At 42.1% G+C, this 57,671-nt stretch carries 47 protein-coding genes (1 of these 47 running past the window's edge); 27 read left to right on the forward strand and 20 right to left on the reverse strand.

Annotation, left to right across the window (positions count from 1 at the left end; genetic code table 11):
• Positions 1–684: 684 nt before the first annotated feature.
• The 3 genes from FN961_RS16245 (at position 685) to FN961_RS16255 (ending at position 3,323) form a co-directional block, all read left to right on the forward strand.
• Positions 685–1,251 carry a TetR/AcrR family transcriptional regulator gene (locus FN961_RS16245; RefSeq protein WP_144041231.1) on the forward strand — a complete coding sequence of 189 codons (567 nt, stop codon included), beginning with the start codon at positions 685–687 and terminating at the stop codon, positions 1,249–1,251.
• Positions 1,252–1,291: 40 nt separating this feature from the next.
• Positions 1,292–1,798, forward strand: a complete 507-nt coding sequence (locus tag FN961_RS16250; RefSeq protein ID WP_144041232.1) for a GNAT family N-acetyltransferase — start codon at positions 1,292–1,294, stop codon at positions 1,796–1,798.
• Positions 1,799–2,243: 445 nt separating this feature from the next.
• Complete coding sequence (locus FN961_RS16255) at positions 2,244–3,323, forward strand: DUF5694 domain-containing protein (protein ID WP_144041233.1); 1,080 nt, start codon at positions 2,244–2,246, stop codon at positions 3,321–3,323.
• A gap of 139 nt (positions 3,324–3,462) precedes the next feature.
• Here FN961_RS16255 and FN961_RS16260 read toward each other — a convergent pair whose 3' ends face one another.
• The 3 genes from FN961_RS16260 to FN961_RS16270 form a co-directional block, all read right to left on the reverse strand.
• On the reverse strand, positions 3,463–4,944 hold the full coding sequence (locus FN961_RS16260) for a hypothetical protein (RefSeq protein ID WP_144041234.1): 1,482 nt from the start codon (positions 4,942–4,944) through the stop codon (positions 3,463–3,465).
• 242 nt (positions 4,945–5,186) lie between these two features.
• Entirely contained in the window at positions 5,187–6,992 is a 1,806-nt protein-coding gene (locus FN961_RS16265; protein WP_144041235.1) for a flotillin family protein, read from the reverse strand.
• A gap of 33 nt (positions 6,993–7,025) precedes the next feature.
• Positions 7,026–7,655: a YqiJ family protein gene (locus tag FN961_RS16270; RefSeq protein ID WP_144041236.1), complete on the reverse strand. Its 630-nt coding sequence runs from the start codon at positions 7,653–7,655 to the stop codon at positions 7,026–7,028.
• Positions 7,656–7,864: 209 nt separating this feature from the next.
• On the opposite strand from FN961_RS16270, the gene FN961_RS16275 reads away from it, so the two are divergent.
• From FN961_RS16275 to FN961_RS16290, 4 genes are read left to right on the forward strand one after another with little or no spacing between them, the layout of a single operon-like run.
• Positions 7,865–9,355 carry a carboxypeptidase M32 gene (locus FN961_RS16275; protein WP_144041237.1) on the forward strand — a complete coding sequence of 497 codons (1,491 nt, stop codon included), beginning with the start codon at positions 7,865–7,867 and terminating at the stop codon, positions 9,353–9,355.
• A gap of 40 nt (positions 9,356–9,395) precedes the next feature.
• On the forward strand, positions 9,396–9,875 hold the full coding sequence (locus FN961_RS16280; protein ID WP_144041238.1) for a GNAT family N-acetyltransferase: 480 nt from the start codon (positions 9,396–9,398) through the stop codon (positions 9,873–9,875).
• A gap of 32 nt (positions 9,876–9,907) precedes the next feature.
• Complete coding sequence (locus tag FN961_RS16285; protein WP_144041239.1) at positions 9,908–10,162, forward strand: DUF2960 domain-containing protein; 255 nt, start codon at positions 9,908–9,910, stop codon at positions 10,160–10,162.
• Positions 10,163–10,209: 47 nt separating this feature from the next.
• Positions 10,210–10,719: an RDD family protein gene (locus FN961_RS16290; protein ID WP_144041324.1), complete on the forward strand. Its 510-nt coding sequence runs from the start codon at positions 10,210–10,212 to the stop codon at positions 10,717–10,719.
• 128 nt (positions 10,720–10,847) lie between these two features.
• Here FN961_RS16290 and lptG read toward each other — a convergent pair whose 3' ends face one another.
• Both lptG and lptF read right to left on the reverse strand, forming a co-directional pair.
• Positions 10,848–11,906, reverse strand: a complete 1,059-nt coding sequence (gene lptG / locus FN961_RS16295; RefSeq protein WP_144041240.1) for an LPS export ABC transporter permease LptG — start codon at positions 11,904–11,906, stop codon at positions 10,848–10,850.
• Positions 11,903–13,015, reverse strand: a complete 1,113-nt coding sequence (lptF, locus tag FN961_RS16300) for an LPS export ABC transporter permease LptF (RefSeq protein ID WP_144041241.1) — start codon at positions 13,013–13,015, stop codon at positions 11,903–11,905. The genes lptG and lptF overlap by 4 nt, the downstream gene beginning before the upstream one ends.
• Positions 13,016–13,237: 222 nt before the next feature.
• Here lptF and pepA point away from each other — a divergent pair, with 222 nt between their 5' ends.
• The gene (gene pepA / locus FN961_RS16305; RefSeq protein WP_144041242.1) at positions 13,238–14,746 is read left to right on the forward strand and encodes a leucyl aminopeptidase; all 1,509 of its coding nucleotides are present in this window, start codon (positions 13,238–13,240) and stop codon (positions 14,744–14,746) included.
• A 140-nt stretch (positions 14,747–14,886) separates the two neighbouring features.
• Here pepA and paeA read toward each other — a convergent pair whose 3' ends face one another.
• Both paeA and FN961_RS16315 read right to left on the reverse strand, forming a co-directional pair.
• A complete protein-coding gene (gene paeA, locus FN961_RS16310) occupies positions 14,887–16,218 on the reverse strand; it encodes a polyamine export protein PaeA (RefSeq protein ID WP_144041243.1) in 1,332 nt (443 codons plus the stop codon).
• A 276-nt stretch (positions 16,219–16,494) separates the two neighbouring features.
• On the reverse strand, positions 16,495–18,588 hold the full coding sequence (locus FN961_RS16315; RefSeq protein ID WP_144041244.1) for a winged helix-turn-helix domain-containing protein: 2,094 nt from the start codon (positions 18,586–18,588) through the stop codon (positions 16,495–16,497).
• A gap of 117 nt (positions 18,589–18,705) precedes the next feature.
• Between FN961_RS16315 and FN961_RS16320 the strand changes: the two genes are divergently transcribed.
• Together FN961_RS16320 and FN961_RS16325 are read left to right on the forward strand one after the other, a co-directional pair.
• Positions 18,706–19,605 (forward strand): CE1 family esterase, encoded by a 900-nt coding sequence (locus tag FN961_RS16320; RefSeq protein ID WP_144041245.1) that lies wholly within the window; start codon positions 18,706–18,708, stop codon positions 19,603–19,605.
• A gap of 75 nt (positions 19,606–19,680) precedes the next feature.
• A complete protein-coding gene (locus FN961_RS16325; protein WP_144041246.1) occupies positions 19,681–20,490 on the forward strand; it encodes a hypothetical protein in 810 nt (269 codons plus the stop codon).
• Positions 20,491–20,576: 86 nt separating this feature from the next.
• Here FN961_RS16325 and FN961_RS16330 read toward each other — a convergent pair whose 3' ends face one another.
• A complete protein-coding gene (locus FN961_RS16330; RefSeq protein ID WP_185972818.1) occupies positions 20,577–21,110 on the reverse strand; it encodes an HdeD family acid-resistance protein in 534 nt (177 codons plus the stop codon).
• 586 nt (positions 21,111–21,696) lie between these two features.
• Positions 21,697–21,891 carry a cytochrome P460 family protein gene (locus FN961_RS16335; RefSeq protein ID WP_144041325.1) on the reverse strand — a complete coding sequence of 65 codons (195 nt, stop codon included), beginning with the start codon at positions 21,889–21,891 and terminating at the stop codon, positions 21,697–21,699.
• A gap of 255 nt (positions 21,892–22,146) precedes the next feature.
• On the opposite strand from FN961_RS16335, the gene FN961_RS16340 reads away from it, so the two are divergent.
• From FN961_RS16340 to FN961_RS16355, 4 genes are all read left to right on the forward strand, one after another.
• Entirely contained in the window at positions 22,147–22,551 is a 405-nt protein-coding gene (locus FN961_RS16340; protein ID WP_144041248.1) for a hypothetical protein, read from the forward strand.
• Between the two features lie 76 nt (positions 22,552–22,627).
• Positions 22,628–22,831, forward strand: a complete 204-nt coding sequence (locus FN961_RS16345) for a hypothetical protein (protein ID WP_144041249.1) — start codon at positions 22,628–22,630, stop codon at positions 22,829–22,831.
• Between the two features lie 9 nt (positions 22,832–22,840).
• On the forward strand, positions 22,841–23,341 hold the full coding sequence (sodN, locus tag FN961_RS16350) for a superoxide dismutase, Ni (RefSeq protein ID WP_144041250.1): 501 nt from the start codon (positions 22,841–22,843) through the stop codon (positions 23,339–23,341).
• Positions 23,342–23,386: 45 nt separating this feature from the next.
• Complete coding sequence (locus tag FN961_RS16355) at positions 23,387–23,677, forward strand: S24 family peptidase (RefSeq protein WP_144041251.1); 291 nt, start codon at positions 23,387–23,389, stop codon at positions 23,675–23,677.
• 273 nt (positions 23,678–23,950) lie between these two features.
• On the opposite strand, the gene FN961_RS16360 is transcribed toward FN961_RS16355, so the two are convergent.
• The gene (locus FN961_RS16360; RefSeq protein ID WP_144041252.1) at positions 23,951–24,313 is read right to left on the reverse strand and encodes a YgiW/YdeI family stress tolerance OB fold protein; all 363 of its coding nucleotides are present in this window, start codon (positions 24,311–24,313) and stop codon (positions 23,951–23,953) included.
• A 634-nt stretch (positions 24,314–24,947) separates the two neighbouring features.
• Between FN961_RS16360 and FN961_RS16365 the strand changes: the two genes are divergently transcribed.
• The 4 genes from FN961_RS16365 to FN961_RS16380 all read left to right on the forward strand — a co-directional run bounded on the left by FN961_RS16365 (position 24,948) and on the right by FN961_RS16380 (position 33,636).
• A complete protein-coding gene (locus tag FN961_RS16365; RefSeq protein ID WP_144041253.1) occupies positions 24,948–25,418 on the forward strand; it encodes a DNA polymerase III subunit chi in 471 nt (156 codons plus the stop codon).
• 12 nt (positions 25,419–25,430) lie between these two features.
• Positions 25,431–28,346: a valine--tRNA ligase gene (locus FN961_RS16370; RefSeq protein WP_144041254.1), complete on the forward strand. Its 2,916-nt coding sequence runs from the start codon at positions 25,431–25,433 to the stop codon at positions 28,344–28,346.
• Between the two features lie 293 nt (positions 28,347–28,639).
• On the forward strand, positions 28,640–30,448 hold the full coding sequence (locus FN961_RS16375) for a diguanylate cyclase domain-containing protein (RefSeq protein ID WP_144041255.1): 1,809 nt from the start codon (positions 28,640–28,642) through the stop codon (positions 30,446–30,448).
• Positions 30,449–30,660: 212 nt separating this feature from the next.
• A complete protein-coding gene (locus tag FN961_RS16380) occupies positions 30,661–33,636 on the forward strand; it encodes an ImpA family metalloprotease (protein WP_144041256.1) in 2,976 nt (991 codons plus the stop codon).
• 118 nt (positions 33,637–33,754) lie between these two features.
• On the opposite strand, the gene FN961_RS16385 is transcribed toward FN961_RS16380, so the two are convergent.
• A complete protein-coding gene (locus tag FN961_RS16385) occupies positions 33,755–37,534 on the reverse strand; it encodes a methyl-accepting chemotaxis protein (RefSeq protein WP_144041257.1) in 3,780 nt (1,259 codons plus the stop codon).
• Between the two features lie 390 nt (positions 37,535–37,924).
• Here FN961_RS16385 and FN961_RS16390 point away from each other — a divergent pair, with 390 nt between their 5' ends.
• Positions 37,925–39,457, forward strand: coding sequence for an MFS transporter (locus FN961_RS16390; protein WP_144041258.1), 1,533 nt, complete (start codon positions 37,925–37,927; stop codon positions 39,455–39,457).
• A 114-nt stretch (positions 39,458–39,571) separates the two neighbouring features.
• Here the strand turns inward: FN961_RS16390 and FN961_RS16395 are convergent, their stop codons facing one another.
• The 4 genes from FN961_RS16395 to FN961_RS16410 form a co-directional block, all read right to left on the reverse strand.
• The gene (locus tag FN961_RS16395) at positions 39,572–41,605 is read right to left on the reverse strand and encodes an EAL domain-containing protein (RefSeq protein WP_144041259.1); all 2,034 of its coding nucleotides are present in this window, start codon (positions 41,603–41,605) and stop codon (positions 39,572–39,574) included.
• A gap of 246 nt (positions 41,606–41,851) precedes the next feature.
• Complete coding sequence (locus FN961_RS16400; RefSeq protein ID WP_144041260.1) at positions 41,852–42,463, reverse strand: acetate uptake transporter; 612 nt, start codon at positions 42,461–42,463, stop codon at positions 41,852–41,854.
• Positions 42,464–43,006: 543 nt separating this feature from the next.
• Entirely contained in the window at positions 43,007–43,708 is a 702-nt protein-coding gene (locus tag FN961_RS16405; protein ID WP_144041261.1) for a pseudouridine synthase, read from the reverse strand.
• Positions 43,708–44,340, reverse strand: a complete 633-nt coding sequence (locus tag FN961_RS16410) for a helix-turn-helix transcriptional regulator (RefSeq protein WP_144041262.1) — start codon at positions 44,338–44,340, stop codon at positions 43,708–43,710. The genes FN961_RS16405 and FN961_RS16410 overlap by 1 nt, the downstream gene beginning before the upstream one ends.
• Positions 44,341–44,555: 215 nt before the next feature.
• Between FN961_RS16410 and FN961_RS16415 the strand changes: the two genes are divergently transcribed.
• The 3 genes from FN961_RS16415 to FN961_RS16425 are packed head-to-tail and all read left to right on the forward strand — an operon-like array spanning position 44,556 to position 46,019.
• On the forward strand, positions 44,556–45,188 hold the full coding sequence (locus tag FN961_RS16415) for an NAD(P)H-dependent oxidoreductase (protein ID WP_144041263.1): 633 nt from the start codon (positions 44,556–44,558) through the stop codon (positions 45,186–45,188).
• Positions 45,189–45,207: 19 nt separating this feature from the next.
• Entirely contained in the window at positions 45,208–45,588 is a 381-nt protein-coding gene (locus FN961_RS16420; RefSeq protein WP_144041264.1) for a VOC family protein, read from the forward strand.
• An 11-nt stretch (positions 45,589–45,599) separates the two neighbouring features.
• Complete coding sequence (locus FN961_RS16425) at positions 45,600–46,019, forward strand: VOC family protein (RefSeq protein ID WP_144041265.1); 420 nt, start codon at positions 45,600–45,602, stop codon at positions 46,017–46,019.
• 134 nt (positions 46,020–46,153) lie between these two features.
• Here the strand turns inward: FN961_RS16425 and FN961_RS16430 are convergent, their stop codons facing one another.
• Both FN961_RS16430 and FN961_RS16435 read right to left on the reverse strand, forming a co-directional pair.
• Entirely contained in the window at positions 46,154–46,402 is a 249-nt protein-coding gene (locus FN961_RS16430; RefSeq protein WP_144041266.1) for a hypothetical protein, read from the reverse strand.
• A gap of 320 nt (positions 46,403–46,722) precedes the next feature.
• Positions 46,723–47,076, reverse strand: a complete 354-nt coding sequence (locus FN961_RS16435) for a TehB-like domain-containing protein (protein ID WP_144041267.1) — start codon at positions 47,074–47,076, stop codon at positions 46,723–46,725.
• A 125-nt stretch (positions 47,077–47,201) separates the two neighbouring features.
• Here FN961_RS16435 and FN961_RS16440 point away from each other — a divergent pair, with 125 nt between their 5' ends.
• From FN961_RS16440 to FN961_RS16455, 4 genes are all read left to right on the forward strand, one after another.
• Positions 47,202–47,675, forward strand: coding sequence for a YcxB family protein (locus tag FN961_RS16440; protein ID WP_144041268.1), 474 nt, complete (start codon positions 47,202–47,204; stop codon positions 47,673–47,675).
• 355 nt (positions 47,676–48,030) lie between these two features.
• On the forward strand, positions 48,031–50,475 hold the full coding sequence (locus tag FN961_RS16445) for a PAS domain-containing hybrid sensor histidine kinase/response regulator (RefSeq protein WP_144041269.1): 2,445 nt from the start codon (positions 48,031–48,033) through the stop codon (positions 50,473–50,475).
• Positions 50,468–50,860 (forward strand): Hpt domain-containing protein, encoded by a 393-nt coding sequence (locus FN961_RS16450; RefSeq protein ID WP_144041270.1) that lies wholly within the window; start codon positions 50,468–50,470, stop codon positions 50,858–50,860. The genes FN961_RS16445 and FN961_RS16450 overlap by 8 nt, the downstream gene beginning before the upstream one ends.
• Positions 50,805–51,986, forward strand: a complete 1,182-nt coding sequence (locus FN961_RS16455) for a response regulator (protein WP_229814713.1) — start codon at positions 50,805–50,807, stop codon at positions 51,984–51,986. The genes FN961_RS16450 and FN961_RS16455 overlap by 56 nt, the downstream gene beginning before the upstream one ends.
• A gap of 47 nt (positions 51,987–52,033) precedes the next feature.
• On the opposite strand, the gene FN961_RS16460 is transcribed toward FN961_RS16455, so the two are convergent.
• The 3 genes from FN961_RS16460 to FN961_RS16470 form a co-directional block, all read right to left on the reverse strand.
• Positions 52,034–53,104 (reverse strand): ACP S-malonyltransferase, encoded by a 1,071-nt coding sequence (locus FN961_RS16460; RefSeq protein WP_144041271.1) that lies wholly within the window; start codon positions 53,102–53,104, stop codon positions 52,034–52,036.
• Positions 53,105–53,108: 4 nt separating this feature from the next.
• Positions 53,109–55,352: a dehydrogenase E1 component subunit alpha/beta gene (locus FN961_RS16465; RefSeq protein WP_144041272.1), complete on the reverse strand. Its 2,244-nt coding sequence runs from the start codon at positions 55,350–55,352 to the stop codon at positions 53,109–53,111.
• A 125-nt stretch (positions 55,353–55,477) separates the two neighbouring features.
• Complete coding sequence (locus FN961_RS16470; protein WP_144041273.1) at positions 55,478–56,653, reverse strand: acyl-CoA dehydrogenase; 1,176 nt, start codon at positions 56,651–56,653, stop codon at positions 55,478–55,480.
• Between the two features lie 378 nt (positions 56,654–57,031).
• Between FN961_RS16470 and FN961_RS16475 the strand changes: the two genes are divergently transcribed.
• On the forward strand, positions 57,032–57,671 hold the 5' portion of the coding sequence (locus tag FN961_RS16475; RefSeq protein WP_144041274.1) for a MipA/OmpV family protein. Its footprint extends 239 nt past the window's final position; the window shows 640 of its 879 coding nt (coding positions 1–640); its start codon is at positions 57,032–57,034; the stop codon falls past the right edge of the window.

Genomic DNA, 57,671 nt, shown 5'->3' on the forward strand with positions numbered 1-57,671 from the left:
GAGCGTGCAGAGGGATTGGTGAAAACGCCGTAGTGAAAGTAATATGAATGGGCTAAACTCGATAATGCAAAACGACAAAGTCCCGCGGTAATTAACCCGTCAGTATCCCTCGGTAATCACATACTCGAAGAACCTAAATCGAAGAGATAAACAATCAGGTGTGAATGCGGCTGAGGGCGTTGGTGGCAAGGCCTTTCTATGACATCCATGTCACCACGGCATTTGTGAATCCATTCACATCAGATGCCACCGTCGAGCTTACAGGGATTGTACTTGCAGCGTCCCGCAGAAGTATTTACACATCGGCCTGCTGCAAGCAATAAACACCAATTTGGCAATGATATTAGTTCAATTGCCAAGTACCAATCCAGCCCAATGAAACCAATTCCGGAAAAGGTATTTGAAACTTGCTATCAGACAAATCACAAAGCTTTTGTCCAATTACCTGTTAACCCGAAGAACTTACCTTTGCCTAACTCCCGCCCTCGCAGCGCATCAATTAGCATATTTTTCATGATCTAACCTACTTAATCCCCATTAAGGTACCCATCAGTCAGTAGCGAGTAATGAATAAAAACTTGCAAACAAACACTATCAAATATATTCTTCGTTTACAAGAAACTGACCGATCGGTCAGTCAGTTTAAAAGCGATTGATAAACTCGCTTAGGTACGAATAAGTAACATGGACAAAAAAAAACAAATCATTGAATCCGCGATTGAGCTGTTTGCTACTACAGGCTACGAGAAAACTTCCATTGCAGCTATTTGTGAGCATTCACAGGTATCAAAGGGATTGGTTTTTCATCATTTTAAGAATAAAGAGGGATTACTAAGAGAAGTCTTTATGCGTATGGCTGAGATTATTAACGAGGTCGGCGACAATATTGTTGATGTTAATAAAGAGCTAGATCCTAAAGAGAAGTTGGTAAATCTTCTGGAGCAGATATTTTTATCGATGGCTTCTCCTGAACAGAGGTTGTACTACCAATTCGATTTTCAAGTTTTGTGTCAGCCTTCAGCACGGGCGATTTTGAAAGATTTATTCGACGAACGATATCAGTTAATGATGGTAACTTTTCAAGATATTTTATGCGATATACCCGCGGCTATGCCTTTTGTTGATAGCCAAATGTTAATCGCCGAAATAGATGGTATTGCCCTAAATTATTTGTTCGCTGACGATGACTATCCTCTAACAGAGCTCAAAGATCGATTCATCCAAAAACAGTTGTTATTACTAGGCCTTTAGCAAAAAAGTCCAATATGCACGATATAAAGAGTTAATTAAAATGAAAACACCTTACCAAATTCAATATGAATCTTTCTCTACCGCAGGCGGTATCTATGATGAGCGGCACGCAAAACTGTATGCTGAATTCGCAGACAACCTCATTGCAGATGGAAGCTTTTCTATCGTCTATGAAGGCGTGGCACATGCATGTTACACACCTATTACCGTAGATGCAGCACCACACTTAAAGTGCTACGTGTTAGCACCTTTAGCCGTGTTACCTGCTTATCAGAGAAAAGGATACGCTACGAGACTGATGGAGGAAGCAGAAAAGCAACTGGATGCTGACGTGATTTTTGTGATGGGCGAGACATATCATTATGGCAACCGTTACAATACTCCTCACAAGATTCAGCTTCCAGTGAAAACGTTAGCGCCACTAGAGAATTGGTTCGCTCGAGAGTTGACGCAAGGTGCACTAAACGGCGTGGGTACATCGACTTCAAATATAACCGGCCCTTACGCTGAACCATTAATATGGAAACATCCTAGCGAACAAGTGTAGAATTTAGCGGTGATGTAGCCCCACGAAAAAGGGGCTCTTAGTACAACCCCATCTAGCTACCAGATCATTATAGCGAGTCAAAATAGGTAATATCTGAGCATATAATTAACTCGCTTGGCATAGGAATAAGTGATTCTAATTTTACGAATCTAAATGCGTTTGATTTTTTAGCCATCTACTCTTTCAAATTCAGATCTGCATTCTTTTTAATTAAATACGTGCCTAATCCCAAAATATACAAATAGAAATTTTTTTCAGACAAGTAAGTTTTAAATCGAAAAAACAAATACTGCCCCCATAAGAAACACACTATCTATCTGTTTTAAATCAATAATGGTGTCATATCATTGTTAAACCATGTTATTTTTTATCGCTCTAAAATGGGTCGTCATTACGTGTATATATGGTGCTTGCCACTGAAATCTTAAATTAAGGGAGTAGTTTAATGTTTAGAGTATTTTTACTAAGTGTGTTTTTCTTCACTTCTAACCTTGTGAATGCTGGGCAGAATATTCATCAATTAAAACAGAAGGTTAAACATAAAACGGAAGTGATGGTTTTTGGCAGCATTCATCTTACTAATATTGGGAATAAACTAAATACAGATACACTTTTACCTATAATCAATCTACTTGAAGAGTATGAACCTACAGCCATTGCGGTAGAATCCTTAAGAGCAGAAGATATCATTACCATGTTAAATGGTTCAGAAGATTATCAAGAGGCTCTATCAGCCTATGTTGGAGATACGTTGCTCTCGTTAGCCAAAGTAGAGCAGCAAAACTTAGATATTTCTGCAATTGAAGCCATCAAAAAAATGAATCAACTGCTAGAAAACCCCGAGCTTAGTTTTGAGCAGATAATTGAAGTGATAAAAGTCGCCATTGCGGGATATAACCCAGATACTGCTGCACTTCATTGGAAGTATTTAGAAAAAAGTTCATCAACAAGTGCTTTGTCACACGAGTTACAAGAGTACCTCAACCAGCGAACATCGAGTAATAACGAGAGAATCACCATCGCGACAGCTTTGGCCGCAAAGTTAAATCTGAACCGCATTTATCCTATTGACGCTCACTTAGATAAAGATATCTATCAAGATATGGTTGAAAAGTTGATGCCGTCATATGAGAAATCTCAATATGTAAAAGATCTGCTTAACAGCGAATATATGACTAAGCCATACAAATTGAGCGACCAAGCGCTACTAACGGGTAATTGGCTGCCCCTTTTTCTTTGGCTAAATAGTGAAGAGTACAGTGCTGATGTCATTAATCTAGATTGGGTTCAATTTGTTGATAAAGATTTAGATCCAAAAGCTGGCTTAGCAAGAATCGCGTTATGGGAAATAAGAAACCTTAATATGGCCTCGAATATAATGAGAATAGTGGCTAAGCATACTGGCGAAAGAATAGTGATTGTTGTAGGTTCTACCCACAAGGTCTTTTTAGAGCAATATTTATCAAACATGATAGGTGTAAATCTTATTCAATTTTCAGAGTTTTCTTCTAAAGAAAGTGAGTAATAGCAATAATTCAGCTCTCGTCGATAATCATACCCTATAACTGTAAACTCAGGGATGGTAATCGGTAGCAGGGATGGATGAACCATCCCTGCTAATTTCACTAAGTTAATTTTTGTCCAATATTAGATTGATTAAAAGTTTAGTGATCGATGGCACTGTCAGGTAAAATCCACAGATAATCTGAACGACTTAATGTTTTAAGGCATGCCGTTTCTGGGGTGAGATACCCTAATAACTCAGGACAATCTGGATTCTGATAACTGGCGGTTCCCGCACCGTGATCTGCAGCGGTAGGCCAACCGGCTCGTACGTGACAATTTCGACAACTGGTCGCGACGGGATGACTTACCCCTTCGATGTAAGGATTAACCGCAATATCCATTTCCCCTTTGTCATTTGGTGGCACTGCATAAGAGTCCGTCATTAAATAATGCTGCCAAGGGCCTTGTGCATTAGGCAGCACTGGACGGTTTTTTCCATAAGGATTATTGGGCTGACTAATCTCTTCATCATCTGCCCACCACACACTTTGCAGCGTCCAACTTGGCAATTCTTTGGTATTGACATGCATAGCGACGGTGACTAAATAGTCCCCCACATTAAAGGGTTGGTTATTCGCCCAATAGCTAGAGGCGGTAATAATGGCTTTGTCCTTATCATTAAAGCTGGCCCAATCAGCTTCGGTGACTTGATGAAAATAGAAGTCGTTAAGGCCATAAACCGTGGCGCTCTTGCTCACCGTTGGCATCATCGCGGGTATATCTTTTGAAGTGATATTCCCTGATGGGCAATACCAACCTTTTTGATGCTGTCTTACGCCATACAAGAATTCCACATCCGCTTTTTGACCCACTTTTTTCCCAGAAGGATCAATGGCCACTAAGCTATCCCAAATCTCATAACCAGCGTAGTTTGGGTTGTTGGGCTTAATTTGGTTTTTCCAAACGGGTAACGCTGTTAATCCTTTTGCTTTCACTGGCCAATACATGTGCTTAGTGACAATGGAGCGCTGAGCAATATCAACGTCTTGTTTATCTTTGTACTTTTTATCTAGTGTGGATTGTAAATACAGCTTTTGATCACGGATGCTGGCATAAGCTTCTTTACTGAGTGATTCTGTGGCAATCATGATATCGCCATTATTTTGGAAGTTTTTACCATCACCAATGGTCGGTTGCCCATGTGAGTCCAATGATATTGTATTTGGATACATGAGCTGAACTTCATTAGGGACACAATAGATGGGTGTTTGCGTACTCACGCTAGGGGTATTACCAAGGTTATGACCCCGCAATGATTTAGCCACAAAAGGTTTGGCTGGCTTCAAGCTTGGATCCGTAGGAGATGCTGAAAACACTGAGGTAGTGTTTCCCCAGCTATACCATAATGGCCAACCAGTTATGTTATCTGGCTGCATGATACCCGCCCACATTTTCCATGCGTGATCGCGAATAACAGCATCATCACCCTCATCGGTGGCTTTTTGTAACTCACCTAATTTCTCCATATAGCCAAATCCAGGTGGAAACGGCACATACTCATGACTATCTGAAGATTCATCCGAACATGCAGCACAAAACACAACTGATACTAACGCAGCGATTGCAGTAACTCTCATCATTAGTTCCTTTAATTATTATTCTAATCCTGTATTCACGACTATATCCCAAGCTTATAGGGAGAGGTATTACACACCATTACATCAACTTAAAGAGCAATGAAAACCTAAACTTAGGCCGCTGATTTTTATATATCCTTAGCAATTATTGTTCAGTAAACGAAAAATGCTTCATTTTGGACACAAAAAAAGCGCCTAAGGCGCTTTTTAACTGAATTGAGTGAGTTCTATTTAACCAAAATCACTTAATTCAAATTTGGATTCTCCTTCTTCTCAAGCCCTTCTACGCCATCTAGTAAAGGTCCATTGCCATTAAGCTTAAGTTTGTCTGGGTCTAATAAGGATGTCGCGTCACCGGCAAATGAGTTGTTGCCCGTTAGCAGATCATTTAAACCGCCCTTCTCAGCATCCACTAAACCTAACTCACGCAGCATGGCATCAACTACCGGGGCATTGGCGCGATAGTTAAGCGCTGCAGTCGTGACCTGCTCAGCGATTCCACCTTGGCCTGATTGAGCATGAGCACCGCCTTGAGACGTCCCATTGCCAGCAGCACCGTAACCTTGCAGTATCTTAATCCCTTCTATGTTCTCAAGAGGCTTCACCGATTGCTTAATCACCTCAGGCAATGCCGCTATCGTGGCTAACGCACGGCGTAATTCAATCTGATCACGACTCAGCACATTCTCTGCTTCGTACAGGGCTTGTTTACCCTCAGCATCAACAGCAAAAACTTTCTCATCTGCTGCCGCTTGCAACATTTTCGCATCTGCCGCTGCTTTAGCTTCAATCAATATCGCACTGGATCTGTCTTCTGCGGCGCGTTTCTCAGCTTCTGCTTGAACCGTAATACCAACGGCTTCGCGCTCAGCTTCTTTACGGGCGTCAATCACTTCAATCTCTTTACTACGATTGGCGATAGCCACTTGGCGCGTGGTAACAACCGCTTCTTCTTTCTCTACTTTTAACTTCTCAGCCTCAGCCGCTTTAGCACGTGCAGCAGACTCCTCTTCAGACTTCTCTGCTACTGCAATCTGCTTATCCTGCTCTGCAACCTCAATGTCTCTTTGCTGCTGAATACGAGACTGTTCAATCGCCTTACGCTTCTCAATTTCACGGGTTTCAATATCTTTAGTTTTTTCGATCTGCGCGGTTTCAATTGCACGCTCTTTGGTAATTTCAGCTTCACGCTCTTCCCGTGTTTTTTGCTCCTGTTGCTTTAAAATTTCAGCTTTTTGCTCCGCACGTTTAAACTCTAACGCTTGCTGCTGAATAAGCTTGGCTTCCTGCTCAGCTTGCTCAATATCAAGTGACTCTTTTTCAGCCTCAAGATTACGCATCTCAATCTTAATACGGTTCTCTTGCTCAATATCGTTGGTCTCTTTACGCTTCTCTTCGATGATTTTAGCAAGGCGAGCACGACCTTCAGCATCAAAAGCATTGTTTTCATTGAAATATTGAAGGTCGGTTTGATCGAAACCTGTTAGTGATACCGATTCCAATTCTAAACCGTTTTTCTCGAGATCATTGGCCACGTTATTCTGTACTCTCTGCACAAAATCAGACCTTTGTTCGTGCATCTCAGTCATGGTCATCTCAGCTGCCACGGCGCGTAATACGTCGACAAACTTAGATTCCATCAACTTCTTCACTTCTTCCACCCGTGTGGTACGCGAACCCAAAGTCTGCGCCGCCATCGAGATCCCTTCGGCGCTAGGCGCCACTCTAAGATAAAAATCAGCCCTAACATCCACACGCATTCTGTCTTTAGTGATCAGTGCATCTTTTTGCATCTTCTCCACTTCAATGCGCAGCGTATTCATATTTACTGCAATTGTTTCATGCAGTACGGGCAACACAATTGCGCCACCATCTTTAACGATCTTCTCACCGCCAAAACCTGTTCTCACAAACGCAGTCTCTTTCGACGCTCGTTGGTATAGCTTGGCAAAAATCAGCCCGATCACGAGTATGCCCAACAAAACTGCACCAGCAATAATAAACACAAAGCTGCTACCCAATGTTGAGCCTATATCTTGAATTTGGTCCATTTTATTTCCCTTAAAATTTAACTATTTTTTGGCTTAAGAGTCGAACTTAGCAGCTGACCAAACAGTGCCTTCGCGTTTAAGCAGGACAACCTGAGTACCAGTTTGAAATTCGACTCCGACCGCTTCTGGCTCAACCAACACGTAGTGCCGCTGTTGATACTGGTCTCTCACTAAGGCCTCGCTTGGTTTTCCCTTAATGGCACAGCCTAAAGTCACTGTGCCCACACTGCCCAGTAGAGTATCAATAGACACGGCACTGCTCTCATTTTTTGGCAAGATTTTAGCTAGCGAAGCTCCCAAATACCGACAAGATATCGCTGTAAGCAACAGTGCAATCGGTAAACTGATGACTTGAGGAAGCATCTGTTCGGTTAACAACAAAGAGAGGAAGTTACTGGTGTATCCAGCGATTGAAAAACTCACTAATACAAGCACAAACCAGATGAGTAACGGCAGTCGATTGAGACACAACCAACCAGATACACCGGTAAAACCGCTTGTTGAAATATCATAATCGACATCAATGGGCGCCCAGTCATCCAGCGCGCCAATCAAGCTATAGCCAATGACTAAAGAGAGTGCTTCAAATACTCCTAATAGGAGAACAAATGAGAGTGAGATAGAAAAAGGTAAATTTGCTTGGGTGAATAAAAATTCAACCATAGTAGCCTCCATGTACAATACAACGTCCATTTTACTGTAAACAAAGAGAAAATATGAATTTCACCTTAATTTAAGCTTAAAACTATACCAAAACAGAAACAAATTTGAAACCTAATTTACCCACGTAAACCCTACTGTCTATTTGTATTTTGATCTTGGATTAAAAGTCAGTACCATAAGATATACACATGACTTAATTTAGAGTTGATATGACCCAGTCCAGCACTACTCATCATTACCAAAAGCTCACTCAACACTTTCAAAAAATCTCTCATTTTGAACACTTAAGCGCTCTAGGGGACTGGGACCAAGCCACCATGATGCCCAGTGGCGGCAGTGAGGCAAGAGGCGCTGCCATGGCGGAACTTGCTGGTCACATACATGAGCTCAAAACGGCTGATTTTTTAGAAGAAATACTTGGACTGGCTGCTGATGAGCAACTCAACACTGAACAAGTGGCCAACCTAAGAGAGATGCAATATCAGTACTTTCAAGCCAACATCGTGCCCGTATCACTTGTTCAATCTAAGACTCAACTGGCCTACCAATGTGAGCATGCGTGGCGTGTTCAACGTAAAAACAATGACTGGCAAGGCTTTAAGCCTAATCTAGAGGCGCTGATCACACTCGTCAAAGAGGAGGCGCAAATCCGCGCCCAAGCTCAAGGCCTTAGCCCCTATGACGCGTTATTAAATAAATTTGAACCCGGAATGACCACCGCACGATTAGAAACGGTATTTGGCAGTTTAAAAAGCTGGTTACCTGGATTAATAACTCAAGTACAGGCAGAGCAATCCAGTGAAAAACCTTTCTCTATTCCAAGCTTCTCCACCGCTAATCAAGAAGCGTTAGGCCGTGATGTGATGGGATTTCTGGGCTTTGACTTTAACCAAGGTCGTCTGGATATTAGTAGCCACCCTTTCTGTGGCGGTGTTCCCGGTGATATTCGTTTAACCACTCGTTATGACGAAGCTGATTTTACTCAAGGTTTAATGGGGATTGTCCATGAAACAGGCCATGCCAGATATGAGCAGGGATTGCCTAAACAGTGGCGGGGACAGCCTGTTGGCGGCCATCGTTCTATGGCGATTCACGAGAGTCAGAGCCTGTTTTGTGAGATGCAACTTGGTCGCGGCAATGGATTTTTAACTCAGATCCAACCTCTTATTGCAGAGCACTTGGGTTCAGTCCTCAATGCGGACGCCCTGACCAATATCTACACCCGAGTCAAACCCGGTTTAATTCGTGTAGACGCCGATGAGGTGACGTATCCTTGTCATGTCTTACTCCGATTTGAAGCGGAAAAAGGACTCATCGATGGCAGTTTACAGGTTGCCAATCTACCCGAGTTTTGGGCAGAGAACATGAAGAGCCTTCTCGGCGTAGATACAACAGGTGATTATCAAAATGGCTGTATGCAAGATATTCACTGGGCCGTAGGTGAGTTGGGGTATTTCCCAAGTTATACCTTAGGCGCCATGTACGCCGCACAATTTCGCTACGCTATCGAGAAAAGCTTAGGCTCAGTCGACACTTTAGTAGCACAAGGCAAGATACACGCTGTATTTGATTGGCTTGAGCATAATATCTGGTCAAAAGGCTGCTTGTTATCTACCGATGATCTCGTGAAGCAAGCCACAGGAGAAACCTTAAATCCTGAATATTTCAAACGTCATCTAGAGCAAAGGTACCTTAAATAACGTATTATATCGCCACTGTGAAGGACTATTGAGAGAAACAATGCAACTACGAGATATCGTACATGACGATTGGGAAACCATTCTTGATATCCAAGAGGAGTGTTATCCCCAAATAGTCCCAGAATCTCTGGGTGTACTGCAAAGTAAGTGGCGACTGTCACCTCAAACCTGTTTTGTCATTGAGCTAGATAACCAGCCAGTAGGCTACTGTTTAGCGCATCCTTGGCAACTAGGCACACCGCCAGCACTGGAGCAAGTAATTGAAGCTCACGCTAACCCAGACACCTTATACCTGCATGACATTGCTTTATCGGCAAAGGTTCAGGGAAAAGGAGCCGGTAAGTTGGCTTTCGACAGATTACTGCAGAGCGCGACAGATGCCTCACTGACCAGTATTTCGCTTGTGGCTGTACAAGGCGCTGATAGTTATTGGCGTAAACAGGGCTTTATCACTCGAAAAATAGATAAAAGTCTTGAAAGCTATACCTCTGATGCCTGCTATATGGTGTTAGACATTTAGATATATTAATAATCAATTAGTTAGAGAATATTATGGCTCGTAGAATTACGTATAAATACAAGAAGCAGGCAAGAGAGATTAATTTTGCTTATGACAAGTTCAACAATATTCATGAAGCAGTTGCTGCTGCTGAAGGGATAGATCTCACCAGCTACCATATGATGGAGCAGCAAGTGGTGACGTCATCAAAAGGTAAATCTGCCGCTCGTGACTTCAGAGATAAAGAGTTTGCTAAGATGGGATTTAGTGACATTTATTACATTAAAGACGATCCTAAAGAAAAATAAACCAACACCTTAATAACGGAAAGAGAATGTACATGAAAGAGAGTTCAATGCCCAATGTCGAGCATGCCAATTTTCCTCGCGCAGGATTCTTTCGTCGCTGCGGTGCCATCATCTATGACCTATTACTGGCGGTGGCCGTTTATATGATCGCTGGGGCCATTGGTTTTGGCGTTTTTACTGCACTCATCTCCTCTGGTGTTATCAATATGGGTAGCACTGAGCTTGTGTCAGACTTGCTTAATGAAACGCCGCTATACAAAGGGATATATCAGTTTTGGATCGCTCTTTGCGTAGGCTTGTTCTATATCGCTTTTTGGAGTTATGGCGGGCAAACATTAGGCATGAGAGCATGGAGACTTAAAGTGCAGCACCCTAATGGTCAAAGCTTGAGTTTTATCACCGCATCAGCAAGGTTGATCTGGTCACTGCTTGGCATAGGTAATCTATGGATCTTGATTAACGGCGACAAGCTCGCGTTACAAGATATGATGACTCGCTCAGAAATCGTCGTTCTCTCTAAAGAAGCAAATCAGATGCGAAACTGGCACGGGGTGTAAACAATTTAACCGCATTTAATTTAATGAAAAAGGGCATCGAGTTAACACATTAACTCGATGCCCTTTTATTCGATAACCTAATTCCTAACAGTATGAGTACCTGTTTATCAGGCACTCATCTCTGAAGATTATTTTCGAATAAAGTAGACGGCGACAACACCAAATATCAGCGCCGGCATCATGGCCCCTATGAATGCGGGTAGCCCATACACTAAGGTCAATGGGCCAAATATTTCACTACTAATATAGAAACTGAAACCGGCAATGACACCTAACAGCACACGGGCTCCCATAGTGACGGTTCTGAGTGGACCAAACACAAACGAAAGTGCCACTAACATCATCACTGCAACGGTAACCGGCTGCATAAACTTGCGCCATAACGCCAACTCGTAACGAGCTGAATCTTGATTATTCACTTTTAAATAATCTAAATAGCCCATCAAACCTTGTATCGACAAAGACTCAGGTTTAACCGACACCACGCTCAATTTGTCGGGTGTTAAGGTCGAATCCCAACGATATAGGGTCAAGTCGGTTAAGGTCACTTTCTCGTCGGTCAAATCAATTTGCCTGACATCAAGTAAACGCCAATGATCCTTTGAAAATATCCCCCGTTCCGCATGAATAGTACGGGTCAACGCGAGATCTGAATTAAACTCATACAAGGTGATATTGCGCAGATTACTAATGTCGACCACTTCACCTATATTGACAAATAGATCGCCATCTTTTGCCCAGATCCCTCGACTTGATTTGATCAGACTGCCACCGGATATCTTGGTCGCTTGCAATTCGTTAGCTCTTTGCTCTGCAGCTGGTGCCCCCCACTCCCCTAGTGCCATGATGATCAACATCAAAGGAATCGCTGTTTTCATCGCAGAAAGTGTAATTTGGAAGCGTGACAAGCCAGCGCTCTGCATCACCACTAACTCAGAGTTCGATGCCAACATTCCCATGCCGATTAACGCACCTAACAACACTGCCATAGGGAAAAACATCTCTATATCCCGTGGGATAAGAAACAGTACATAGATGCCAGCATCCATCATACTGTAGGTTCCGCGGCCCACTAGACGCAGTTGATCGACCCATTTAATGATGCCCGATAAACCCGTAAGAATAAGTAAACACAGCGCTGACGTACTCACCAAGGTACGCGCAATATAGAGATCTAAAATTCTCATGCTGCCACCTTCTTACGCTTAAATAAGCCGGTTAATTTAATGCCGGACGACCGCTCTTTTCCGAGTAATAGAATCCCGAGGAATAATGCCGATAGATGTATCCACCACATACCTAAGTAACCCGGAATAACACCGTCTTCTAACGCTTTTCTCCCGGCGATCATCAAACCAAAGTAACCAAGGTAAAGTAAAATAGCTGGGAACATCTTGGCAAACTTCCCCTGACGAACATTGACTCGAGCCATAGGGACGGCAATTAAGGTCAACATGATAATAGAAATTGGAATAGCTAAGCGCCAATGGAACTCAGCCTTACTCTCGGGGCTGTCTAGCGCCATCAACTCTTTAATTGGTAGTGCAGAAAGCTTACGACGACGCTCGTTCACCTCCTGATCCTTAATTTGCATCTGGTAACCACCAAACTCGATCACCTGAAAATCAACTTGCTTAGGGGTCGCTTGGTACTGCCTTCCATCATGAAGCTGTAAGCGCTGCCCACCGGTTTCATCTTCGACAACTTTACCTCCCTGAGCGAGGACAATATTGCTCTGTCCAAACTCAGCATCAGGATCCGGTAACTGGGCAACAAAGACTTTATCCAGTTGATTATCTCGGCCAATGCGTTCGACAAAAAGAACCGCTCTACCATTGGGACTGGTCTGAAAACGGCCTTGAGTAATGGCAGCTAAACCAGCTTCAGATTGAGCATGTTCCAATACCTGATTTTGTCTCTCTTCAGCCCAAGGGGTAACATAAACTGATAAGGCCCCTGTGATAACCATATTGAGTATGGCTAGCAATAGCGTCACCCGAGTGATGTACCACTCACTGACCCCTACACTGTGCAAAACCACCATTTCACTGTCAGCATACATACGACCGTGAGCCATTAGAATGCCGAGAAAAAGACTTAAAGGGAGTACTAAAACAGCAAGATAGGGTAAATTGAGTCCTAATAATGTCATCACGAGTGAAGCTGGAAACTCACCGTCTGACGCATTAGCAAGTACGCGAACAAAGTGTTGGCTAATAAAAATAGCTAATAACACGAAAAGTACTGCAATTTGTGCCTTAAAAACTTCTCGAATCAGGTATCTAAATACAATCACAGGCAGGATCCAGTCTCTAAACTTATAATTATGCTGGTGTCAGTCACACTTTCATGTAGACTGTCTACTTTTGGTAGTTTTGTGACCAGCTATGAACTAAAAATGGCAGGGAAACACCTAAAAATCAAACTATTGGTGTACCAATTTCAGGCCCACTTTTGGGCACAAGCAGACATTATCTAATAAATAATAATATTTGTCTTTAAGAATCTAGGAGAGCTCATGGAGTTTAGCGTTAAGAGCGGCAGTCCAGAGAAGCAACGCTCGGCTTGTATCGTAGTAGGAGTATATGAACCCAGACGACTATCAGGTATAGCAGAACTGCTTGATAAAATCAGCGAAGGCTACATTAGCAACTTGCTTCGTCGCGGTGATTTAGAAGGAAAGCCTGGTCAGATGCTACTTTTGCATCATGTGCCAAACGTCCTCAGTGAGCGAGTATTACTGGTAGGTTGTGGTAAAGAGCGTGAGTTAGACGAACGCCAATACAAGCAAATCATCACTAAAACGATTAAGACACTCAATGAAACTGGCTCTATGGAAGCTGTTTGCTTTCTAACAGAACTGCATGTCAAAGGTCGCGATACTTATTGGAAAGTACGTGAAGCCGTTGAGACAACGCAAAACAGTCTATACAGTTTTGATGCTCTGAAAACCAGCAAAGACGAAACTCGTCGCCCATTGCGCAAAATGGTTTTCAACGTACCAACTCGCCGTGAATTAACCGTTGGTGATCGCGCCATTGAGCATGGTATGGCTGTATCTGCCGGTGTTCAGCTGTGTCGCGATGTGGCGAATATGCCGCCAAACATCTGTAATCCAGCCTACCTCGCCTCACAAGCACGTCAAATTGGCGAAGTATGTGAAGAACTGACGGTCACGACCGTGGGTGAAGAGCAGATGGCTAAACTGGGTATGAACTCATACTTAGCCGTAGGCCGTGGCAGTGATAACGAATCTATCATGACCATCATGGAGTACAAGGGCGCTGTCGACAGCACAGAGAAGCCTATTGTACTTGTCGGTAAAGGTCTGACGTTTGACTCTGGTGGTATTTCACTTAAACCCGGCGAAGGCATGGATGAGATGAAATACGACATGGGTGGCGCAGCCGGTGTTATTGGTGCAATGAAAGCACTGTGTGAAATGAAGCTGCCTATCAATGTTATTGGTATTCTTGCGGGCTGTGAAAACATGCCATCAAGCAATGCTTACCGCCCAGGTGATATTCTCACGACTATGTCAGGCCAAACTGTTGAAGTGTTAAACACAGATGCAGAAGGTCGCTTGGTATTGTGTGATGTTTTGACCTACGTTGAGCGTTACGATCCTGAATTAGTGGTTGATACAGCCACTCTGACAGGCGCTTGCGTCATTGCATTGGGTAAGCACGCATCAGGTCTATTCTCAGGTCATAACCCACTTGCACATGAGCTATTAAATGCTGGTGAGCAAAGTGGTGATCGCGCATGGCGCATGCCATTATGGGATGAGTATCAGGAGCATTTAGAGAGCCCATTTGCTGACATGACTAACTTAGGTGGTCGTGCAGCGGGTTCTATTACTGCCGCTTGTTTCCTTTCTCGCTTTACCAAGAAGTACAACTGGGCGCACTTAGATGTGGCTGGTACAGCTTGGAACAGTGGTGCAAATAAAGGTTCTACTGGTCGTCCAGTACCTTTGCTGACCCAGTTCCTAATCAATAGAGCTGGTGTCGTTCAAGGCGATTAAGCATAAGAAAAACGGTGACATAAAGTAAATTTATAACCATCCATGGTAAATTTACATAAGTGTTCCAGACACAAAAAGGTGAAGTATGACTGCTTCACCTTTTTTATTTATCTTGGTTTTACTTTGGTTATGCCTCTCGACTACGCGAGAGCGTCGGCCATTAGCTTCATCTCAGCCACTTCAACACCATCAAGTCGAGTCACGAGCAGCTGATCCACCTTGTAAGCATCGACGTCAACCACTTCAAATTTGAAACCAGCAAAATTGACAGAGTCGGTACACTTTGGAATTTTTCTCAGTTTAAACATCATAAAACCAGCGATGGTTTCATAATTATGGTTCTGCGGAAACTCATCAATGTCGAGCGCGCGCATCACATCAGTTATCGGTGTAACACCATCCATTAACCATGAATTGTTATCACGAGCGATGATCTGCTCCTCATTTTCTGGCAGAGACCAAGCGCCCATCACTGCATCTTGCAGATCTTTCGCGGTAACAATCCCCACGACCAGAGAATACTCATTAATCACCGCTGCAAAATCGGCTCGGCTATTTTTAAAATATTCCATCGATTCAGACAAGCTCAGGGTATCAGGGATGATAAAGCAGCTCTCAACCAGCTCATTGTTTCTAAGGCTGATGTTCTGACCGTTTAACACACATATAAGCAGCTTCTTTGCATTTACAATGCCTTTAACTATATCGAGTTGTCCATCACAGACTAAGAAGTTTGAATGAGGATCCTCTGTAATTTTACGTTTAATCTCCTCCTCACTGTCTTGTAGCAGAAAATAGGACAAACTTTCCCGTGCCGTCATCGCTGCTGTAACGGGAATGGTTTGCATCTCAAACACTTTCTCCATCATCAACTGCTCATCTTTATCTAAGACACCTGCTTCAGCTCCAGCGTCCATCACCGCGTAGATATCATCTGATGTCACAGCATCATTACGTAAAGTCTGGATCTGCAACAAACGGAATAATTGATTGGCTAAACTATTAAAAAACCAAACTAGTGGTTTAAAAATAGTGATACTCACCATCAAGGGACTAACTAAGACTAATGCGACCTTTTCAGGAATGGCCATCGCCACCCTTTTAGGCATAAGATCGGCAATCAAGATAAATAAACTTGTCACTAAGGCAAAGGACAGAAAGAAGCTTAGCTTTCCTAACCAAGGCTCACTCACCCATGGCGTGAGGAATGCTTGAATATAGGGGGTAAAGGCTGACTCGCCGACGATACCGCCCATAATAGCAACGGCATTTAGACCAATCTGGACGACGGTAAAAAAGTTACCAGGGTTAGCTTGCAGATGCAGTACTTTTTCAGCTCGACGATCACCCTCACTCGCCATTTGCCTAAGGCGGATTTTTCGTGATGCCGCCAAGGCAATTTCCGACATAGAGAAAAAACAACTTGTCCCGATCAAGAACAAGATAATCATAGCGTTATCAAAGAAACTCATTTAGCACCTATACGAAACAGATATATCAGGAGAAGAACTCTATCGACTCACAGTGTAACACTTAAAGTTAAAATACTTAATTTACAGCAACTTAACTAAAACCACCGTTTAATTGAAAATTATGAGATGCGGAGTATATCTGCTTATTATTTAACTCACCACATAATAAATGACCAAGGTTCGTTATTTTAGAAGTAGATCCTAAAATGGCTATCTGATCAGAAGCAGAAATAAGCCATCGCCAGAAGAAGGGAGTGTGAAACGCTACGGGAATGATTAACTAGGCGGTAGATTTAATTGCCAAATATTACTGCTGCTGCGCTCAGTAACATCACAAGCAAAAAATTCACCTAAATATGCCATTTTACAACTCAGAGGAGCTCGCCCCTTAAAGCGATGAATCAGGGTTGTATTACCGGACTCAAGGGCAAGTTCTTTGTATTCTGTGCCTAATAGGTAATAAAGTCTGTTGTTACTCAATTGCCAGTGTCTCCAGCCTGCAATAGGGAAGTTAGGGATTAACACAGATTCTTTGCCCGTGATTGAATCCAACTGATAGAGACCTGCTTGATTAAATTTGGTAAACAAGACCTTGTCATCATCGCCTTGAACACTATATCCCCCCTGGGTTGTTATTTGTTTAGTCACGCCATCAGTGAGAGATAATTGCCATATGTTCCATTGCCCATTTACTTCAGCACTAAAAAGCACTGACTCTTTTGCGAAAGCAACATGGTGAACTTGAGTAAACTCCTCTGCAAGTCGTGACCACTTCCCGTCAGCCAGTGAATACAAATATAAGCCATTATTAATACTCGCCACCAGCGATTCATCTTTAGGAGACCATGCCATAGCTGAAACATGATCAATGGGTTCTATAAATTCACTACTAAAATCAGCGCCATTTTCCGGCTTGATATATATTATTTTCTCTCCACTCCTATCCGAAATAAATGCAAATATATTCGAACGATGACCTAATACGATCCCATAACTGACTCCACTGCTTGCTGTTAGTGAAGAGAGTTCATCCTTATCTCTATAAAATGCAAAGATATTAATCGTTACTTGGCCTCGTTCAGTCAATACTGACTCTGGATCAAATCCTTGAGATAAGCGGCCAAACTGATCACTACTCTCTAATGCAACAATTGATTTACTGTCGAGATTAAACTCATACAACCCATCGTTATTTGCACCTAAAATCAATGTATCAGAACGCCAATAAAGCCCGGATACACGATCAAGGAAGCTATATTTAGCGATAACCTGATTATCACTTAAATCAATCAATTTCAACTGGTCGACATCATCACTGCGGTACTCTATGACTGCCAGAGTTTGACTATCAGGAGAGAGAGAGAAGATATAATCTCCAAGGTTATTGCCCTTTTGTTCAGGCAGCGTAATTTGCTTCCTAGCACCACTATCAAGCTGAAATGAATAGAGTGCATATGGCTCAGAAATAGTTGGTCTTGAACGATAAATCAAACGTCGATACTTCTCATCAAATACCAGTGGGGTCACCACCCTTTGACCACAACTCAACAAGATGGTGATCTCCTTATCATCAGGATCTATTCTGATAATTTCACAACTCCTCTGCTGTAAATTATCTAGTCTAGACGCATATAGATAACCATCTGGGCCATACAGTACATCCGTATAGTAGAACTCATCATGGGATATTTGCTGAGGTAATTCACTCCCTGTCTGCATATAGATTTGTGCATTAGCATCCTTATCTGCTTTATAGAGAAAAACTAACTTACTGCTCTTTGCTTGATAAAATGAATTAAAAGCACTGCCCATTAAGGAGGTCACAGGTTGACGACTCAATACGCCTTCAGGCTTATTTGTTGGAGGGAACAATAGGTATATGGTTGCAATAGCAGCTAACAATAAGGCTAGCCAAAATAATCGAGAACGAAAAATGAGTAGATATTGTCCGTCTCTCTCATTCATTAAACTAGCATTGGTTAACGATTCACTCTCCTGAGGAATTGATGTGGTATTTTGCTTACTTAGATCAATTGTATTATCAGCTGAAAATTGATCATCTATTTGAACAGGAGTAACGGTTAATTGATAACCCACTTTACTCACGGTTTTTATCCAACAAGGCGTTGAGGGCTTATCTTCCACCAATTTTCTGAGTTCACCAACGGCTCGATTAATCGCCGCATCACTCACAATTCTTCCCCCCCAGACCTGTTCAACTAATTCAGCTCGCGATATTGCTTCTTGTGGGTGCTGACAAAGGTAAACCAGAAGCTCAAATACTCTGGGTTCACACTCGACTGGTAAACCATGCTTAGTTAACTTTACCTGAGCGGTATCTATTTCCACATCACCAAAAACAAAGCGCATTTATATCCTCATGATTTTATTGATAATTAGCATTCCATTATCAAACCATTCTCACCTCTTTATTGTTCTTGATCAAGCACCTGACAAACTGAACAAACAAAAACTTGAGGTAATATTATGAAATACAGATTAGCACGTGACCTAACACTGTCTATTACAATAATCACAGCAACCCTACTCAGCGGATGTGGTGGGAGTGGTGGGGACGGTGGAGGTACAACACCCGCTCCGGTTACGCCGCCAACGGCGAAATGCGCTGGTGCAACCTTAGATAGCGGTGCCAGCTGCGTCACCTTAGACAGCCGTGATGCAATTGTCTACAAACCTGCAGGAGAAATAAAAGGTATTGCTCTTTTCCTTCACGGTGCACCAGGAACCCCAAAAAAAGTCAGCAGCATTTTTAATGCAAAATCCATTACTGCCGATAAGCAATTGCTATCGGTATCACCGCAAGGTAGTAATAATTTTTGGGGTTGGGAGAGTCTTAATGACGGTGAAAGTACATCGGTAAAGGATGTCAAATTTATTGAAAAACTTTTCACACAACTCAGAGCAGACAATAATATCAGCAACGATAAAGTGTATGTATTTGGTTACTCTGCAGGTGGGTTTATGGCTTATAAGTTAGCTTGTCATATCCCAGAACAAATAACGGCTATCGTCTCCCTTGCAGGACAGTTCCGTGGTGACTTTACTCACTGCTCTACATCAACACCAGTTACCTTGCACCATTTTCACAGCCCCGCAGATACTGACGTACCAATGAGTGGAAGGAGGACTGGCAATATTGAATCAGTTGCAAATACCCTCACCCATTGGCGTGATATCAACGGTTGTGATGAAGCATCAAACACAGTGAATAACTCTGGGGTCATAAGTACTAGTACTGGTACAGAGACTCAAACCTGGCAAAACTGCAACCGGGATATTAGCTTCTCTGAGATGGATAGTGTTTCTCACGAAGCATCATATGATGATGCAATTTTAAGACAGATATATTCACCAATATTTAACTAACCCAATTTAATGTAGAGCCATTATAAAATACCAAACTAAAGCACTATACAAGTAGTGCAGTTCCAAGGAATAAATATGCGAATCAGTATCCTAGTGACTTTACTATTATCTTGTTTGTCTGCATGTAGCCAAGACAATACTAGTACAAATAGAACCGAACGCCCTCCTACGGATTTACCTAAACCAGATACCAACTTGCCCATTCCTGATAACCGCAACTCCACTAATTACCAGGTATTGCTGTTTGGAAACAGCCATACAACTAGACAAGCTGGTTTGATCAAAACCTTAATCTCGGCTGGAGATCCTGATCTAGCGGTAGAAGTTGTGAATGCTGGTGGTGGATTTCTAGATGATAACCTTAATTCCACTCGTCAAGTTACTAAACTCGAAGAAGGAAGCTGGACTCACATCATTTTACAGGGACAAAAATATTCACAATCAGGGTCCAAAATCTACCCAACTTCAGCAGCACAAAATTGGATAATCAAAACCAAAAAGAAAGGAGCAACCCCTATATTATTTCCTGAACACCCACAAAAAGGAAATGCAGGGGAGGGAATGAGAGTTCACCTTATACACAAAAGGATTGCTCGATTACAAATGAGCTGTGTTGCACCAGTAGGATTAACCTGGGATAAAGTCTTAAACACATCCCCCCCACTGACCCTTCATCATAGTGACGGTAATCACGCATCATTAACAGGTAGCTTACTTACCGCTCTGGTTTTTTATGAGGTGATCACTGGCAGCTCAGCAGATCTGCTTCCTTATATCCCTAAGATAGATGTCGATGAGGACACACAACAGTTACTAGGTCAAATGGCATCAGAAACCATTCAGGCTAACCAGCCGTGTAAATATGAAGAGGGGAGCAGGAATTAGCTCTTACTAGAAACTAAACAAACTCAAGAAATTGGTGGCCTAAATGGCCACCATAATTTTACAACAATGAGTTGTTTAGTGAGATTCTATTCTGCGTATGCTCGTCCTAGCATCAACATTGCAAAACCTGACATCATTAAACGCACCCCCAGTAACAGACCAATTGCCCATGCACCAGATATAGGCCAGTCACTCGCAATGATGATACCAAGCGCTATCGTTATAAATCCGTTAATGAGCATCCAACCCCAACCATTCGCTGGTTTCATCGCCAATGATGTCGTAATAGTAAATATCCCATCGATTAAAAAATAACTGATTAATAATAGTGTTATCGACGCGAGTCCGAACATTGGAAATAAAACTAGGCCGACACCACAAATGACGGTCAAACCGCCAAATAAAAACTGCCCTGCACCTCTTCCAAACGATTCAGCTTTAAACGCAAACATTGTCTTGGTGATCCCTGCAATGATTAACAAAGACGCAATCAAAGCATTTATCCCCAACCCTGCAAAATAAGGAGCGGCAATAGCTACCATGCCTAATAGAACAACTAAAATTCCATAACCCATGCTCCAACGTGACACAATTTTTTTGGTATCAGATATCGAATTCATATCAGCTTTCCTTAAGTGATTTTCAGTAATGAAGCACCTAAATAAAGTTTTCCGATATGAATGCCGAGTTTGTTGCATGTAGGCAAGTTTGCCAAAAGTCCATGCTTTAAGCTCTACTTAAATATCGATAATTAGGTGTGTATTCTTGGGAAGCGTCCTATCTGTATTAGCGAAAACCGCACAGAACCTGCAGTAAACTCAGCGTGAATAGGTCGGATCGGAAAGAAACAATAGCATAAACACCCACTAGAAATAAGAAGCTTGTCACAAAAAACCACTAAAGTACCACTTACCTGGCTATACATAAAAAGTTAAGTAATAGCCTTGTTAGGTTCATGTAATCTCCATATCTAGAGACTCACTCAAGCCCATACTAATCAATATAAAAACATGACTTACTTCCCATTGTTTTAACTGAAAAATTAATTCATCAACCCTCTATCCATTGAGATCAGATCTTGTGTCGCGGCACTTATTTCTGGATTCCATAGATAGAGTTGTTAGATCATGGCCAGATACAAATACCAAGGAACGACTAATATCATTAGCGCTAAAACACCAAATATTCGCGATGTACAGCTTCTTTTTATTGATTTAAAGCGGGGTAAGCGTCCGTGTAGATCCAATCAGTGTTTTTAGCAGGAACATGGCATGCCAAACAGTCTGTTTTGTAATTTTTAGCCTGATTTTGCTCGAGATTATCAGGCTTAAATAGCGCCCAACTCCAACCTTCTCCCCAAATAGGATTATCAGCGAAACGATTTTGGCTATCCTTCACCATCACAAACCACTGCTACACTCACCCTTCGCGGAGTGAACACAGTCGTTAACCCTTTTATGATGGTTAAACTGTAGCCCTAAATGCAAAAGTTTAATCATCATGTTTTACTCTCTCCCATGTATGTTCAAAGCACCCAGCACCCGTTAACAAATGTAAATATTGCCTAAAAGTCCTCTTATCTACTTTACAAACACCTTAAAATCACAAATGATATCAATTCTCATTTGCATTTAAACTAATGTAGGGATATTGATTATGGAAACCTGGCGCCAACTGATCAGCAAAGCAAACCAATCATTTAAAGCTGGTGACTGGCAGGATGCTGAAAAACGATATCTCACCGCAATTACAAGAGTCGAACATCTCTATAAAGATTACGCGGACAATGAGCAAGTATTAATGGCATGGTTGGCCAGTTACCATAATCTATCAGAGCTCTACGGCAGACTTGGCAGAGTCGATGCACAGCTATCCCATATCATGGTTCCCTACCATCAGTTAAAAAACAGGCTCATAATCCAAGCCGATCATGAGCCAATCTACGCAGCAATACTTCATGGTCTAAGCCTGAGCTGTAAAGAACTATACCTATATCAAAAGCAACAACTTGAAAACAGTGAAGGCGTAAATCTCAAGTACATGCATCAGGTGCTCCACTGATGTTTGTTTGATACCAGCATAAACCCAGAGTTTGATTCACCTCCATGCCCACCAGCACTATTTAAGGCACCACTTTATGAAAAATAGAATTACCACAGGCCAGATCATACTATTGCTAACAGCAATTATTTCACCGTTTGCGAGCGCTCATCCGGGTCATGATCATCAACATTGGTCATCATCATTGATACACCTGTTTTGGATTTTACCTGCGTTGATTGCCGCAGGGGTTGCCATACACCTTTACCGTCGTAAGCCTAAAACAAAGTCTGAACAATAAGGAGCGAGCATGCTTTATTCACTGTTAAATATTCGAGATAAAAAACAAGCATTCTCACTAGTATCAGCTCACTGTGATATTCCATGCAAGATCTATGATCCCATCACGGCTCAACTTGCCGTACTGACCATGATCCGCATGGTTGATTTGCTTGAAGAGCTCGCAGCAAAGTCAGCTCCAAGCCCAAATGATCACGCGCAGTTCTCACGGCTTGTTGCAGAGAAAGAAATTCATGGTCGAAAAGTCAAAGATGAGGTCAATGTGATATGGGGGGATTATATTAAACAACCCCAACTGGATCAGTTTCCCGAGCTTCATGAACTGACCCACAGCATCATGCTAAATGCATCACAAGCAAAACAGCATATCAATCGCGATGCTTGCTTAAGTCTGCTAGAAAAAGTAAATCGATTTGCTGATATATTTTGGCAAACCAAAGGGCTAGAAACTTATCAGGCGGCCTGCCCTTATCCGCCATCAGAGACCTTAGTTTACCCAAAGCTCACATAACCGGTTTAATCACCTGTTAGCCCTATAATGATGTCAGGAGTACCTATGTTTGGAGTCAATATTTACCGCGTGTCAGGAGTCAGTATGCAACCTCGCATCCCTGCGGGAAGTTTTGTCCTTTGCATGGGAGCCCTTCGTACCAAATTAAAACCCGGTGCCATCTATCTGTTTGAACATCCGCGGTTTGGCCAGCTAATTAAGACCCTATCTAACATAGACAATGCTGGCAACCTCTGGTTTAAAGGAGAAAATGGTAACAGTGTGTCAACCCAAGAGATGGGGCCGATTAGGCAAAAAAGAGTCATAGGTAAGGTCACTTGGGTGATATCGGCTTAACCTACTTCTTCGATGAGGATGTCATTGAATGCTGTAGCAATGCGAGAAGCTCAACGACATGAAATATGTCATAACCAATTCTCGTCTAAAAATGGAATATAAATGTTTAAAATTATTGGAAAAATAATTTATAGGATAAGATTCACTGCCATTATTATAAATAACAATAGGGTACAATAGGGTACAATAAAATATTAATGAATATAAAAAGTTCTCAATTAAAAAGCCAGAAGTAAACTCTAGCTTTTTAATTAAACAAACGTAAGTACTACATTACTTTGCTAATTTAACAGAGTTAACGTCAATCGTTGTATATGACCAATCACTATCAACCTCACCCTCAATAACTAGTTTTGTTTCAGGCGTTGCTTCAATACCGTGCCAATCACGATGATCGATCTCAATAATCACCACACCTGTCGAATCTTTGAATTGATACTCTTCATCGCCCAATGCAGCAACAATATAGCCAGTTAGGGTCACTGGTGTATCATCCTTTGCCTCTAAAGCCACCTCAACAGTAGTAACGGTAACAGTACTAGGCCCTGTAAACCCACCTTTTTGAGGGGTGATTTGAGCAGCGAATACACTTGATGATGCCAAAACTAATGCACTTACTAATACTATTTTTTTCATGTGACCAATTCCTTTGTTAATGACGATGTAATACTTAATGATTAATAAAAATATATAATAAACAATAAACAATAAACAATAAACAATAAACAATAAACAATAAACAATAAACAATAAACAATAAACAATAAACAATAAACAATAAACAATAAACAATAAACAATAAACAATAAACAATAAACAGCATTCAATATGAATTGCGACAAATTCAAATTTTCAAGCTACATAACACAGATTATTTAATAACAATTTACTAACTTAACACTAAGTTTAGAACGACTCTATATTTGACAGCTAAATTTACTATGCCATCTCAAACATTATCGTTATATATTAACCAGATTAATAAAGACTATACGCCTAATATTATAATTAGTAACCAGCCCTACCCTATGGATTAATTTTTGTCTTAATTTGCAATAAGATACCATAATGGATAGAGCGTGAAGGAAGCGTGAAATAGCCATCGAATGAAGACTTATACATTTTTAGATGTAGCTTCTAGCTCGTTTGGCGTTGGTTGATTTATGATTCTTGCTATCCGACAAGTAGACTTACTTATTGGGCTGCTTTTAGTGTAAAATCCCCTCTTTCGTCAGTAATAATGCCAACTTGGTCAATATAGAGCTAAATAATGTCAAATGCCCTGTTTTATGTGATGCCGCCTGAGGCCAATAGCCCAGCAGAAGCCAGTGCACAAGTACACAGATTAGCCTGTGAATTGGCACAAAATGCTTTTGTTAATCAGCAACTGGTTTACATCCATACCCAAGATAGAGAGCAAGCCTACGGTGTTGACGAACTTTTATGGCAATTTGAGCCAACCGCTTTTGTGCCCCATAACCTTAAAGGGGAAGGGCCAACGACCGGTGCTCCAGTAGAAATAGGCTTTGATACGTTAGGGCCTAATAAAAATCGCCATCTTCTGATTAATCTTGCAGACCAAGTGCCCTCATTTGCGGTAAACTTTGGTCAAATTATCGATTTCGTTGCCAATGATGCAGGACTTAAAGCGATCGCCCGCGAACGCTACCGTCAGTATCAAAGCTTGGGTGTGGTTTTACAGACCCAAGATAGAAGCAAAACAACCACTAATTTAGTTTGAGAAGTGTCCTCCATGGAAAAAACATACAACCCGCAGTCTATTGAACAATCCCTTTATAAAAACTGGGAAGAGAAAGGTTACTTCAAGCCACATGGCGACGAGTCACAAGGCAACTATTGCATCATGATCCCGCCACCAAATGTGACGGGTAGTCTGCACATGGGTCATGCTTTCCAAGATACCATTATGGATACCTTGACTCGTTACCAACGTATGAAGGGCAAAAATACCCTTTGGCAGGTCGGTACCGATCACGCGGGTATTGCGACGCAGATGTTGGTTGAACGTAAACTGGCAGCCGAAGAAGGCAAGACACGTCATGATCTCGGTCGTGAAAAGTTTATCGATCGTATTTGGGACTGGAAGAACGAGTCTGGCGGTACGATCACTAAACAATTACGCCGCCTTGGTGCCTCTGTGGATTGGGATCGCGAGCGATTCACCATGGACGATGGCATGTCTGAAGCGGTTCAAGAAGTGTTTGTTCGCTTGTATGAAGATGACCTCATCTACCGTGGTAAGCGCTTAGTCAACTGGGACCCAACCCTACACACTGCCATCTCTGATCTTGAAGTTGAGAACAAAGAGAAGCAAGGTAGCCTATGGCATTTCCGCTACCCACTGGCTAACGGCGCGTTAACCGCTGATGGCAAAGATTATCTGGAAGTCGCCACCACCCGTCCTGAAACCATGTTAGGTGACAGTGCTGTTGCGGTTCACCCAGATGATGAGCGTTACGCTTCGCTGATCGGCAAGTTTATTCTACTGCCAATCGTTAACCGTCTCATTCCAATCGTTGCCGATGATTATGTCGATATCGAATTCGGCACTGGGTGTGTAAAAATCACTCCAGCCCATGACTTTAACGATTACGAAGTGGGTAAGCGTCACGCGTTGCCAATGTACAACATCTTGACCTTTGATGCGGCAATACGTTCATCGGCTGAAGTGGTTAATACAGATGGCACCAGCAACACTGATTTAGATAACAGCTTACCAGAGCGTTATGCCGGTCTTGATCGTTTCAAGGCCCGTACTGCTATCGTTGCAGAATTTGAAACTTTAGGCCTTCTTGGCAAAATCGACCCACACGGATTAAAAGTGCCTTATGGTGATCGCAGCGGCGTGGTTATCGAGCCATTATTAACCGACCAATGGTATGTATCCGTTGCCCCTATGGCGAAAACAGCCATGGAAGCCGTTGATAACGGTGATATTAAATTTGTCCCGCAGCAATATGAGAATATGTATAACTCGTGGATGCGCGATATTAACGACTGGTGTATCTCACGTCAGCTATGGTGGGGACATCGTATCCCTGCTTGGTACGACGAAGCGGGTAAAGTCTATGTTGGTCGTGATGAAGCAGAAGTACGTGCTAAGCACAACTTAGATGACGCTGTTGTTCTACGCCAAGACAATGACGTACTCGATACTTGGTTCAGTTCAGCATTATGGACATTCTCTACACTCGGCTGGCCAAAAGATACTGCTGAGCTTAAAGCCTTCCACCCAACCGATGTGTTGGTCACAGGTTTTGACATCATCTTCTTCTGGGTTGCCCGCATGATCATGATGACCATGCATTTCATCAAAGATGAAAACGGTAAGCCACAAGTGCCATTCAAAACGGTTTACGTCACTGGACTTATCCGTGATGAAGTCGGCAACAAGATGTCTAAGTCTAAGGGCAATGTGCTTGACCCATTAGATATGATTGACGGTATCGACCTTGAGTCATTAGTGGCTAAGCGTACCGGCAACATGATGCAACCAAAACTGGCTGCAAAAATTGAAAAGAGCACTCGTAAAGAGTTCGCTGATGGCATTGAGCCACACGGTACCGATGCGCTGCGCTTTACCTTGGCCTCTATGGCATCGACTGGCCGTGATATCAATTGGGATATGAAGCGTCTGGACGGTTACCGCAGTTTTTGTAACAAGATCTGGAACGCCTCACGTTACGTGTTAATGAACACTGAAGTTCAGTCAGAAAATGCTGACAGCGAAGTCGCTGGTGAGCCATTAGATTGCGGTCAGATTTTAGTTGACGGCAAGCCAGGCGAAATGGAGTTATCAATTGCGGATCGCTGGATTATCGGTTTGTTTAATGAAACCGTTAAAGCCTATGACGAGCACATGGAAAACTACCGTTTCGATTTAGCGGCAAACACCATCTATGAGTTCACTTGGAACCAGTTCTGTGACTGGTACTTAGAGCTAACTAAGCCTGTTATGCAAAGTGGCAATGAAGCTCAGCTTCGTGGTACACGTCATACTTTAGTGACTGTGCTTGAGAAGATGCAGCGCTTAATGCACCCTATGATGCCTTATCTGACAGAGACCATCTGGAAACGTGTTCAACCACTTGCTGGTGTTGAGGGTGACACGCTGATGTTGGCTTCATTCCCTGAATACCAAGCTGATAAAGTTGATGTTGAGGCGATGGAAGATCTAGAGTGGGTTAAGCAGGTGATTGTTGCTGTACGTAACATTCGCGCCGAGCTGAACATAGCACCATCCAAGCCACTTAATGCACTACTACGCGGCGTGAGCTACAAAGACAGAGCACGTCTTGAAGCGAACCAAACTTTCTTCACCACATTGGCAAGACTTGAGACGATCACCATTATGTCTGAAGACGATGTTGCGCCTATGTCGACCACTCAGTTGATTGGTGATATGGAGCTGTTGATCCCAATGGCTGGCCTTATCGATGTGGCAAAAGAAGTGGCGCGTATCGACAAACTACTTGAGAAAGCGGCCAATGAGTTTGCCCGTATTGAAGGTAAACTGTCGAATCAAGGTTTCGTGGCTAAAGCCCCAGCTGCCGTGATTGAAAAAGAGCGTGCTAAGCAAGCTGAATACCAACGCGATATGGACAAGCTAACAGAACAAAAAGCTGAACTTGCTAAGTTAGAAAGTTAATATTTGCTATAAATAATGAACGGTGATTTTTACGTTCATGGCAAAATAAAAAAGGTGGCCATTTGGCCACCTTTTTTTGTTTTAAAATAAAGTCTCTTTCACCAAAAAAGATATCTCAATCATCCACAACACTTTAAAAGCTCGACTATATTTAATACCAATCCGTATGCGGGTTAACTGCCAATCCTTTTAAATTGTGAGCTGGCAGCCGTGATCATAATAACTTGTTATTCACTTATACCAATCTAACGGTTATGACTGATGCTTCACTGTGGTTTATTTAAGGAGAAAGCATGTTCACCAATTTAAAGATCACCTACAAGTTTCCTGTGGTTATGATCTGCTTCGCACTGCTTTCAGCTTTAATCACCGCATTTATCGCATTTACCATCGCAAAAAATGAAATGACAAACTCGGCCGAAGAAAAGCTTTCTTCGTTGCTGGAATCCAGAGCTACGGCACTGAATACATATTTCTCTGTAATCGAGAAAGATCTCTTTTTTCATGCCCAAAGCCCACTAGTGATCTCTGCAATTGAACAGTTTTCACAAGCTTGGACAGCGTTAGAGAAAGATCAAACCCAGCAACTGCAGAATACCTATATCCGCATGAATCCCTTCTCCAATGAGCAAAAAAGTGCTTTCCACAAAGCCGACAATGCATCCCTGTATAACCAATATCACGCTGACTTCCACCCTACATTCACCAATTTGGTGTCCACCCGAGAGTTTCATGATCTATTTCTGTTTAACACTCAAGGGGAGCTTATCTACACCGTTAAAAAAGAGGAGGATTTTGCGACAAACCTCATCACAGGCCGCTGGAATAAAACAGAATTAAGCCGCTTAATACAGGTGATAAATGCTCAGCCGAACACAAGTAAACACCTTTTCGCCGACTTCTCTCCTTATGAGCCCAGTAATAATGCTCCCGCGAGTTTTATTGCATCGCCAGTATTCGATAAGAGCCGCCGATATATAGGGATTATCGCCTTTCAGATGCCGATTATTCCTCTAAATCGAGTGATGCAAGTCACCGCTGGGATGGGAGAAACTGGCGAAACTTACGTGGTTGGCCCAGATCTGTTAATGCGCAGTGATTCACGCTTCTTCTTGGGACAAAGCATACTGAAAACTCGGGTCGATACCATTTCGGTGCATCGCGCGCTTGCTGGAGAATCTGGTAATGCCAGAATAGAAGACTACCGAGGCATCTCTGTTTTTTCATCTTTTGCGCCTATCGATTTTCTTGGCACTCGGTGGGCCATTATTGCCGAAATTGACACAGATGAGATATTAACACCTGTCTATACCATGAACCGTTTTCTTATCTTAAGTGGTGCCATTATTGCCATCGTTATCTTCTTTCTCGGCTACCTGTTAGCCGCAGATATCTCTTTGCCCATCGTCGCCATGACCAAGATGATGACCCAGCTCTCACGCAACGATCTCAGCGTCAACATCTCAGTATCAGAGCGGAAAGATGAAGTAGGTAAAATGGCCAAAGCCATGGAGGTTTTTAAGAATAATGCTATTGAGCGGGAGCTACTGCAGACAAAGCTCAATCATATGGCCCACCATGACACCCTAACCGGACTTCCTACTCGCGAGTATGTCGGCAAACAGATGAGGGATCACCTCAGAGCCCTGCAAGCAAAAGAGAACAAACTTGTAGTCATATTTGCCGACTTAGATAACTTTAAAAATATTAATGACACTTTAGGCCATCAGGCCGGAGATCAGCTCTTAAAAGAGGTCACGGTCAGATTGTCTGACGCGATTAGAGATGAAGATGTTATCGCCAGAGTTGGCGGAGATGAGTTTTTAATTATTCTTCCCCATGTGAATGACCTCTCTGCTGTTAAACATATCGCTCATAAGATGATTGATTCACTGGCGATCAACTTTGTATTGCAGGGTAAAATATGTGAAATAGGCATTAGTTTAGGCATTGCTGTGGCGCCCGACGATGGCACAGATGAAGCAATGCTTATCAATAAGGCAGACAAAGCCATGTACCTAGCTAAACATAGAGGGAAAAATAATTTTGTCTTTGCCAATGAGCTGAACTTAACTGCCAAAGAGAGCTCTCACACCAATTAACGGTGTATTGTTTCTTATTGCCACTTTCACTCATTGTCATTGTCATTGCGGCTAACAATCAGATTTATCTCAATTTAATGACTTCCTTCTCATCTCTGCCAACATAATGGCTACGCCAATAATTTGGCTTACCCATTGTAATTTAAAAGGTTTTTGCATTTCGTTATAATTTAGTGCAAAATGCAACAAAATTGAAACCTTGGAAGTTTACGATGAAACATTGGTTACTCTTAACCTGTTTATTAATTAACATAACGGCATGTGGTGGCGGAGGCGATGACGCCGATTCAGGTGATAACAGTGGCGGTACCATAATCCCCCCCCTCAATGCAGCGCCAGAGGTTAAACTTGGCCAAGATATCGAAATTTGGAACCACCAGCCAATTACGTTAACTGCCGAGGTAAAACTGCATAACGAGGGAACGGCTAAATACCAATGGCGGATCATCAGTGGTCCTCTACTTCCTTTAAGCGGAGAAAACACTGAGAGCTTGACCTTAGATGCCAGTTCACTCATTCAAAACAGTAAGCTGCGTGTTGCACTCAAGGTGACCGATAATGCAGGGAAAAGCAGCGAAGATGAACTCACTCTCACCCTCAATGATCAGATTAGCGCAGCGGTTAGTCTTGGCGATCCCAAACTCATCAACGGGCTAGAATCAAAAGTCATTGACCGCTCACTGAGTTTGATAGATCTGTACCGTCAAGATAATGCTGATTTTCTACAGCTTATCTATCAAGATAACAACATTCACTACGACTCAGGCAAACATTCGCAGATGATCCGACTTAATCAAGCGGTTCATCGCTATCCTGAAGTGAAAAATTTCGAGTTAGTTCGCGGTACTGATGGTCGAATTTTTGCTGCAGCCAGCGATAAAAATGGACAACGAAATGCCGCCTTCGGCACTGACATCATCTCCAGCATGCAACAAGGTAACAATCTGGATTATCAGAGCAACTTCAAGCAACTGCTCGCTTGGCAGCTTGATAGCGATCAAACGCAAACTGAACAAGCGCATAGCGTCAGCTTATTTCTAATGGGAGGCAGCACTGTTTCACGGATCACCAGTTGGATAAACACTCAATATCCAAACTGGAGTGTCACCCTATGTGACGACAAAGCGGTACAATCGAGTTGCCTTGCCCAAGCAGATTTGATCATCACTGGCTCAAGTGGCGATCTCAGTGAACAAGAGGCCAGTAATCTACTCACAGCAGCTCAGCAACAAAGTACTCCCCTGCTCTACATGCACTTGCATGCTTGGAACAGCGTACCGTTAACCCAAACGGTTCTTGGCCTGATGGACTTTTCAATGCAGGGGCCAGGTGGTCCGGGGAATTTCTTTTCTCCAGATAAAGCAAAGTGGTCAAATTACACGGCGATGCTAACAGCTAAGCCTTCTCTTACTGATGAGCACTTATGGCTCTCACTATTCAAAGAAGCTTCGCCTAACTTTAATTTATCAAACTGTACCAGCAGTTGTGACACCAGTTTTAACGATGCATACAGACCGGCATTGAATACCATCAGGGCTCAACTTCAATCCCTTGATAGCCAACATCTGGATATGTTTGACCAAAGCAACTACCAACTCTATAAGTTAATCACCTTGCTTGGGGATAGTTATCGTAGTCAGTTAACTTACCCTATGGATGTAGCAACAAGCGATGAGATGGATTACCTCAAAGCCATGTTTGCTGACAATACCGTCTACAACTTTCGTGATATTAACCCTGCTCCTAAAGACTTAGGTAACTTTAGCCGTACCGACTTCTCTCATATCACCCCAAGTAACAAGACGGTTAAGATCATCAATAAGCAGGGCTTTCGCTCTGCAGGTGTTTATGCCCTGCCAGGGCAAACTGTTACTGTGACTCGAACAGACAATAATACAGTAAAGACCTGGGTATTTATCAACACTCAACGATCGGCTTCCACCCATGAATTTGCCAATAATGGTTACAACCGTCCTAAATACCTGCAATCAAGTCATATTGAGGTAAAACCAGGGCAAACAATCAAGTTCACCTCTCCTTATGGTGGCCCCATGCAGGTAAGCTTTGATAATAGCGAAGCGGCAACAACCCAGTTCAACTTTACCAATATTGGTCTGCACCCATACTGGCGTGAGGGCGATGATGGCACCCTTTTTATGCAACAGCTTGCTGATGCTGAGTTTGACTGGGCTGAGCTCGCCACAGAGCATTTTGAGGTGCATTCACGCTTAGATAAGATGAAAACGACCATGAGCCATGAGCCCCTCTGGAGTACGCCAGAAAAAATGGGCGAGGCGATCGCGACTCATGTGCACAACTACCCTCACTTGTTAGCCGGATTTAAAGGGCCAAACATCGACACAGTTAGCGAGATCACTGACTTTGCAGCGACTCAAGGCTGGAAGCTGGATAATCTGGATATGGTCAAACATATGAATGCCGATCAAGCGACCTGTGGTTCAGGTTGTTCAGGTAATCCCTATGATGCCAGTTGGTCATTCAGCCCTACTGGCCATGGTGATATTCACGAACTTGGTCACGGTTTAGAAAAATGGCGCCTACGTTTTGATGGGCATGACGGCCACTCTTCGACCAATCCTTATTCCTATTACACTAAATCTCGCGCGTTTAAAGAGACGGGGAAGCTCCCATCTTGTCAGGGATTATCAATACAGAAGGGATTTGACCTACTGCAAACCAGCATGAATCAAACCGATCCATTTGCGTATATGCAGCAAGCAAAACTCACCAGCTGGTCAGACGGTATGGCGACAATGTTGCAGATGATGATCGCGGCTCAGAAAAATGGTGCACTTGATGATGGTTGGCACTTACTGGCCAGACTGCATATTCTGCTACGTGAGTTCGAACGTGCCAAGGCCAATGATGAAACCTGGCTGGCTAAGCGTGCCAGCCTTGGCTTTGATACCTATAACCTATCGTCAGCTCAAAATATCTCCAACAATGACTTCTTATTAGTTGCCATGAGCTATTCGACTAAGCTTGATTACCGTGAGTTGTATCAAATGTGGGGGCTAGTCACTTCGCAAGCCGCTAAAGATCAAATCGCGCAATTGGGCTATACCGCGATTGATAGGCGGGTATATGTTTATGCACTTGGTGATTACTGTTATGGCTTAGACTTACAAGCAGTAGCTGTTGACGGCAACCAGGTTTGGCCCCTATAAATAGTTCAATGCCGTTATAATTAGAAGCTCACCTTTCAATTTATAATGGCTCTCTTTCTCATCAAGTTTATAACGTAAAATGAGGTGCTCTGTTTGAGCATCTCACACCAAACATGTTTTATTTACTAACAGATTGAGTCTGAAATTTGTCTATTAACTGCAGCAGACTTAATGCTTGTTGTTTCACATCTCCGACATTTTGATTCAGATTTTCCAACATTGTCGCACTCTGTTGAATGGTACTGTCAACATTCTTCATCGCTTCGGACACGTGTACCACCTGACTTTGCTGCTGTTTCATGGCTAATGTCACTTCACCAACATTATTTTTCACTCCTTCGCTAGAGATGGTGATCTCTTTAAGAAGCTGACCAGATTCGGCCACAAGCCCCGCACCAGTATTGACTCTCTCAACTGAATCATTAATCAGGTTTGATATCTCTTTAGCCGCATTGGAACTACGTTGTGCAAGGTTTCTTACCTCACCTGCAACCACGGCAAAACCTCTCCCTTGCTCTCCAGCTCTAGCCGCTTCGACCGCCGCATTGAGTGCCAACAAGTTAGTTTGAAAAGCAATTTCATCAATAACGCTAATGATATTAGACATCTTGGCACTCGACCGAGAAATGCCATTCATAGCAAGGATCACCTCATCAACAACACGCTCACCTTCGATAGCGTATTGATTGGCTTGCTCTGACATCTTTGTAGACTGCTGCGCTTTATTCAGTGTGTCACTGATTGAGGACTGCATCTGCGTCATCGCGCTAGCAATGCTTTCCACACTGGCCACTTGCTCATCAACTTGTTGGTTAAGACCGAATGTTTCATCTGAGGCTTCTAATGTTTTGTTATTGACGACGTTGGCTGCGGTGCGGATCTCATCAATCATGACAACGAGATTGTTGACAGTTCGATTGATACTCAGTTTTAAAACAGCATATTCTCCCTCTACCGCCATAGTAAACGACTCTGACAAGTTACCTTCGGCGAGTGCCACCATGACGTTCTTAGACTCATTGAGCGTCAACTCTATTGCGTCACAAGTTTGATTAACCGATCGTGAAAGTTGATTGAAGTCGCCAAACGTGTCAATTGTCACCCTTTGGTCTAACTGTCCATGTGCTAAGGAATCCATCACTTGGGATATTGCCTTAACGACTTGATCGCAGGAAGTGGCGGCATTATTAACTTCGCGGGTCAAATCTAGTAACTGGCCTTTGGCATTGACTGTAACTTGCTGATCAAACTCACCAGCAGCAACCTTTCTCATCACTGACGAGATATTGTTAATGACATCTTTAGTACCTGCTGCAGCAAGGTTTATACTCAACTTAAGCTTAGCTAAGTCGCCTTTAGCATCAACAGAAACCTGCTGACTAAAGTCACCTTCGGCCAATGAATCCATCACCCCGATGATATCCCTAACAATATCATCTGTGATGTTAGAGGCTGCATTAACACTATTTTTTATCAACGCAAGCTGGCCGTGTGCATCACAACTAATTTGCTTGCCATACACTCCCTGTTGAATTGACTCCATCACTTCGCCAATTTCATTAATAACTAACTCAGTATTTTCGATATTTTGATTGATAGCTTGCTTAAACACTTTCAACTCACCAGCGACATTACTTCCCACTCTCACGCTGTAATTACCCACCTCTAATTGCTGCATTACGCCAGTAGCATCCTGAATAAAACTGGCCATACTTTCCGCGGTTTGGTTGACCGTCATTTTAAGCGTAAACAATTGCCCCAGCGCAGGCACACTGACTCGTTGAGTAAAATCACCTTGCTGGATAGCTTTCATCACTTGATCAATATTGTGGATAATCAGCTCTGTATTTTCTATATTTTGATTGATGGCTTGTTTGAAGGTTTTTAGCTCGCCGACAACATCAACTTTCACTCTAACACTGTAATTTCCAGCCTCTAATTGCTGCATAACACCAGTAGCATCCTGAATGAAGCTGGCCATGCTTTCGGCTGTTTGATTAACTGTCACTTTAAGCGTCAACAACTGCCCTTGTGCATGTGCATTGACCCGTTGAGTAAAGTCACCTTGCTGTATAGCCTTCATCACTTGACCAATATCTTCAATAACCAGCTCGGTATTATTAATATTTTGATTGATGACTTGCTTGAAGGTATCTAACTCACCTGAAACATGCACTGAAACCCTAACACCATAATTCCCAGCCTCGACGCTTTGCATCACCGAAACGGTATCATCAATAAACGTGGCAGTGCTTTGCGCCGTGGCATTCACCATCGTCTTCAGCTCCAGCAATTGCCCTTGAGCATTGACCTCAACCCTTTGAGTAAAGTCTCCCAGTTCAATCGCCTTCATCACCCGGCCTATATCATCAATGGAATCTGTAATCGAACGAGCTGAACCATTGATAGTGCCTTTTAGATCATTCAGATCCCCAGCCATCTCAGTATTAACCCTGCGTTTGAAGTTGCCTTTAGCCAACTCTTCAACAGTGCGATTAATATCTTGTACCGCAGCATCAAGAGAATTGAGCATCTCATTGAGTGCTTGCGCAGCTTTACCCGTTTCATCGTTACTGTTGACCTTAGTGCGCATAGAAAAGCGCCACTGAGACTTAAGATCAAGGATGAAAGTTGAGAGATCTTGTATCGGTGATGCAATAGAGCGTCCAAACTTAATTGCAATGAAAATAGTCATAAACAACAAACCCACCATCATCACAATAAACAGCAATCTTAGAGATGAGATTGCAGCATAAGCTTCCTGCGTGCTTTGCTCGACCACTAACGCCCATTGGGTACCCATGACAATTAAGGGAGAATATGCAGCAACCACATCATCGCCAAGGTAGTTTTGGCTTTCAATAAACCCAGACTGATTTGCTAACGCATTAGTAATTTGAGGGGTTTCGACGGATACCTGACTTCGGGAGTTAAATGACTCTTGAACTGAGTATTTCGGGTCAAAAAAGCTATCAGAACGCATCTTTTTATCATTGCCGACAAGGTATGATTCCCCTGTTTTCCCCAAACCAAAAGTCGAACTCATAACCTGAGAAACTTGATCCAAAGGCAGTTGAAAAATTAAGACCCCTATGAGTTGTTCTTCAGCAAAAATAGGGCTAGCAATAAAGCTTGCGGGAGCTTCATAGGAGGGGGTGTAAGGGGCGTAATCAACAAAAACAGTATCTTGATTGGTAACCGCATCACGGTAAGCCTGCGCTAGCCCACTTGCCTTGTAAGGACCATGTTCAAGACTCGTTGCATAATCTAACTCTTTGTAGACCGAATAAACCACCTGATGACTCTTGGCATCAACAAGGAAAATATCGTAATAGCCGAACTCTGAAACATAATTGCTAAAATCTTGGTGATACTGACTATGTGTGCGGTCATAGCTTGTTGAGCCACCGTTATCAGTCAACTTATCTTTTTCACCAAGCGGGTAAGGGTTTAAACTGATATAACGAGTTTGTAATGCTTTCGCGATTGCTGACAGCGATGAAACTAACCTTACATCATCAATTTTATCTTTGGTATCTGCAAAGTATTTGACGGCAAACTCATCACGATAATACTGGCTTAATTGGCTCAACTCATTCTCTGGTTGTTGTTCTAAATAGCGATTAAAGCCGTTTGAAAAGTCACTTAACGCGTTACGCGCCATACTGCTTTGACTCAAGTTTTCCAGTTGCGACTGAGCCGTCGTAAAATATTGATTAATAATACTGGCTTTTAATTCCGCAACAGCGGTTAATGCAGATGACTTATCATTTGATAGGGCGTTTGAACTATTAAAAAGTGCAACCGATGCGATAATAATCGCGGGGACTAATCCTATAATTAAGAGGACAAGCGTTAACTTTCTAGCCAATAGCATATTATTAAAATAATGAGTCATGTCTTGCCTTCCTTCGTGACACAGATAATCAAGCGTCCTGTATTTCTGACTAATTCGTTATTTTCACCGTACATCCGATTAACTATAGTTCAATAGGTTAAGGTTAAGGTGAAGGTGAAGGTGTAAATTATGCCTCCCTCTTCTATCCCTGCCCCTCTTACGGTTTCACCTTCATTTTCAATACCGAACAATTGATTTGGATACTTATGCTAAACAGGTTTCATTTTCACGCAATCGCTTGGTGTTTCTCAGTCGAATTAGGTAAAGTGTCAGCTATGGTTACAACTGGTTAGCCTTGTGGCACATCTTCGATGTACTTAATTGACCTCTTTAAATCAAGCAATCAAAACTGATAACAATAAATAATAATTATAAAATTAAAGGAAAGGTATGAGCGATTCCAAAAATGCTTACGCAGATAACGATCTGCGGGAAGTGAAACAGCTAGGCATGTGGGCTTCTATTGCCAGCTTAAGTTATATTTTCTGGATTGTAGGCGGAATGGAGCTCGTTGAGCGTATTGCCTATTACGGTGTTAAAGCCAGTGCGGGGCTTTACGCTAAAGCGCCAGTGTCTGAGGGAGGCTTAGGAATAAGCCTTAGCGACTACGGTATCATTCTTGCGATTTGGGCCATGATGCAGACCTTCATCCCTGTCTTTACTGGCGGTATATCCGATAGAGTAGGATACAAAGAGACCATCTTCGCATCCACCATCATAAAAATCTCTGGCTATTTGGTCATGGCTTTCTTCCCTAATTTTTATGGTTTTCTGTTCGGCGCAATATTGCTCGCTGGAGGAACTGGGATATTTAAACCTGGGATTCAAGGCACCTTAGTCCTCTCAACAGGGAGGCAGAACACCTCTATGGCTTGGGGCATCTTCTACCAAGTAGTCAATATTGGTGGCTTCTTGGGTCCACTAGTTGCCGTGCACATGCGCCAACTCTCTTGGGATAATGTCTTCTTCGCCTGTGCCGCTATCATTTCACTTAACTTCCTATTTTTACTCGCCTATAAAGAGCCAGGCAAAGAGGAACGTTTAGAACGTAAGCGTAAGGTAGAATCCGGTGAAATCCAGCAACAAGCACTCTGGAAAGATGCGCTTCATGAGCTTAAAAAACCCGTGGTTATCTACTACATGTTGGTATTTGCAGGCTTCTGGTTCTTGTTCAACTCATTATTTGATGTCTTACCGATTTATATTGCCGAATGGGTTGATACCAGCGTTATCGTCACCTCGCTATTTGGTGCTGAAGGGACCTCAAACGGTTTCTTTCAATTCTGGCTAGGTTTGGATAATACTGGCACAAAAGTAATGCCTGAAGGCATGCTGAACCTCAATGCTGGTATGATCATGACCACCTGTTTCTTAGTGGCTGCACTTACAGCAAAATATCGAATTACGACAGCCATGTTAGCTGGATGTGTGCTGAGTATTTTCGCCTTCGTATTGATTGGTGCAACCAATGCAGCTTGGATGGTCGTTCTGGCCATTGTCATGTTCTCATTTGGCGAAATGATGATAAGCCCAAAGAAAAATGAGTTTATGGGAAATATTGCTCCTGAAGGCAAAAAAGCCATGTACTTAGGTTTCGTCATGTTGCCACAAGGCATAGGTTGGACCCTAGAGGGATATTACGGTCCTAGACTCTATGAGATCTATGCGTCAAAAGAAATTTTCTCACTTGAGTTACTATCACAGCGTGGTATGAGCGCCCAAGAGATAAGTGCTATCCCTCAGGGAGAAGCGTTCACCACGTTAGTCGCTTACACAGGGGAATCAGCACAAATGCTAACAACCTTGTTATACAACACCCATGATGTCGGCATGGCTTGGTATATTATTGCAGCTATAGGCACAATCTCTGCTGTTGGTATTTATCTGTATGGTAAGTGGTTATTGAAATTACAACAAAGTTAACGGTGATGAGTCATTATCAGCATTAGTGACTGCTGAAACATATTCATCGATACGAAGTAAACAACTTGAATAAGGAGAACTTAGTGCTCTCCTTATTCAATAATAGAAGAGCTATTAATCATTACCCCTAGGAGATTCAAGCTCGTTAATCGACTGAGCATATTTTTTGGCTTCTAGCATCGGCATCGCCTTGGCGTACAACCAACCTTGAATGTAATCGACCCCAGCTAGCTTGACAAAATCGGCCTCCTCCTTCGTTTCGACCCCTTCAGCGATCAAGGAAAAACCCAAACTCTTACATAGCATACAAGTGTGCTTATAAAGAGTTTTCCCCTTGGAATTAGAGGTGTACTGAAGAATACTTCTATCTAGTTTGACCCCATTAACACTTATTTTACTCAGTAAGCTTAAGCTCGAGAAACCCATTCCGAAATCATCAAGCACAAAGGAGAAACCATGATTACTTAACAGAGCAATGCACTCCTCAACCCGTTTTAGATCGGACATAAAAACTGACTCGAGCAGTTCAATTTCAATGCTATCAGCCATCAAGCCCAACATCCCTATCAAGCTATCTTGCATCTCTTGCTCTAAAATATTATTAGGGTTTAAATTGATACTGACTTTGGGATAAAAGCCTTCCGCTTGCCACTGTTTAAGATCATCAGCAACGGTCTTAATCACAAAATTGTCGATTAGATTATCGTAACCAGCATCATCAAATTCTTTGATAAAGAAGGGACCGACAATTTTTCCAGACTCCATTTGCAACCTCAACAATGCTTCAAATCCAGTCACCTTATTTGTCTCTAAGCTGATTTTAGGCTGATAATGCAGCAGTAATTCACCATTTAACACTTCGCGAATTGTTTTCTTTAACTTATTCCCCGCCGCTAACTCTTCAGACTGTTTTTGAGAATAATTAAGTTCAGATAATCGAGCAAACCCCGTTTGCAACTGCATCTTATTCTCCAGCATATTCTCAGACACACTACCGTTATTTATCAATTCATACCGACGAACAAATGGCAAATAGATCAAAATATTGAGCACTATTAATCCAGCCTGGAAAGCAACAACAGCAAAGTTATCGCTGGCAATATAGGCATTTAATAATGGTGGAGTGATCCAAGCAAAACCTTGGCCATTAAACGTCAGTAATCCCGACGAAACAGCAAAGTAACCAATAAACATATTCATACAGGGTAAAAGTACAAATGGGATCATCAACTTCAAATTAAAAGTAATAGGGAGGCCATAAATAAGAATTTCATTAATATTAAAAAATGAAAAAGGCAGCGCGATTTTGGCAACATTTAAAGAGCTGCTATCTTTTGAAGAGATAAATATCGCAATGATAAGCGCCATGGTTCCGCCACTGCCGCCAAACAAGATAAAAATGTCCATAAACTGAGTGATAGTTAAATGAGGAAAAATCTCCCGCAACCCATTATCTGTGCCCACGAACAATTGAAAAGTAATATCACCATGCACTCCAATAGACCAAAGAATGTGGGTAGTGAGTACTCTAAAGAACACCTCACCAAAGTTACCGGCATTGGCAAGCTCCTCTACTGACAGTTCAAATAGAAATTCAACGACATAACTTAACGTAAAAACAGCCAGAGTGACGATTAAGAAACTTATCATCATAGGAACAAGTAAATTTAAGTGCTGTTTTAAATATTCACTTAAATTAGCCGTTTTTATAAAACTCAGGATTTCAATCCCTGCCATTTTTTGTAGAGTATAAGCCATTAAAATTGGAATGATGACAGCTCTTGGATCTGCCAACATCTCAGAGAAATGATAAAAGACTTCTATCGTCGAAACCGGATGAACATGGAGCGAAATTAACGTCACAATTGATAAAGAGGCCAATGCGACAGGTGAAAGGTTTAAATATTTTGCAAAATGGATAGAAATTGACAATAGAACTAAAAAGGGGAAAAAAGCATGCAGATTTATACTAAATTGACTAAACCAAATATAATTTTGGCTTTGCTCCCATATAGGTTGCCATACGTTCACCAACGCTAATATCAGCGAAAGAAATGAATTAATGACAATAAATGGAATTAGAGCAACAAAAGACTCTTTGATTGCTATTAGAAAAATACGATCTGAAGACTGCCACATCCTTGGCATATAAAACCCTCACAAGCAAAACCATAGGCATTCTGACCGCAAAACAATAATACAACAACCGTTAATGTCGCCAGAGAACAATAAAGCAGTTGGTAAACACTAGGCTGAATTAAGGTGTTTTAAATACAGGTTTTAATTTCAGGTATGTGCAGAGTTAATAATACTAATCAGTAAAGCTCTATTTCTAGAAACAAAAAAAGCTAACATAAATGTTAGCTTTTTATATTTTTAGAAAAATAACAGTTATTAAGCAGCTTTTAGCTGGGTTTCAACTTGAAGCGGCTTTATCTCTTTTACCGCAAGTTCGCCCACAGGCAAAATAGTACGGCCATACTCAGCATTTAGTACTTGCGCCATTGCAAAGTAGATAGCGCTGGCACCACAGAAGATACCTTCGAAACCAGCAATAGTGCCAATTAATGCACTACCAGTGAAATCTTTAGCTGCTAATAGGAAAAAGAGTACGGTAAGCGAACCAAAAACAACCTGTTTAGCACGTGGGTAACGTAGTGAACCTACGAACATAAATGCGGTGAAGATACCCCATAATGTTAAATACCAACCCATAAAACCAGCAGGACTTGCTCCACTTAGCCCCATTTTAGGCATAACAAGTAGGCCAACCAAAGTTAACCAGAATAAGCCGTATGAAGTGAAAGCTGTGGTACCGAATGTATCACCACGTTTAAAGCACATAATGCCAACGATCACTTGGCCTATGCCACCATAGAAAATGCCCATGGCTAAAATCATGGAATCAATCGGGAAAAAACCCGCATTATGAATGTTTAACAGTATGGTGGTCATACCGAAACCCATCAGCCCTAATGGCGCTGGGTTAGCTAGCTTAGTTGACATCTATTTTCCCTACAGGAATTTTCTAACAAAATTGAATTTATTTAAATATACCTAGCACATCGCTCGACGCTAATAAGTCCTTCATCTAGAAATGGCGTGGGTATAAATCATGCGCGGCGCATTCTAGTGGAAGGGATCTAACAGATCAAACGAGAAAATCTAGTCTATAAATTAGAAAATGATGGGGGAAGAAAAATAGTCAGATTACACATACTTGTTGATAATGAAGGTACTATTTTAATATTATCATAAGCTTAACAAGCATTATCATTAATTCTCATTCGAAAATTATTTTATCAAATTTATTAATAATTCAATATTTTCAACAGGTTAACTATGAAAGGAAAAACTCATATTCAGATCAAATACAGCTAAAGCCGGCATTGATCTCTAAAACCGGAAAAACAAGATCGGCATCACACATAAGGTCTATATCAAAGAGGTTTTACCAATGGTCAAAGGTTGAAATAATGACCTAAGCAACCACGGATCACACTTAAGCAAACAAGTTAGCCATGCATCACAAAACTAACATTATTTTAGCTACCCCTTAATTTCATCTCCGGTTAAGGGGCGACTCTGTCCGACTGCTAACTCGCTATCGAGCATAATATTGCCTACAGAGATCCGGTGCAAACCAATAACAGGATTGCGAAAACGACCAAACATACGCTTGATTTGATGATAACGTCCCTCATAAAGCGTGACCAACGCAGTATGACTGTCGATGATTTCAAGCTCCGCTGGCAAGGTGGTGATATCTTCAAACTCAAAATACATACCTTGCTCGAATGCGGAAATATATTCAGAGGTTAATGGGTTTTGCAGGTGAACACGATACAGCTTGCCCACTTTATGTTCAGGATCCATCAAGCGTTTAGACCAACGACCATCATTAGTTAACAGTACCAGTCCCGATGTATTGAGATCCAATCGACCGACGATATGCAAGCTCTCCTTATTATCCCATTCGAGAAGGTCAATCACAGTCTTATGCTTATCATCGACTGTCGCACTGACAACCCCTACAGGTTTGTGCAGCATCACATAACAGGCCTGATTTGCTTGTATCACCTTATCGTCTACACAGATATGAGAAAACTCATCCACGATTAAATCAATATCCCGTGCAAGTTCACCATCGACCTTAACTTGCCCTTTGGCTAACATTAAACGAACATTTTTTCGATTAACCTGGAGATGCTGACTGATAAATCGGTCTAAACGGGCACGTTTCGATTCCACTATTTTATCAACTCGTTAGTAGGAATAACTTTATAGGCGCAGCGACGAGCACCTTCAATAATATGCTCTTCACGGCTAACTGACGCGGTGTCATTGAGTAACGTTTGAAATAAGTTCAGCTCAGAACGACAAAAACTCAAACATTGACTTGCCGCGGCACAGATTGGGCAATGGTTTTCCAATAACCAATAAAAATCAGCTTCTTGAGTGACCGTTGCCATATATCCTTCTGCTGACCTAAGTTCAGCTAAGGCCGTAAGCTTGGCCACCAACGTCACTTCCTCCTTCAGCCTTTTTTGATACAAAGCCAGTGAGGTCTCCTCTCGATGAGTGATCAACTTATCTAAACCTGAATCACCAAAAATCGTGATCACAGAGTCAATCAATTGCACAGAGAGCTCTTCATGACGATCACCGAAGTGACTATTGCTCTTCGATGTCAAAGACCAGACTCGAGTAGGACGCCCTCGGCTCGCTTTGATATCCTCAAAAATAACATCCCCTTCATCCTCAAGCGCTTGCATATGTTGCCTTACACCCATGGTCGTTAATGACAGCTCACTGGCGAGCACTTTCGCCGTTTGTGGGCCTTGGGTTTTAAGGAGTTGAATGATTTTTTCGCTGGTTTTCATGGCACCTCTCACATCTGACTTTGTTGCCATAACATCATGATTCTCGGCAGCTGGAAATCATAATTGAACTGACTCTATTCCCTCTATTATTACCGATCCAATTATTAAGTAAACTTTTTTATTTACTTTATTTACTTTATTTACGTCACAACCTTTACTTTATTAAGTAAAGTAATTACATTATAAAACATTAAATAAACAAAAAGGCTTACTAAATGAATTTACTTATTGTCAGCGGCAGCCAACGAACCCAATCTCAAAGCGCCAAAGTCGCAAGCTATTTGAGTAAGGCTGCTACTGAATATTCAGAGATCAGTCATATCGAACTCTGCCGTCATAAACTGCCTTTCTGGGACGGTGAGCCGGAAAGTAAATTAGGTAAGGGAAACCCGTGGCCTTTAATCAGTCAAAAGGTCAAACGAGCAGATGCTTTGATATTGTTCACCCCTGAATGGGGAGGAATGGCGTCGCCCTTACTCAAGAATTTTCTGCTTATGTGTGATAACCAAGAAACGGCACATAAGCCCGCTTTGTTAGTGTCTGTTGTCAATGGCATTAGCGGGGCTTATCCAATCGCTGAACTGAGAATGAATGCACTCAAAAACAATAAATTAGTGGCTCTTCCTGACCACCTAATCATACGCAATGTCGCAGAAGTGCTAAATGAAGAGTCTGTTCAAACTTTGTCTAGTGATTTGAGTGAACAGTCGAGAAATACCGACCTTAAAGCCCGTATTCAATACAGTCTGCATATGCTCTATCAATATGGCGAAGCGCTGAGTGGTATCCGCAAGAAACATCAATCCAAACCTTACCCAAAACAACAAGAGTACATCTACGGCATGTAAACTGATTTAGAGGCAAAAAATGAACATGAACCAAGTGACATTTCCAGTCAATAATATGCCAACAGCCACAGAGTTTTATCGACTGATGGGATTTACTCAAATAGTCGATACACCTCATTATGCTAGATTTGAGTGTAGTGACGGACACGCCAGTTTCTCACTCTCTCTACAACCGTCTGAAGAGAAGAACTATGGGGTGATCTATTTTGAACACCAAGATCTTGACCAACTTGTTGCCCAACTGATCGCCAAAGGCTTTCACTTTGATCAAATGCCAACAATGGAAAGCTACCTATGGCGTGAAGCAGTACTGCATGACCCATCTGGTAACAAAATTAAACTTTACTGGGCAGGTGAAAACCGACTCAATCCTCCATGGAAAGTTCAACAGGATAAATAAAGGAGTTACTTATGATCCATCTAGAGCATCTCAACTTAGTGGTTACAGACATTCCGACAACACTGACCTTTTACCAAGCAGCCTTTCCACACTGGAACATTCGTGGTGGCGGAGAAGCGGATTGGCACGGAAAGCAAAGAAACTGGATTCACTTCGGTGATGACTATCAATACCTCACTTTCAACGATGACGGTGTGGGTGAAAATAGAGAGTTAAGTGGGCATCAAGTGGGCTTAGCGCATTTTGCTTTTGTCACCTCGGACATTGACGCTGTAATAGCACGATTATCTCAAGCAGGGTTTAACGTCAACAAAGATGGTGCTATCGACGAGTTTAGGAAGAATATCTACTACCTTGACCCTAACGGCTACGAAGTGGAATTTGTGCAGTATTTAAGTGATATACCCACACAGCGAAATAGATATGATTAGTAAATGGAATAATTAATGAAAAGAATTGAACCTGATCAATTCAATCTCTTTCATTAATCTATCTGTGTTCGCATAATGTGAACCGCTAAGCGAATAGCCATAAAACGACTTCTACGGCCAATGCTTTTAAATGTTTATCCTAACCAAATGGCTAATGCCAATAAGATAAGATAGAAGAAAAAACCTGAAACATACGCAGAGAAAAAATCATTCTTTGCTAGTTGTTTCTCATTACTGAAAAGAGAAGGGAAATAGAGTGGCTTTCGAACTCGACCAAAGGTAATCAGCCTAAGCACTATAGCCCCTGTGGTATATAGGATAAAGGAGAGTAAAAACTCCCAAACAAACCAGAAAAATAGTTCTGCGATGCTACCAATTAACATATCTTCCCCTCGTTTAATTCCTAAACACGATTGATTCGTATAGTATTAATAAACGGGCTAACTAGCCCCAACTTACGCTTGATCTATCCTCTTCATTTAAGAGTTACAGTGAAAATATCAAGCGTTACGTTACTCTATCGTTCTCATCTGTAAGTGTCATGTTAAGTTTTGTTAACCAATGGTTTTGTGCTCATTCGCAGCAACAGCTGAAGCATTAATGGCAGTAGATTCATATTTTAACTGGAGGACTAAGAAGGCGGGAATAAAGTTATTACTTGTCTATAAAAATAGAGTCGGAAAACCAAGCGATTGCCAACATTTTACTTCTGTTTGGCCATTTGTGTTTCGCTCTCCGTCTCAGTTTGGTTTGTCTCGGGTTCCGCTAAAGAAAAGAAACGGATCTCGAACTCTAGATCTTCACTCGCAGGTTCTAATCTATGCAGATAATAAGGGTGAGCCATAGCAGTTTCATTCGCTTTGATGAGCACTTCTTTCTCGGCACTTTGAGTCCCATTCTTATAACCAAAAAACTTCAAGTGACCATTAAGGACATGGACTTGGCCATAAACCCCTTTTCTTGTGTAGTGAGGCTCTAGCAATACTTTAGGTACGCTTTCATTAGTAAAAATACCTGTTGACTCAAAATTAGTGTAACCCTTTGGAATAAATGACATCACTAAACCTAACCCTAAATAACGGACACTGCTTTAGTGTAGATGGCGACCGCTGACAAAGACAATATTGGCTTTGAAGAATTCAAAGGTTAAACTAGCGGCATCACTTACTCATATATATCCAGATGACCTCCCCTTTTCACTATAAAAAATCGTATGTATTAGACAGAGACTACTTTACCGAGTGTTTTGAAGAATCCGTTACTTCAGATAAGAGCGTGAAAGCTTACCAGAAAGCCATCGCTTTCTTTCTCATTGGCACGGCATTGCTGCTCACTGGCGTCAATGCTTATGCATCACTATTTATTGTCGGACTTGGTGCAGTAGAGGCCTTAAGCGTAAAGTTTAAGAAGACATGGTGGCTGTGGCGTCAAATGATGAGTAAAGCAGCAGGTAATGAAGTTCAACTTGTCTTAGACGAACAAGGTATACATAGTCAGTCTGAATATGTAAACAGCCATATTCTCTGGAAAGATATCATTGAACATAGCAGCACAAATAGAGGTTACCTCTTAAAACAACTTGCAGGAACTAACTACCTTTCGAAACGAGTGTTAGACGATAACTCAATCGACTTTATCAAAAAAAAGCTGAAATAGAGAACACCAATGAGGGCGAATTATGCCCTCAATTTGATGATGCTATTAGTCCCATAACCCCTTCAGATATTTCAATATCCTTAGCTCTTCTACCCACTTTTACAGCAGGTAATTAACAAAGCTAAATAGTAAACAACTGCTATCCTTATTAAATGATATAAGACATTTAAAGGTACGGTTACGCTATGCATTCGAGTTCAGCATTTATCTCGATATCACCTCCTAATATGGCTTGCAGTAAACAAGCTAAAAGCTCCTCTACAAGCCAAATACTGGAGCACATCTCCAAACTCAATTTGGACATGGCTAACTCTATATCTGTTTTCTTACCTTCTATAACGACGAGTGCTATTTGATGCAGAGTCAAAACAAAAACCAACCATCAAAGATTGAATTATCCGAGAGTAAATTGCTTCGTTTATCCGATGCTATAAGCCAAGCAAATATTGGCATGTGGGAATACACTCCTGATACCCAAAAGTGCTATTTCTCTGGAAAACTCAAGGAATTAATTGGAGTATCAATTACTAGCCCTTTCACTTTCAGTGATTTAAAGGAAAAAACGCATCCAAACGATCAAGGTAAATTTGACGTTTTTAACGCCGAAAATCTTCAATCAAACACCCAGCATAATTTTGATTTAAGACTCACGGTCAATAAGGATGAACTTTGGTTTTCACTAAAAAGCCAAGTCTCTATATCCCAAGATAAAAAAGTCACCTTCACTGGTACTTTGTCCGATTGCACTTGTGCTAAAGAAACAGCCTCAGCACTAAAGCTCGCGATTCATACAAAAAATAATATTCTAGATGCTGGAAATATAGGGCAATGGCAAGCTGAACGTAATGAAAAAGACCAATGGATATGGCGCTGGGATAAACGTACTAACGAGGTATTTGCTCAACAATCACAAGATATTGACAGCTTAAATGCCTGGGGGAAAAGACTGCATCCAGATGATCAGCAATCCGTACTCAACGCCCTAAAACTGTCTTTAACCACTGGTGAACAGTTTGATGAACAGTACCGAACATTGCTCCCAAACGGTGAAATAATCAATGTTCACGCAAAAGCCAAAATAGGTAGAGATAACCAAAATAATATCAGTTGGCTTGATGGGATTTGCGTTAACCAAACTGCATTTTTCAAGATTCAAGCAGAACTCCAAGAGGCTAACAACCAAGCAGAAGCAAGGGTGCATAAACGAACCCAAGAGTTGCAACAAGCTAAAGAAAGAGCCGAGCAAGCCAATCAAACCAAAAGTGCTTTTCTCTCAATGATGAGTCACGAACTTCGAACACCGATGAACGCAGTACTCGGCTCGTTAGATTTGCTCTCTCTATCTAAGCAAACACCCGAATCTAAAGATCTTATTGAAACTGCCACCACGTCAGCACAAAATCTTATCGTTATTCTAAATGACATCTTAGACATCAATAAAATAGAAGCGGGGAAAATGCAGCTTGAACAACGGGATTTCTCTATTGCAGAGATTATAGATAATGTAATCAAAGTCTATTACCCCATTGCTGACGGTAAACAGATAAAACTGCGCGTTAAAGAAGACCCACTTATCCCTAACCTTCTCGAAGGAGATGCCGTAAAAGTACGTCAAATAATCTTCAATCTACTCGGTAATGCATTAAAGTTCACGTCAACAACAGCAGAAAAACAGGGCGAGGTGCTATTAGATATCCATATTGTCGAGCACAATAATATTATCTATAAAATTGCATTTTCTATCATAGATAACGGTATTGGGATCGAGAAAAAGACACAACAGAAATTGTTTACTCCATTTATTCAAGCCCAACTTTCAACAACTCGAGAATATGGGGGCACTGGTTTAGGACTGGCTATTTGTGGCAATTTAGCGCAATTGATGGGAGGGCAAATATCATTGACGAGTAGCCCCAACGAGGGAGCAACCTTCAAGGTTGAACTGCCGTTCTGGCGCTCAAAGAGTCAGACGTCCCCTTCACAAGACTTACTCGATAACACCAACATCGCAGTCATTAACCTTGATGAAAGTGAAAATCTTCAACAGAGTGTCATCCAACACCTTGAGAGTGAGGGGGCGCAAACAAGGGTATTTAAACCAGAAAACATCCCTGCAAATATTGCAGAAAGTGACATGATTTTGTTACTTGCTCACTCTGACAAAGTGTTCCCTCAGCTTGAAAATATTTATCACCAATATGTCGACGACATACGTTTACTCATTGCAGTATCTAGAGAGGAAATCAGCACCTTACGGAATTTACTCCCTCAAAGTACCATTCTGCCAACATCGCCAATGACTCGTTTACAACTCCTTAATTCAGTCAAAAATTTCATGGATAATGAACTATGCTTAGAGTTAGATGAGCTGGAGTTAGACGACCTCCCCATAACGCCAAAACCAATGGAGGAGATATCGGATCAAGTGAATGTTTTAGTTGTTGAAGACAACCCACTAAATCAAAAGTTAATAGTGAAACAACTTTCCACCCTAGGCTACCAGTGCGATCTGGCTAAAGATGGACTAGACGGAATAAAACATTGGGAAAATACCGACTATAAACTTATTTTGACTGACTGCCATATGCCAAACCTTGACGGCTATGACATGACAAAAAGAATTCGTGATTTAGAAAAGCAGTACAGCAAAAAATCCACACCAATCGTCGCTGTTACTGGAGCCGCAATGACTGGAGATGAAGATCACTGCTTATCAACAGGAATGAACGATTTTGTTAGCAAGCCCATTTTATTAAAGGACTTGAAGCAAGTCATTGAAAAATGGTACGCGAATGACTGAAAAAAACTTAGAGATATTGAATAAAAATATAATGTTAGATCTAATTGGGGATGACCCAGTGATGATCAAACAGTTTGAAATTGATTTCTTAAAGCAGGCAAAAGAATCACTACAAAAGCTAATCCTTATGTATAACCAAGGATCTTTTAGCGGCGTTAAGGAAGAGGCTCACTTTTTAAAGACATCAGCCGCTGCCGTAGGTGCTGAACAAACATCATACCTACTAAAAGCACTTGAATTATCAGGTGAAGAAGAGGATAAGCCAAAGTGCAAAAGATTGATTGTAAATATAAAAACGTCCTTACAGCAAGTCCGTGGAGCAATTATAGATGACAGCGCATCCAACTCCGGCTTGTCGCCATCCCAAGGTGATAATGCTTCATGATAATGAAGACGATATTCTAGGCGCAGCAAGCATTATCGCTGAACAGGTCGAAGAATACCGAACAATACCGGTTGAGAATGATATAGGCGAACTCGTAAAAAAATATCGACCTTCGGTCATTATTTTTGCTCTCAGTAGTGTGCAAAAAAGTATTGAGCTTTACACTCAAATCATCACAGATAAAAACATAGACTACCCCCACCACAGTATTTTGCTGTGTAAAAATCGTGAATCGGGAGTTGCATTTAGATGCTGCATCAAAGGGTTGTTTGATAATTATTTTGTTTATCAACCACTTTATGAAAAGTTCCGCCTAAAAATGATCATTCACATGGGGTTGCAGATAAGTCAGTCCAACGAGCAGTATGTTGGATTCCAAGATGAGCAACTTGAAAGCATTGAAGAAGAACTTGCTCAAATGATCGATGAAGGTAAGGAATGTAAACGCTCCTTACTCGACTCTATTGCTGATTGCAAAAAGAGCCTAAAAAATGCCAATGAAGAAGCAGAAAAAGCATCGATTTCTGCAGTACTTATTCAAAAAATCAATGAAACACACATTGAACCTTTGCTTGCCGAATTAGAAATTAATATTAAAACTGGCTTAGATAAAATGATAAACCAACTCCTCATTAATCAAGTTGGGGTCAAGGAGCTTGAAGCTAGAGTCGAAGAGATGAATAAAGTTTCGGTACCAGACCAACAAAGCATACTTGAGGCTTTATCAAATACAGCGAGTGCGTTAAGTAACCCGCCTAAAGATGCGCAGAAAATACTGGTCGTAGAAGACAATCAGCTATACCGAGACATGTTAGTCAACATTTTAGTGAAGGAGGAATATAATGTTGATGAGTCCGCAGATGGCCTAAATGCATTAAAAAAGATAAAAAATACTCAATATGATTTAGTATTAATGGATCTCTTTATGCCAAATCTTGATGGGATAAATGCCACCAAACAGATAAAATCCATAACAGGTGGAAAGAAGCTTCCTGTCATCGCGCTCACCGGAAATAAAAATAAAGACCTAATAAAAACCTGGGCAGAGCAGGGACTGAAAGGCTATATTCTCAAACCATCCAGTAAAAAAGAGATCCTTGAAGCCGTGGGCAAAATACTTAACTAGTATTATCTTTCATCTCAAATGGAGAGCGCTAAACGACAAGGGCTTCATTACTGTTTCAGTACTTGCTGACGTTGTAGCTCGTTTCCCATGGCTAACAGTTCTGGCGACGCTTCTTGGGACTCTGAAAAATGATTCTTCTCTTGCCAGCCAAACCAACCAATATTAATTAATGCCTGAGCTATTGGCCCACCTAAAGTATTTCCTGGACCAAGTACAATCACCTTATCTGGGGCAAACTCTTTCACTGCAACTTGCACCGCTTTAGTGAAATCATAAGTCTCTGTCACCTGAGCCCCTAAAGTATAACGCCTCAATTTGTCAATATCCGTGCTTTGCGGCGTCCAGATCCGTCCTTCACCATCAATAAGCGGCACTTTAGGCAAATTAAACAAACTTGCAGGAAGCCCCTCTAAGCCACGCTTTGACACATCATCAAGCAACGGAGAGTGAAATGCCCCATGGTTATAAAGCCTCATAGGGTAACGTTCATCAATGTATGGTAATACCACCTCGAGCCGTTTAAGGCCCGCTTCGTTGCCCGCTAATATCCGGTAACCCCCAAGCAATATTGAGGTATAAACTTCACAGCCCTCTTCTGTATTTACCTGTTCAATAGCACTGTCAATTAACACTGTTTTCGCTTTATCCAGACGCCATTCTTTATCCATCTCAGGATAGATTAACTGTCCTCCAATCAGGCCCTTTTGCATCATCGAACCCATGGTATTAATCACATCAATGGCCGCATCAGAGTTTAAAGCACCAGCACATGCTAACGCGATATACCAGCCCATGGAGTTGCCTGTCACTGCGACCACTTCATATTTGTCGGTATCAATATCCATAAAATCAGCCATGGCACAGGCATAGATTAACGCCGATGCATTTTCACCAGCGGTATGTAATTTAAAAGAGTACTTCTCGGCACTATCGAGTTGTTTGATACTCGCTTGTTTGAGTAAGTCACGATATGCATCGATCCCCTCGACAAGCTCAACTTTGTCATGATGATGAGTGTGCAAGTACCCTAACTCCTCCTTGTTATAGCAACCCCTTCCAGGCGCAATGACTAGGACTCTCTGCTTCGTTTTCTCACCAAGATTAGTGTTCGTTGTCATTGTTCTACAGCGCCTCCTTTAACAAAGCTTGATTAAGCTCCTTACCTATTAACCTCATCGCCGCTTCGACAATCTTCTCTTTGGTGGGGAGCGGAAGTGTCGCAGCACCGGCGAGAGGAATAAAACAATCATCAGCGGTCAGCCTCGCAATTGGCGGACATTCATGACCTAGCGCTTCAGTAAAACCAGTCATAATCGCTTCACTTATCGACCCAGTCTTACGGCATTCATCGACAATCAAGATATGCCTGCACGCTTTCGCCTTATCGATAATGGCATCCATATTTAGAGGTGCAAGCCAACGAATATCGATAACCCTGACTTTTAATCCAGTTTCCATCAATATTTTCTGCGCCTGACGGCTCAGGTAATAACCATTGGCATAACTGATAATACAGAGTTCATTCCCCTCTCCCTCTTGGGTTATCTCTCCCAGTGCGATAGGTTTGGACTCCTGCTCAGGCACATAATGACTCGCCCAAAGGCCATCTCCAGTATCATGGAGATCTTTGGTCATATATAGCGCTATTGGCTCAAGGAAAATAACGACCCTTTGCTCCTCATGCGCCAACCTGACACTCTCTCTGAGCATCTCCACAGCATCGGCGCCATTGGAAGGACAAGCGATAATTAATCCAGGAATATCACGGAATACAGCAAATGAGTTATCGTTATGAAAATGTCCACCAAATCCTTTTTGATAACCTAGACCCGCAATGCGGATCACCATTGGATTGGTAAACTGTCCATCGGAGAAAAATGGCAAGGTCGCCGCCTCGCCCCTAATTTGGTCTTCAGCATTATGCACATAAGCAAGAAACTGGATCTCTGGCATGGGCAAGATACCATTATGAGCCATTCCTATTCCTAATCCCAAAATAGAAGTTTCATCTAACAAGGTATTGATCACCCGATTGGGACCGAAGCGCTCCACCAATCGGGATGTCACATGATAAACCCCGCCTTTTTTACCCACATCTTCACCGCAAACAACAATATTGGCCAAGCGTGCCATCAATTCTGTCAGGGTTAAATTGAGCAATTTCCCCATATGCAGCGGCTTATTTAATGCCAGCTTATCGGCTTTGAATAACTCATTTCTGCTTTCTAAATTTAAATATTGGTTATCTTTCACCACTAGCTTCGGTGGCACAATAGACGCCATGGCTTGCTCAACCGTCTGCAACTTAGGACGAGTCACAGCCATTTTTGCAATTGCTTCTATGCGAGCCTTCATCGATTGATAAAGTTCAATGATCTGATTCGAGTTCATCAAACCGGCCTCGATCAGCTGCTGCGCAGTCACGACGAGTGGATCTTGAGCTTCATTATCAAAAATCTGCTCCTTACTCATATAAGCAATCTCAGCATCGCTGCCCGCATGTCCCATTAAGCGTACCGTTCTCACGTGCAGAAATACGGGCTTGCGATGAACTCTGGCATAGTCTGCCGCGGCCTTACTCACCTTGTAGCAATCGAGAATATCCCTGCCATCGCAATAAAAATACTTAAGCGAAGCCCGCTGGCTAAAGTTCGCTGCAATCCAACCTTTCGGCGTTCGTGTTGAGATCCCAATACCGTTGTCTTCACAAATAAACACAATTGGCAGTGGTACTTGCTGATACGCGGCCCAGCAAGCGGAATTGATCGCGCTCTGCGCACTGGCATGATTTGCTGAAGCATCGCCGAAATTACACAAGACTACGCTGTCTGACGGCATGGGAGAATCAAGCGATAATCGCTGAGCTAAAGGGACACTAAAGGCTGCGCCTACCGCTTTAGGTAAGTGTGAGGCGATGGTCGATGTTTGCGGGGGAATATTCAATCGTTTACTCCCCAGAACTTTATGGCGACCACCAGAAGTGGGGTCATCACTGGATGCAGCAAACGACAACAGCATATCGTAAAGAATGGTTTCACCGGGAAGTTGGCGGCTTCGTTCAATCATAAAAGCCCCACTACGATAATGCAGAAACGCCATATCAGTAGGTTTAAAGGCTAAACCATAAGCTGCATTTCCCTCGTGCCCTGAACTGCCGATGGTATAGAAGCCTTCATTTCTTGCGCGCATCTTTCGCGACTCTAGATCCAACAGTCGACTCTTAAGCTGAGATTCAAACATACCAACAAAGTCGCTGTCTGATAAACCTAGTTTTTGATGTTCCCAGCCCTGACCTATATCACTAAAGGCTTGCTTATTGACTCGCTCAATAAAGCGCTTATCTAACGCTACCGCCCTATCTTCCATAATACTTGCTCACCCATTTAGCTAATTGGAGAGGCTAAAACAACCAAATTATTAACCATATATGGTTAATGAACATCAGTGTTCCAGACACAAAAAAGGAGCCTAAAGCTCCTTAACAATCTTGCTTAACAAAAAGCCTGAATCCCTGTCTGAGCACGACCTAAGATAAGGGCATGAATATCATGGGTCCCTTCGTAGGTATTCACTGCTTCTAAGTTCATCACATGGCGAATAATATGAAATTCATCTGAGATACCGTTGCCACCATGCATGTCACGAGACATACGCGCAATATCTAACGCTTTACCACAAGAGTTGCGTTTAATTAATGAGATAGCTTCGACAGGAAGGGCATTCTGATCCATTAGTCGTCCCGCTTGCAGGCAAGCAAACAAACCTGTAGTGATCTCAGTTTGCATATCAGCCAGTTTCTTTTGAATCAACTGGTTTGCCGCCAGTGGACGATTAAACTGAACTCTATCAAGGGTGTACTGACGCGCACCATGCCAACAAAACTCTGCCGCGCCCAACGCGCCCCATGCGATGCCGTAACGCGCCTTATTCAAACAACCAAATGGTCCCTGTAACCCTTCCACATTAGGCATCAATGCAGTCTCAGGCACCTCGACATTGTCCATAACAATCTCACCGGTAACCGATGCTCGCAGTGAGAATTTACCTTCAATCTTAGGCGCACTTAGCCCTTTCATTCCTTTCTCAAGAATGAAACCGCGGATCTTTCCTTCAAGCTTTGCCCACACCACAAATACGTCGGCGATTGGCGAGTTCGTGATCCACATTTTGGCACCATTAATCTTAAATCCACCATCAATGCGCTCTGCTCGGGTTTTCATTCCTCCAGGATCTGAACCGACATCAGGCTCAGTCAGTCCAAAACAACCTATCCACTCGCCAGTGGCTAATTTAGGAAGATACTTAAGTCGCTGCTCTTCCGTGCCATAGGCATGTATCGGGTGCATAACCAAAGACGATTGCACGCTCATGGCTGAACGGTAACCGCTGTCGACACGTTCAATTTCACGGGCTACAAGTCCGTAGCTAACATAATTGACGTTTGAGCAGCCATATTTTTCAGGCAACGTTGCCCCTAAAAGCCCCATTTCACCGAGCTCATTCATGATTTCTCGATCAAAGTGCTCGTTTCGATTCGCCATCAACACCCGACTCATCAATTTATCCTGAGCATAGTCATATACGCTGTCACGGATCATTCTCTCCTCATCAGAGAGTAAAGCGTTTAGCTGTAGGGGATCTGTCCAATCAAAATGCACTCGCGCCATGGTGTTATCCTTAATAGGGTCAAATATGAACTCTCAGAGTTAAGTATAGAAAGTAACCATTTCTTATACTGCTTACAATAAGCATAATTTAGCATTAGGAAAAATAGTCTTTTACTCTATCTAGTATAGTTTTTGCCTATACCACTGCTTTATTAAGTTAAATTAAATAGCATTTTAGACAACATATGAAGTAAGAAAAAAACACCAAAACCCCTCCTGAATCACAATAAGGCAACCAAGTAAGGACATACCAGAAACATAGCGCTCGCTGGTGTATCAGTTTGCATCAAATGCTACAAAACATCTGACTAACTCTCGCCTATGGTGTTACCCTATTACCCGATATGTTAATTGTGTAATGAGTATATAAACGGTGTCATGAACAGACTAAAACTGATTGTCCTCAGCTGCTTTCTTCTTCCCTTTTTCACTTGGGCTGACACGGCTCCACCTTGTGAAAACGATCTTGAGTGCATCGAAATCGGTCAATGGGACTTAGGCATCGCTTTAGGTTACGGCATACGTAGTAATCCTCTTAAAGATTTTGATGATATCCCTATTTATATGGTGCCAACCTTTGCTTACTATGGAGAGAGTTGGTACTTCGACAACGGTAATTTGGGTTATACCTTAACTGAGCAAGAAAGTTACACGATAAACTTGGCAACCAGTTTCAGTACCGACAGCGCTTACTTTCAGCGTTGGGATCCCTCTAATATATTTCTTGCTGGTGGCAGCACATTTGACTCAAGCTCAGTCGCAAATAACAATATTGGTCTATTTACCAGAGGGGTGCAGGAGCCGACAATAGGCGATTTAGAGAAGCGCAGATTTACCTACTTAGGTGGCCTTGATGCATTTATTTACACCCGAGTCGGCATCATTAACTTTTCATTAGCCCACGATATGTTAAATGTGCACCAGGGCACCGAAGCACAATTAAAATGGATTTATAATCTTCCTGTTCAAGATTGGAACTTCGAGCTTCAACTTAAATTAGATTGGAAAAGCGAAGAGA

It is taken from the genome of Shewanella hanedai (assembly GCF_007197645.1).
Taxonomy (GTDB): Bacteria; Pseudomonadota; Gammaproteobacteria; order Enterobacterales; family Shewanellaceae; genus Shewanella; species Shewanella hanedai.

Bases quoted from the DNA above. Each gene is read 5' to 3' on its own strand.
- FN961_RS16465 (WP_144041272.1), bottom strand. From the start codon at position 55,352: ATGGAAGATAGGGCGGTAGCGTTAGATAAGCGCTTTATTGAGCGAGTC.
- FN961_RS16460 (WP_144041271.1), bottom strand. From the start codon at position 53,104: ATGACAACGAACACTAATCTTGGTGAGAAAACGAAGCAGAGAGTCCTA.
- FN961_RS16325 (WP_144041246.1), top strand. From the start codon at position 19,681: ATGCGAATCAGTATCCTAGTGACTTTACTATTATCTTGTTTGTCTGCA.
- FN961_RS16455 (WP_229814713.1), top strand. From the start codon at position 50,805: ATGACAGCGCATCCAACTCCGGCTTGTCGCCATCCCAAGGTGATAATG.
- FN961_RS16445 (WP_144041269.1), top strand. From the start codon at position 48,031: ATGCAGAGTCAAAACAAAAACCAACCATCAAAGATTGAATTATCCGAG.
- FN961_RS16470 (WP_144041273.1), bottom strand. From the start codon at position 56,653: ATGGCGCGAGTGCATTTTGATTGGACAGATCCCCTACAGCTAAACGCT.
- FN961_RS16370 (WP_144041254.1), top strand. From the start codon at position 25,431: ATGGAAAAAACATACAACCCGCAGTCTATTGAACAATCCCTTTATAAA.
- FN961_RS16375 (WP_144041255.1), top strand. From the start codon at position 28,640: ATGTTCACCAATTTAAAGATCACCTACAAGTTTCCTGTGGTTATGATC.
- FN961_RS16415 (WP_144041263.1), top strand. From the start codon at position 44,556: ATGAATTTACTTATTGTCAGCGGCAGCCAACGAACCCAATCTCAAAGC.
- FN961_RS16315 (WP_144041244.1), bottom strand. From the start codon at position 18,588: ATGCGCTTTGTTTTTGGTGATGTGGAAATAGATACCGCTCAGGTAAAG.
- FN961_RS16400 (WP_144041260.1), bottom strand. From the start codon at position 42,463: ATGTCAACTAAGCTAGCTAACCCAGCGCCATTAGGGCTGATGGGTTTC.
- FN961_RS16270 (WP_144041236.1), bottom strand. From the start codon at position 7,655: ATGGTTGAATTTTTATTCACCCAAGCAAATTTACCTTTTTCTATCTCA.
- FN961_RS16430 (WP_144041266.1), bottom strand. From the start codon at position 46,402: ATGTTAATTGGTAGCATCGCAGAACTATTTTTCTGGTTTGTTTGGGAG.
- paeA (WP_144041243.1), bottom strand. From the start codon at position 16,218: ATGAGTTTCTTTGATAACGCTATGATTATCTTGTTCTTGATCGGGACA.
- FN961_RS16280 (WP_144041238.1), top strand. From the start codon at position 9,396: ATGCAACTACGAGATATCGTACATGACGATTGGGAAACCATTCTTGAT.
- FN961_RS16345 (WP_144041249.1), top strand. From the start codon at position 22,628: ATGAAAAATAGAATTACCACAGGCCAGATCATACTATTGCTAACAGCA.
- FN961_RS16275 (WP_144041237.1), top strand. From the start codon at position 7,865: ATGACCCAGTCCAGCACTACTCATCATTACCAAAAGCTCACTCAACAC.
- lptG (WP_144041240.1), bottom strand. From the start codon at position 11,906: ATGAGAATTTTAGATCTCTATATTGCGCGTACCTTGGTGAGTACGTCA.
- FN961_RS16440 (WP_144041268.1), top strand. From the start codon at position 47,202: ATGACCTCCCCTTTTCACTATAAAAAATCGTATGTATTAGACAGAGAC.
- FN961_RS16260 (WP_144041234.1), bottom strand. From the start codon at position 4,944: ATGATGAGAGTTACTGCAATCGCTGCGTTAGTATCAGTTGTGTTTTGT.
- FN961_RS16380 (WP_144041256.1), top strand. From the start codon at position 30,661: ATGAAACATTGGTTACTCTTAACCTGTTTATTAATTAACATAACGGCA.
- FN961_RS16335 (WP_144041325.1), bottom strand. From the start codon at position 21,891: ATGGTGAAGGATAGCCAAAATCGTTTCGCTGATAATCCTATTTGGGGA.
- FN961_RS16450 (WP_144041270.1), top strand. From the start codon at position 50,468: ATGACTGAAAAAAACTTAGAGATATTGAATAAAAATATAATGTTAGAT.
- FN961_RS16365 (WP_144041253.1), top strand. From the start codon at position 24,948: ATGTCAAATGCCCTGTTTTATGTGATGCCGCCTGAGGCCAATAGCCCA.
- FN961_RS16320 (WP_144041245.1), top strand. From the start codon at position 18,706: ATGAAATACAGATTAGCACGTGACCTAACACTGTCTATTACAATAATC.
- FN961_RS16360 (WP_144041252.1), bottom strand. From the start codon at position 24,313: ATGAAAAAAATAGTATTAGTAAGTGCATTAGTTTTGGCATCATCAAGT.
- FN961_RS16390 (WP_144041258.1), top strand. From the start codon at position 37,925: ATGAGCGATTCCAAAAATGCTTACGCAGATAACGATCTGCGGGAAGTG.
- FN961_RS16265 (WP_144041235.1), bottom strand. From the start codon at position 6,992: ATGGACCAAATTCAAGATATAGGCTCAACATTGGGTAGCAGCTTTGTG.
- FN961_RS16255 (WP_144041233.1), top strand. From the start codon at position 2,244: ATGTTTAGAGTATTTTTACTAAGTGTGTTTTTCTTCACTTCTAACCTT.
- pepA (WP_144041242.1), top strand. From the start codon at position 13,238: ATGGAGTTTAGCGTTAAGAGCGGCAGTCCAGAGAAGCAACGCTCGGCT.
- sodN (WP_144041250.1), top strand. From the start codon at position 22,841: ATGCTTTATTCACTGTTAAATATTCGAGATAAAAAACAAGCATTCTCA.
- FN961_RS16355 (WP_144041251.1), top strand. From the start codon at position 23,387: ATGTTTGGAGTCAATATTTACCGCGTGTCAGGAGTCAGTATGCAACCT.
- FN961_RS16245 (WP_144041231.1), top strand. From the start codon at position 685: ATGGACAAAAAAAAACAAATCATTGAATCCGCGATTGAGCTGTTTGCT.
- FN961_RS16290 (WP_144041324.1), top strand. From the start codon at position 10,210: ATGCCCAATGTCGAGCATGCCAATTTTCCTCGCGCAGGATTCTTTCGT.
- FN961_RS16330 (WP_185972818.1), bottom strand. From the start codon at position 21,110: ATGAATTCGATATCTGATACCAAAAAAATTGTGTCACGTTGGAGCATG.
- FN961_RS16285 (WP_144041239.1), top strand. From the start codon at position 9,908: ATGGCTCGTAGAATTACGTATAAATACAAGAAGCAGGCAAGAGAGATT.
- FN961_RS16410 (WP_144041262.1), bottom strand. From the start codon at position 44,340: ATGAAAACCAGCGAAAAAATCATTCAACTCCTTAAAACCCAAGGCCCA.
- FN961_RS16395 (WP_144041259.1), bottom strand. From the start codon at position 41,605: ATGCCAAGGATGTGGCAGTCTTCAGATCGTATTTTTCTAATAGCAATC.
- FN961_RS16385 (WP_144041257.1), bottom strand. From the start codon at position 37,534: ATGACTCATTATTTTAATAATATGCTATTGGCTAGAAAGTTAACGCTT.
- FN961_RS16435 (WP_144041267.1), bottom strand. From the start codon at position 47,076: ATGTCATTTATTCCAAAGGGTTACACTAATTTTGAGTCAACAGGTATT.
- FN961_RS16340 (WP_144041248.1), top strand. From the start codon at position 22,147: ATGGAAACCTGGCGCCAACTGATCAGCAAAGCAAACCAATCATTTAAA.
- FN961_RS16425 (WP_144041265.1), top strand. From the start codon at position 45,600: ATGATCCATCTAGAGCATCTCAACTTAGTGGTTACAGACATTCCGACA.
- FN961_RS16420 (WP_144041264.1), top strand. From the start codon at position 45,208: ATGAACATGAACCAAGTGACATTTCCAGTCAATAATATGCCAACAGCC.
- FN961_RS16250 (WP_144041232.1), top strand. From the start codon at position 1,292: ATGAAAACACCTTACCAAATTCAATATGAATCTTTCTCTACCGCAGGC.